48 protein-coding genes and 2 pseudogenes (1 of these 50 only partly in view) are annotated in these 57087 nt (G+C 67.2%); 20 read left to right on the forward strand and 30 right to left on the reverse strand.

What is annotated here, in order from left to right; translation table 11 throughout:
* Positions 1–330: 330 nt before the first annotated feature.
* Positions 331–1119 (reverse strand): hypothetical protein, encoded by a 789-nt coding sequence (locus tag Q0S71_RS03440; RefSeq protein ID WP_295991348.1) that lies wholly within the window; start codon positions 1117–1119, stop codon positions 331–333.
* A 94-nt stretch (positions 1120–1213) separates the two neighbouring features.
* Here Q0S71_RS03440 and Q0S71_RS03445 point away from each other — a divergent pair.
* Positions 1214–1543, forward strand: a pseudogene (locus Q0S71_RS03445) (helix-turn-helix domain-containing protein); the annotation flags it as partial.
* Positions 1544–1559: 16 nt separating this feature from the next.
* On the opposite strand, the gene Q0S71_RS03450 reads toward Q0S71_RS03445, so the two are convergent.
* Together Q0S71_RS03450 and Q0S71_RS03455 are read right to left on the reverse strand one after the other, a co-directional pair.
* The gene (locus tag Q0S71_RS03450) at positions 1560–1775 is read right to left on the reverse strand and encodes a hypothetical protein (protein WP_295991764.1); all 216 of its coding nucleotides are present in this window, start codon (positions 1773–1775) and stop codon (positions 1560–1562) included.
* A gap of 9 nt (positions 1776–1784) precedes the next feature.
* Positions 1785–2405: an XRE family transcriptional regulator gene (locus Q0S71_RS03455; RefSeq protein ID WP_295991352.1), complete on the reverse strand. Its 621-nt coding sequence runs from the start codon at positions 2403–2405 to the stop codon at positions 1785–1787.
* 204 nt (positions 2406–2609) lie between these two features.
* Between Q0S71_RS03455 and Q0S71_RS03460 the strand changes: the two genes are divergently transcribed.
* The 4 genes from Q0S71_RS03460 to Q0S71_RS03475 all read left to right on the forward strand — a co-directional run bounded on the left by Q0S71_RS03460 (position 2610) and on the right by Q0S71_RS03475 (position 7460).
* On the forward strand, positions 2610–3995 hold the full coding sequence (locus Q0S71_RS03460; protein WP_295991355.1) for a hybrid sensor histidine kinase/response regulator: 1386 nt from the start codon (positions 2610–2612) through the stop codon (positions 3993–3995).
* 176 nt (positions 3996–4171) lie between these two features.
* Positions 4172–4900 (forward strand): Crp/Fnr family transcriptional regulator, encoded by a 729-nt coding sequence (locus Q0S71_RS03465; RefSeq protein ID WP_295991358.1) that lies wholly within the window; start codon positions 4172–4174, stop codon positions 4898–4900.
* Positions 4897–6621 carry an ATP-binding protein gene (locus tag Q0S71_RS03470; protein WP_295991367.1) on the forward strand — a complete coding sequence of 575 codons (1725 nt, stop codon included), beginning with the start codon at positions 4897–4899 and terminating at the stop codon, positions 6619–6621. Before Q0S71_RS03465 ends, Q0S71_RS03470 begins: the two co-directional genes overlap by 4 nt.
* Complete coding sequence (locus Q0S71_RS03475; RefSeq protein WP_295991370.1) at positions 6618–7460, forward strand: response regulator; 843 nt, start codon at positions 6618–6620, stop codon at positions 7458–7460. The genes Q0S71_RS03470 and Q0S71_RS03475 overlap by 4 nt, the downstream gene beginning before the upstream one ends.
* Before the next feature lie 57 nt (positions 7461–7517).
* On the opposite strand, the gene Q0S71_RS03480 is transcribed toward Q0S71_RS03475, so the two are convergent.
* The 18 genes and pseudogenes from Q0S71_RS03480 to Q0S71_RS03565 form a co-directional block, all read right to left on the reverse strand.
* Positions 7518–8564 carry an acyltransferase gene (locus tag Q0S71_RS03480; RefSeq protein WP_295991373.1) on the reverse strand — a complete coding sequence of 349 codons (1047 nt, stop codon included), beginning with the start codon at positions 8562–8564 and terminating at the stop codon, positions 7518–7520.
* A complete protein-coding gene (locus tag Q0S71_RS03485) occupies positions 8561–10021 on the reverse strand; it encodes a lipopolysaccharide biosynthesis protein (protein ID WP_295991377.1) in 1461 nt (486 codons plus the stop codon). The genes Q0S71_RS03480 and Q0S71_RS03485 overlap by 4 nt, the downstream gene beginning before the upstream one ends.
* Positions 10018–11043 carry a glycosyltransferase family 2 protein gene (locus tag Q0S71_RS03490; RefSeq protein ID WP_295991380.1) on the reverse strand — a complete coding sequence of 342 codons (1026 nt, stop codon included), beginning with the start codon at positions 11041–11043 and terminating at the stop codon, positions 10018–10020. Before Q0S71_RS03490 ends, Q0S71_RS03485 begins: the two co-directional genes overlap by 4 nt.
* A 4-nt stretch (positions 11044–11047) precedes the next feature.
* Positions 11048–11836, reverse strand: a complete 789-nt coding sequence (locus tag Q0S71_RS03495) for a class I SAM-dependent methyltransferase (protein ID WP_295991383.1) — start codon at positions 11834–11836, stop codon at positions 11048–11050.
* 63 nt (positions 11837–11899) lie between these two features.
* Entirely contained in the window at positions 11900–12952 is a 1053-nt protein-coding gene (locus Q0S71_RS03500; RefSeq protein WP_295991387.1) for a polysaccharide deacetylase family protein, read from the reverse strand.
* Entirely contained in the window at positions 12939–14234 is a 1296-nt protein-coding gene (locus Q0S71_RS03505) for a putative O-glycosylation ligase, exosortase A system-associated (RefSeq protein ID WP_295991389.1), read from the reverse strand. The genes Q0S71_RS03500 and Q0S71_RS03505 overlap by 14 nt, the downstream gene beginning before the upstream one ends.
* Positions 14235–14242: 8 nt before the next feature.
* Positions 14243–15625, reverse strand: a complete 1383-nt coding sequence (locus Q0S71_RS03510; RefSeq protein ID WP_295991392.1) for a phenylacetate--CoA ligase family protein — start codon at positions 15623–15625, stop codon at positions 14243–14245.
* 29 nt (positions 15626–15654) lie between these two features.
* Positions 15655–16845, reverse strand: coding sequence for a glycosyltransferase family 4 protein (locus Q0S71_RS03515; protein WP_295991395.1), 1191 nt, complete (start codon positions 16843–16845; stop codon positions 15655–15657).
* A complete protein-coding gene (locus Q0S71_RS03520; protein ID WP_295991397.1) occupies positions 16842–18125 on the reverse strand; it encodes a TIGR04063 family PEP-CTERM/XrtA system glycosyltransferase in 1284 nt (427 codons plus the stop codon). The genes Q0S71_RS03515 and Q0S71_RS03520 overlap by 4 nt, the downstream gene beginning before the upstream one ends.
* 17 nt (positions 18126–18142) lie before the next feature.
* Positions 18143–20023, reverse strand: a pseudogene (locus Q0S71_RS03525) (XrtA/PEP-CTERM system amidotransferase); the annotation flags it as partial.
* A gap of 148 nt (positions 20024–20171) precedes the next feature.
* Positions 20172–21734 (reverse strand): exosortase A, encoded by a 1563-nt coding sequence (gene xrtA, locus Q0S71_RS03530; RefSeq protein WP_295991402.1) that lies wholly within the window; start codon positions 21732–21734, stop codon positions 20172–20174.
* Positions 21731–23161 (reverse strand): TIGR03087 family PEP-CTERM/XrtA system glycosyltransferase, encoded by a 1431-nt coding sequence (locus tag Q0S71_RS03535; RefSeq protein WP_295991404.1) that lies wholly within the window; start codon positions 23159–23161, stop codon positions 21731–21733. The genes xrtA and Q0S71_RS03535 overlap by 4 nt, the downstream gene beginning before the upstream one ends.
* 5 nt (positions 23162–23166) lie before the next feature.
* The gene (locus Q0S71_RS03540) at positions 23167–24288 is read right to left on the reverse strand and encodes a FemAB family XrtA/PEP-CTERM system-associated protein (protein ID WP_295991406.1); all 1122 of its coding nucleotides are present in this window, start codon (positions 24286–24288) and stop codon (positions 23167–23169) included.
* Positions 24285–25139 (reverse strand): XrtA system polysaccharide deacetylase, encoded by an 855-nt coding sequence (locus Q0S71_RS03545; RefSeq protein WP_295991410.1) that lies wholly within the window; start codon positions 25137–25139, stop codon positions 24285–24287. The genes Q0S71_RS03540 and Q0S71_RS03545 overlap by 4 nt, the downstream gene beginning before the upstream one ends.
* A complete protein-coding gene (locus Q0S71_RS03550; RefSeq protein ID WP_295991412.1) occupies positions 25136–26164 on the reverse strand; it encodes an XrtA/PEP-CTERM system-associated ATPase in 1029 nt (342 codons plus the stop codon). The genes Q0S71_RS03545 and Q0S71_RS03550 overlap by 4 nt, the downstream gene beginning before the upstream one ends.
* A gap of 16 nt (positions 26165–26180) precedes the next feature.
* Complete coding sequence (locus tag Q0S71_RS03555) at positions 26181–27746, reverse strand: TIGR03016 family PEP-CTERM system-associated outer membrane protein (protein WP_295991415.1); 1566 nt, start codon at positions 27744–27746, stop codon at positions 26181–26183.
* A complete protein-coding gene (locus tag Q0S71_RS03560; RefSeq protein ID WP_295991417.1) occupies positions 27727–28611 on the reverse strand; it encodes an XrtA-associated tyrosine autokinase in 885 nt (294 codons plus the stop codon). The genes Q0S71_RS03555 and Q0S71_RS03560 overlap by 20 nt, the downstream gene beginning before the upstream one ends.
* Positions 28612–28632: 21 nt before the next feature.
* On the reverse strand, positions 28633–30156 hold the full coding sequence (locus Q0S71_RS03565) for an XrtA system polysaccharide chain length determinant (RefSeq protein ID WP_295991419.1): 1524 nt from the start codon (positions 30154–30156) through the stop codon (positions 28633–28635).
* Positions 30157–30396: 240 nt separating this feature from the next.
* Here Q0S71_RS03565 and Q0S71_RS03570 point away from each other — a divergent pair, with 240 nt between their 5' ends.
* The 7 genes from Q0S71_RS03570 to Q0S71_RS03600 all read left to right on the forward strand — a co-directional run bounded on the left by Q0S71_RS03570 (position 30397) and on the right by Q0S71_RS03600 (position 35713).
* On the forward strand, positions 30397–31149 hold the full coding sequence (locus tag Q0S71_RS03570) for a serine protease (protein WP_295991421.1): 753 nt from the start codon (positions 30397–30399) through the stop codon (positions 31147–31149).
* Between the two features lie 200 nt (positions 31150–31349).
* Positions 31350–31913, forward strand: coding sequence for an XrtA/PEP-CTERM system exopolysaccharide export protein (locus Q0S71_RS03575; RefSeq protein WP_295991758.1), 564 nt, complete (start codon positions 31350–31352; stop codon positions 31911–31913).
* 152 nt (positions 31914–32065) lie between these two features.
* Positions 32066–32644 carry a hypothetical protein gene (locus Q0S71_RS03580; RefSeq protein ID WP_295991423.1) on the forward strand — a complete coding sequence of 193 codons (579 nt, stop codon included), beginning with the start codon at positions 32066–32068 and terminating at the stop codon, positions 32642–32644.
* Entirely contained in the window at positions 32644–32874 is a 231-nt protein-coding gene (locus tag Q0S71_RS03585) for an HPr-rel-A system PqqD family peptide chaperone (protein WP_295991425.1), read from the forward strand. Before Q0S71_RS03580 ends, Q0S71_RS03585 begins: the two co-directional genes overlap by 1 nt.
* The gene (locus tag Q0S71_RS03590; protein ID WP_295991427.1) at positions 32871–33791 is read left to right on the forward strand and encodes an HprK-related kinase A; all 921 of its coding nucleotides are present in this window, start codon (positions 32871–32873) and stop codon (positions 33789–33791) included. The genes Q0S71_RS03585 and Q0S71_RS03590 overlap by 4 nt, the downstream gene beginning before the upstream one ends.
* Positions 33788–34897: a nucleotidyltransferase family protein gene (locus Q0S71_RS03595; RefSeq protein ID WP_295991429.1), complete on the forward strand. Its 1110-nt coding sequence runs from the start codon at positions 33788–33790 to the stop codon at positions 34895–34897. Before Q0S71_RS03590 ends, Q0S71_RS03595 begins: the two co-directional genes overlap by 4 nt.
* Before the next feature lie 51 nt (positions 34898–34948).
* Positions 34949–35713, forward strand: a complete 765-nt coding sequence (locus Q0S71_RS03600; RefSeq protein ID WP_295991431.1) for a GAF domain-containing protein — start codon at positions 34949–34951, stop codon at positions 35711–35713.
* 108 nt (positions 35714–35821) lie between these two features.
* Here Q0S71_RS03600 and Q0S71_RS03605 read toward each other — a convergent pair whose 3' ends face one another.
* From Q0S71_RS03605 to Q0S71_RS03645, 9 genes are all read right to left on the reverse strand, one after another.
* A complete protein-coding gene (locus Q0S71_RS03605) occupies positions 35822–36610 on the reverse strand; it encodes a PEP-CTERM sorting domain-containing protein (RefSeq protein WP_295991433.1) in 789 nt (262 codons plus the stop codon).
* A gap of 256 nt (positions 36611–36866) precedes the next feature.
* Entirely contained in the window at positions 36867–37922 is a 1056-nt protein-coding gene (locus Q0S71_RS03610) for a molybdopterin biosynthesis protein MoeY (RefSeq protein WP_295991435.1), read from the reverse strand.
* Positions 37919–38824, reverse strand: a complete 906-nt coding sequence (locus Q0S71_RS03615) for a ThiF family adenylyltransferase (protein ID WP_295991438.1) — start codon at positions 38822–38824, stop codon at positions 37919–37921. Before Q0S71_RS03615 ends, Q0S71_RS03610 begins: the two co-directional genes overlap by 4 nt.
* Before the next feature lie 7 nt (positions 38825–38831).
* The gene (locus Q0S71_RS03620) at positions 38832–39563 is read right to left on the reverse strand and encodes an N-acetyltransferase (protein WP_295991441.1); all 732 of its coding nucleotides are present in this window, start codon (positions 39561–39563) and stop codon (positions 38832–38834) included.
* An 83-nt stretch (positions 39564–39646) separates the two neighbouring features.
* Entirely contained in the window at positions 39647–42409 is a 2763-nt protein-coding gene (gene prsT, locus Q0S71_RS03625) for an XrtA/PEP-CTERM system TPR-repeat protein PrsT (protein ID WP_295991443.1), read from the reverse strand.
* A 168-nt stretch (positions 42410–42577) separates the two neighbouring features.
* The gene (locus Q0S71_RS03630) at positions 42578–43210 is read right to left on the reverse strand and encodes a hypothetical protein (protein WP_295991447.1); all 633 of its coding nucleotides are present in this window, start codon (positions 43208–43210) and stop codon (positions 42578–42580) included.
* A 46-nt stretch (positions 43211–43256) separates the two neighbouring features.
* On the reverse strand, positions 43257–45104 hold the full coding sequence (locus tag Q0S71_RS03635) for an asparagine synthase-related protein (RefSeq protein ID WP_295991450.1): 1848 nt from the start codon (positions 45102–45104) through the stop codon (positions 43257–43259).
* A 55-nt stretch (positions 45105–45159) separates the two neighbouring features.
* Entirely contained in the window at positions 45160–46419 is a 1260-nt protein-coding gene (locus Q0S71_RS03640) for a pyridoxal-dependent decarboxylase, exosortase A system-associated (protein WP_295991453.1), read from the reverse strand.
* On the reverse strand, positions 46416–48035 hold the full coding sequence (locus tag Q0S71_RS03645; RefSeq protein ID WP_295991455.1) for an acyl-CoA ligase (AMP-forming), exosortase A system-associated: 1620 nt from the start codon (positions 48033–48035) through the stop codon (positions 46416–46418). Before Q0S71_RS03645 ends, Q0S71_RS03640 begins: the two co-directional genes overlap by 4 nt.
* Positions 48036–48371: 336 nt before the next feature.
* Between Q0S71_RS03645 and Q0S71_RS03650 the strand changes: the two genes are divergently transcribed.
* The 8 genes in view from Q0S71_RS03650 to Q0S71_RS03685 are tightly spaced (at most 8 nt apart) and all read left to right on the forward strand, a layout consistent with a single transcriptional unit that may run on beyond the window.
* The gene (locus Q0S71_RS03650) at positions 48372–49655 is read left to right on the forward strand and encodes a DegT/DnrJ/EryC1/StrS family aminotransferase (RefSeq protein WP_295991459.1); all 1284 of its coding nucleotides are present in this window, start codon (positions 48372–48374) and stop codon (positions 49653–49655) included.
* Between the two features lie 8 nt (positions 49656–49663).
* Positions 49664–50737, forward strand: a complete 1074-nt coding sequence (locus Q0S71_RS03655) for a GNAT family N-acetyltransferase (RefSeq protein ID WP_295991462.1) — start codon at positions 49664–49666, stop codon at positions 50735–50737.
* A gap of 3 nt (positions 50738–50740) precedes the next feature.
* Positions 50741–50989, forward strand: a complete 249-nt coding sequence (locus Q0S71_RS03660) for an acyl carrier protein (protein ID WP_295991467.1) — start codon at positions 50741–50743, stop codon at positions 50987–50989.
* Complete coding sequence (locus Q0S71_RS03665; protein ID WP_295991470.1) at positions 50986–51852, forward strand: hydrolase 2, exosortase A system-associated; 867 nt, start codon at positions 50986–50988, stop codon at positions 51850–51852. Before Q0S71_RS03660 ends, Q0S71_RS03665 begins: the two co-directional genes overlap by 4 nt.
* Positions 51842–52897 (forward strand): hydrolase 1, exosortase A system-associated, encoded by a 1056-nt coding sequence (locus Q0S71_RS03670; protein WP_295991474.1) that lies wholly within the window; start codon positions 51842–51844, stop codon positions 52895–52897. Before Q0S71_RS03665 ends, Q0S71_RS03670 begins: the two co-directional genes overlap by 11 nt.
* Positions 52879–54180 carry a glycosyltransferase gene (locus Q0S71_RS03675; RefSeq protein ID WP_295991477.1) on the forward strand — a complete coding sequence of 434 codons (1302 nt, stop codon included), beginning with the start codon at positions 52879–52881 and terminating at the stop codon, positions 54178–54180. Before Q0S71_RS03670 ends, Q0S71_RS03675 begins: the two co-directional genes overlap by 19 nt.
* A complete protein-coding gene (locus tag Q0S71_RS03680) occupies positions 54180–54944 on the forward strand; it encodes a tetratricopeptide repeat protein (protein ID WP_295991480.1) in 765 nt (254 codons plus the stop codon). The genes Q0S71_RS03675 and Q0S71_RS03680 overlap by 1 nt, the downstream gene beginning before the upstream one ends.
* Positions 54944–57087, forward strand: the 5' portion of a protein-coding gene (locus tag Q0S71_RS03685; RefSeq protein WP_295991485.1) for a hypothetical protein. Its footprint extends 283 nt past the window's final position; only the first 2144 of its 2427 coding nucleotides appear in the window; it begins with the start codon at positions 54944–54946; its stop codon lies off the right edge, out of view. The genes Q0S71_RS03680 and Q0S71_RS03685 overlap by 1 nt, the downstream gene beginning before the upstream one ends.

The following is a 57087-nucleotide window of genomic DNA, read 5'->3' on the forward strand; positions in this document are numbered from 1 at the left end:
ACCGAGACGCTTGAGAAGCTGCCTACCTGCCCTAACAGCCAGATCGATACCCTGCTGCCGTTCACGAACTCTACCCAGCCTTAAAGCCAATTGCCAGATGGGGCCGCTGGACGCTTACGTTATTAGAGCTCACCTTAAAGCATCAATCGAAATTTTCTACAACGAACATCATTGTTTACGCTGAAATTCATGATAGACCAATCAACCGAGCAACGAGATATACTACGCCGCAATGAAAATCGATATTCATGTTATTTTCATAGGAAATGAAATTTTTATCATGATGTGGCCGAACGCAGACATGCGTTACCGGCCCGCTGCAAATTTTCTTTATCGCTGAAAGCTAAAATTCATTGGCTTCCACGCACCTACGAACTCGTACGAGGAAAAATACCGTTCGACCGGTGCCCACGACGGCACCTTTGTGAATTGATAAAAAGTGTGTGCATCAGATCTCTTCCAGGATTCTGCCGACTCACCAAACTGTGCGACCAACAAAACAGCGCAGGCAGACACCGCATCAAGCGCATGACGCAAATTGGCTCGATCAAAGGCTTGTTCCCGATTGTGCTTTGCAGCGTTGTATGCGTCGTACCATGCGAGCGATTGAGTAGGTTTCTCTAGTAGCCAATCGCGAAAAGGATTTGATTGAGGTATCCAAGGATAGCTTGGAAATGCCACGGAATACTCATCGAGTTTCATTGTCCCTTTCAACGCAAAATAATCCTTGGTACTGAAATTTTTCCCTTCCATCCCATTCGCCGTGAGCACACCCCTCCACTGCGCCTCAACTTCTGTACAAGCAAGTATCAGGAGATTACGTATATCATGACCGTATACTCCGAAATTTTCTGGATTCGGATGTACAGTCTGAAAGATGCGCTCTAAATCCCGAGTCAGTACCGCTAGCTGCCCTGTCGCGACAGCGGTTGTGGCGGCATACATTTGATCCAACGGCGTAGGATCAATTTCTCTAAATCCATGTGGATCAATTGGTCGCGCCATCCGAGGATAGTAGTGACCAGGTGGAATGACCAATTGTTGAAAAGGCGATTCGCCATTAGGCTCAAACCATGCGGTCTCCCTACGAATTGTCTCCCAAATGGTGTTGATTTGCACGGAATATTGACCCACTTCCCCCCATAATTTGCATGCCAAACTGACCCACGGATAGAACACAATCCTGCTCATGATGATGAGTAGGGGTTTTGGAGTGATCGACGTGGCATTACTAGGAATTATTCGGCGCTGGCACATTCGTGACCAGGTCCCATTGAGAGAGATCGCCAGACGCTTGGGCATCTCTAGAAACACCGTCCGGCGCTATCTGCGCGCGGAAATCACAGAGCCGACTTACCCGGAACGGCAATCTCCGAGCGCCATCGACAAGTACGCCTTCCAACTTTCGGCGATGCTCAAGACCGAGGCGGCCAAGTCACGCAAGCAGCGCCGCACCTTGAAACAGGTTCACATGGACCTGAAGGAACTGGGTTTCGAAGGGTCTTACGACCGGGTTGCGGCGTTCGCCAGGGTATGGCGGGCGGGTCAAACTGACAGGGTCAATTCGGCAAGCAAACGAACACTACGGCACCACATCCGACGGCTTGGCCCATATGGTCCCGCGCCAGCACAAACAGCAGGCCCTGCTCGGCGACCGATGCCAGGTCCAGCGCATGGTGGCTTTCGGGTGGATAGAGCGCGCTTTGGTAGGCATCGAGCTCGGCGATCAGGGCGATGGCATCGGCTTGCTTGGCTGATTCAAAGGAAATACGCACGGTGTACCCTCAGGTAGTAAGAAAGCCGGTATTGACAACCACGACGTAGCGCGCCGGCAGCTCGCTGGTGTTCTGAAAAACAATGCGTTGGTTCTCTTGCATCGCTAAACAATCGCCCGCTTGCAATCGGTGGTGCTTGCCGTCAAAAATGAATTCCATGCAGCCTTCCAGAATCCACACTTGCTGATGGATGCCGACGTCGCGCGGTCCCGCTTCATAGGTCACCGTGGCGCCCGCCGGGAAATCGATCTGGACTATCTGCAGGGGTGAACGGAAATGTGGCGGCGAAATATTGCGCCGCGTGTATCCGGACTCCGGATCGGTCCATTGCAATTGATCGGCCTGCCGCGCCACCGGGCTGGCGTTAGGCCGCGGCGCCTCGAACAGGGACGCCAGCGTGACGCCCAGGCCGAATGCCAGTTTGTCCAGCACCACGGCGGTGGGACTGGTTTCGCCGCGTTCGATCAGTGAAATCATCGAACGGCTGACATCGCTCTTTTTTGCCAGCGCATCCAGCGACAGGCCGCGCTCGGTTCGCAAGGCGCTAATCCGTTCCGCGATCCGACGGTTGATGTCTGGCTGCCGATTGGTGGCTGGATTCTCTTTCATGTTGGAAGTATTATCCAGCATATTGGACTTGTCAAGCGATGTCGGCCAGCACTTGACGGCCGCGTCCCTGCCCGCCTCCATGCCGCCTGCTCCCGCACGCCGATGAATTAATCCCCGTTTTAGGCTGATAGGTAGTATGGTGACGCCACCAGCTGCCAGCGCTGCGGCACTTCGTCGCGAGCTTTGCCGCAGCAGGGCCGTCAGCGGCACACCTTGGGCTCAGCAATGCACAGCGACACCGACCTGCCCCAGGCCCCCTCCCCGGAACAGCCCGTCAACGATTTGCACCGGCACGACATCGATGAACTGCGGGCCGTCATCGTCGAACTGTTGCAGCAGGTGGAATTTTTGCAGCGCAATCAAACCCGCCAGGAATCGCAGCTGTCGCAGTCGCGCGAGGCCAAGCAGAACCTGGTCCTGGCCGCGTTCGGCGCCCAGGACTTGCAGTCGAGCACCGAGGCCGCCATCGTGCGCCAGACCGAGTTCCTGTCGATGCTGGCCCATGAGTTGCGCGACCCCTTGCAGCCGATCGCGCTGGCCAACGAGCTGTTGGGCAAGCTGGCCGTCGGCGGCCCCGAGGTGCTGCGCTACCAGCGCATCATCGGCCGCCAGGTCGCCCATCTGGCGCGGCTGGTGGACGATTTGTTCGATGCCTCGCGCGTGAGCGGCGGCGCGATCAGCATACAAAAGCCGCCGCTGACGCTGGCGGCCATCATCGAGGCCGGCATCAAGACCAGCCGCCCGTTCGTCGACGCGCGCTGCCAGCGCTTCGAGCTCGACTTGCCGGCGCAGCCGGTGCCGCTGTCGGGCGATCCGGTCCGGCTGGCCCAGGTGTTTTCCAATCTGTTCATCAACGCCTCCAAGTTCTCGCCCGAAAATGAAAGCATCGCCATCAGCGCCGTCGTGCTGACCGGCGCCGTGTGCGTGGCCGTGCGCGACCATGGCATCGGTGTCGAGGCCGACCAGCAGCCGCTGATTTTCGATTTGTTCACCCAGGGCCGGCGCTCGGCCGACCGCGCCCAGGGCGGCCTCGGCATCGGCCTGTCGCTGGCGCGCTCCATCGTCGAAATGCACGGCGGCACGATCTCGGTGGCCAGCGCGGGCATCGGTCTCGGCAGCGAATTCACGGTGCGCTTGCCGCTGGCCTCAACGGCGGCGGCGCCGCCGCCCACAGTGGCCACGGCGTCGCCGCCGACGGCCATCGCACGGCGCGGCCGCCGGCTGCGCATCTTGCTCGTGGAAGACAATATGGACGCCAATGAAACGCTGTGCCAGTTGTTGGAGCGGGCCCACCACGTCGTCACCCAGCGCTTCGACGGCGTGACCGCGCTCGCCAGCGCAGCGGTCCAGCCTTACGACGTGGTCATCTGCGACATCGGCTTGCCGGGCATGGACGGCTACACCCTGGTCGAGAAAATCCGCAGCGCAGCGCAGTGGGACATGCCCAGGTTTATCGCCACGTCCGGTTACAGCGAGGCTTATGACCAGCAGCGCGCCACGCGTATCGGCTTCGACCATTATTTCGTCAAGCCGCTGGCCATCGACGAGTTGCTGGCGCTGATAGATCGGCTGGAACCGGCCGCCGCTCGGCACACGCATCACAGGCCATAGCATGCGCGCCAGGTGACCGGAGCGCGCGGCCGCCGCATTCATGTCGCCCGACAATGTTGCCAGTTCGACCCCGTGCCCCGGTGACACGATGCGGCTGTGGTATGCTGCGCCACGGTCGTCGTTCACCGTCTCCGATCCCCGCCTAGTTGACGACTGGAACCAAGGACTGTTTTCCCATGCGTCTCAACGACCCCAACCAAAATCACTTGCTGGCCGCCCTGCTGGAGACCGAATTCAACCGCCTGTCGCCCCACCTCGAACCCATCATGATGCGCCTCGGCGACGTGCTGTACGAATCGGGCGGCCAGTTGCAGTATGTTTATTTCCCGACGTCAGCCATCGTTTCGCTGCACTATGTGCTGGAGAACGGTAGTTCGTCGGAGATGGCCGGCGTCGGCAATGAGGGCGTGTTGGGCGTTTCGCTGTTCATGGGCGGCAACACCACGCCCAGCCGCGCCGTGGTGCAGACCGGCGGCCACGGCTACCGGCTCAAGTCGCACATCCTGATGGAAGAGTTCAACCGGGCCGGTTCGGTGATGCGCTTGCTGCTGCGCTACACGCAGGCGCTGCTGACGCAGATGGCGCAAACGGCCGTATGCAACCGCCACCACACCGTCGAACAGCAGCTGTGCCGCTGGCTGCTGCTGACGCTGGACCGCCTGCCCACCAGCGAACTGACGATGACGCAGGAATTGATCGCCAACATGCTCGGCGTGCGCCGCGAAGGCGTCACCGTCGCCGCCGGCCGCTTGCAGGATTACGGCTACATCAGCTGCCGGCGCGGCCACATCACCGTGCTCGACCGCAAAGGCCTGGAGGCGGACGTTTGCGAATGCTATGGCGTGGTCAAGAAGGAATTTGCTCGGCTATTGTCGGACGTCAAACAAAGACCAGGAAAATCATGAGAACCGTGCCCCTTTCCGAGCGATCGCTGCTCAAAACCGATGCCTTGCAACAGGCCATCTTCAACAGCGCCAACTTTTCCAGCATCGCCACCGATGCCCAGGGTGTGATCCAGCTGTTCAACGTCGGCGCCGAGCGCATGCTCGGCTACAGCGCCGCCGAGGTGGTCAACAAGATCACGCCGGCCGGCATCTGGGACGCCGAGGAAGTGGTGGCGCGGGCGGCCGCGCTGAGCCTGGAACTGGGCACGACCATCCGTCCCGGTTTCGAGGCGCTGGTGTTCAAGGCCTCGCGCGGCATCGAAGACATCTACGAGCTCACTTATATCCGCAAGGACGGCAGCCGCTTCCCGGCCATCGTCTCGGTCAGTCCGCTGCGCGACGCCGACGACAAGGTCATCGGCTACTTGTTGATGGGCACCGACAACACCGCCCGCAAGCGGGTGGAAAACGAACAGGCCGCGCTCGACGCCCGCCTGCGCGAGCAGCAGCACGCCCTGCAGGAAAGCAATGTGGCGCTGGAGGCGGCGCGCGCGGCGGCCGAAAAGGCCAACCGGGCCAAGTCGGAATTCCTGTCGAGCATGAGCCACGAGTTGCGCACGCCGCTCAACGCCGTGCTCGGCTTCGCGCAGCTGCTGGCGTCGGAAAAGCCGGCGCCCAGCCCGGCGCAGCAGCGCTCGCTGGACCAGATCCTCAAGGGCGGCTGGTATCTGCTGCAACTGATTAATGAAATCCTCGACCTGGCGATGATCGAATCGGGCCGCATCACCATGTCGCAAGAGGCCATGGGCCTGGCCGACGTGCTGGCCGACTGCCGCGCCATGATAGGCCCGCAGGCGCAGAAGCGCGGCATCCAGATGCATTTTGCCGGCCTGGAACGGCCGCTCTTCGTCCACGCCGACCGCACCCGCGTCAAGCAGGTGCTCATCAACCTGCTGTCGAACGCCATCAAGTACAACCGCAGCGGCGGCAGCGTCACCGTCAGCTACGGCCCGGGCCCCGGCGCCGCCGGCATGGTGCGCATCAGCGTGACCGACACCGGCGCCGGACTGGACCCGGCCCAGCTCGAACAACTGTTCCAGCCCTTCAACCGCCTCGGCCAGGAAGACGGCGCCGAGGAAGGCACCGGCATCGGCCTGGTCGTCACCCGCCAGCTCGTCGAGTTGATGGGCGGCGCCATCGGCGTCGAAAGCGAAGTCGGCGTCGGCACCACGTTCTGGGTCGAACTTGAGGAGAGCACCGAACCGGTGCTGGCGCTGCCGGCCTTCGATCCGCCCCACCCTATCGACGGCGCCGCCGTCGTCGTGCACCGCACCCTGTTGTATGTGGAAGACAATCCGGCCAATCTGAGCCTGGTCGAACAGCTGATCGCGCGCCGTCCCGAGCTCAAGCTGCTGACCGCCATCGACGGCTACGCCGGCATCCAGCTGGCGCGCACCTACCAGCCCGACGTGATCTTGATGGACATCAACCTGCCCGGCTTGAGCGGCTTCGGCTGCCTGAAGATCTTGCAGGACGATCCGACGACGGCGGCCATACCGGTGCTGGCGCTGTCGGCCAACGCCATGCCGCGCGACGTACAAAAAGGCCAGGAAGCGGGCTTTTTCCGCTACCTCACCAAACCCATCAACGTGGTCGAGTTCATGACCGCGCTCGATCTCGCGCTCGACTTCGCCGCCGTGCGCGGCGGCACGCCCCTCAGCTCACAGGATAGCGCATCATGATACAACCCTCCGAATTGCTCAACGCCTCCATCCTCATCGTCGACGACCAGGAAGCCAATGTCATGCTGCTCGAGCAGATGCTGGCCAACGCCGGCTACCGCAACGTCAGCAGCACGATGGACCCGTTCGCCGTCTGCGGCCTGCACCGCGACCACCGCTACGATCTGATCCTGCTCGACCTGCAAATGCCGGGCATGGATGGCTTCGCCGTGCTGGAAGCGCTCAAGGAGATCGAACTCGACGGCTACGTGCCGGTGCTCGTCATCACGGCCCAGCCCAACCACAAGCTGCGCGCGCTCAAGGCCAGCGCCAAGGACTTCATCGGCAAGCCCTTCGAACTGATCGAAGTCGAGACGCGCATCCGCAACATGCTGGAAGTGCGGCTGTTGTACCGCCAGCTGGACCGCTACAACCAGCAGCTGGAACAGACCGTGCTGGAACGCACGGCGCAGCTGCGGGCCAGCGAGGCGCGCTTCCAGCGCTTCGCCGAGCTGTCGAGCGACTGGTATTGGGAACAGGACGCGGACGGCAAGCTGACGCACTGGTCCGGTCCGGTGACCGACATGGTGGGCATAGGCGGCGACGATCAGGGCGGCGACAACGGCGGCTGGGACGCGGCCGAGCGCGCCCAGCTGGCCGACAACATCGCCGAGCGCAAGCCCTTCCTCGATTACGTCTACAGCCGCACCGGCGCCAACGGCAAGGTGCAGCAATTGCAGGTCAGCGGCGAACCGATGTTCGACGAGGCCAGCCGCTTCGCCGGCTACCGCGGCATCGGCCGCGACGTCACCGCGATGGCGGCGCTGTTCGCCGGTCCGCGGCCGGCGACGGAAAAATAAGGCCAGGCTGGTCGCGCCGGGAACACCGCGGCGGAATCGCGGCGTGCGCCGGGTCGGCTAGCCTTGCTGTCCCAGCGCGGCCGCGTCGGCGGCGCGCCGTTCCTGGCGCCGCCGCCAGGCCAGCCGCAGGCCCCGCAGCGCCGGGCGTTCGACCAGCAGCGTCAGGCTCAACGCCAGCAGCATGGAGCACAGCAGCGCGGCCAGGATCGCGCCATCCGGGCCGACGCCGGCCGCCTCCAGCCGCCGTATCAGGGCCCAGCCGATGTTTTCATGAACCAGGTACAGCGTGTACGACATGGTCCCCAGGCCGACCAGCAGCGGCTGGCCCAGCCAGGCCAGGCGGCCGCTGGCGGCGCCGTACAGCAGCAGCGACAGGCCGGCCAGCAGCAGCGCCAGCGGCCAGCCCTCGGCCACCGCCAGCAGCGCCGCCGCCAGCGCGATCAGCGCCATGTCGGCGCGCGGCGTGGCGCTGCCGCGCGCCAGCCGGTACACCATGATGCCGGCCGCGAACCACGGTATGTATTGCAGGATCAGCAGATGGTAGGCCAGCCACGGCAAATCCACATGGCCCCACCGGGCCGCGCCGAAATAGACCAGCCGCAGCGCGAACAGCGCCAGCAACAGCAGCGGCACCCGGGCCAGCAGGCCGAGCCGGAACAGCAGCAGCGCCCCGGCGTAGAACAGCAACTCCACTTCCAGCGTCCAGTAGACGCCGTCGACCGCCGCCACATGCATCAAGCCCTGCAACATCGTCAGGTTCAGCAGCGCGGTCAGCGGCCCCACTTCCTTGCCCGGCAAGCCCAGCACGGCGACCACGGCCCAGGTCAGCGCCACCGCGCCCCAGTAGGCCGGGTACAGGCGGCTGAAACGCGAGACGATGAAGTCCATGGGCCGCACCGTCTTCTCCAGCGTCATGAAGATGACGAAGCCGCTGATCATGAAGAACAGGTTGACGCCCAGATAGCCCCACGGCAGCGTGGCCGACGGCGGCGCGCTGTGGCCGAACAGCTCGCCGTACCGCGTGGTGTAATGGAACAGCACCACCATCATGGCGGCTAGGCCGCGCAGGCTGTCGAGCGCCGTCAGGCGCCCCGCCGCGCTCATGGCGCCGCCCGCCGGTGGCGCGCCAGCCGCACGATTTCATCGTACACCGGATGGCCCAGCTGGCGCGTGGCGGCCAGCCAGGCGGCGGCGCCGGCCAGCGTCACCACGATCAGGGTCGGCAGCGCGGGCACGCCGGCGCGCCGGCAGGCGTACAGGGTCAGCGCCTGGCCGGCCACCGACAGCAGCGCGGCGGCCACGCTGGCCAGGCTGGGCCGGAACAGCTCGGCGACGCTGGCGTCGAGCACCTGCCTGAGCTGCGACATATACATCAACATCATCACGCCGTAGCTGAGGGTCCACACCGCCGCCACCGCTTCGAGCCCGAAGAAGGAGGCGCAGAACACGCCGACCAGGTGCACCGGGCTGTAGCGCAGCGAAATGTGCAGGCGCCGCTTGATGTGGCCGGTCGCCGCCAGCAGGTTGGGCGCCAGACCGACCAGGTAAAACGGGATCAGTCCGATCGCCAGGATGCGCGCCACCGGCGCCGCCGCCATCCAGCGCGGGCCGAACAGCACGGCGATGATGTCGCCCGCCATCAGCGCGATGAAGCCGCAAAACGGAAAGGCGACGCTGGTGAAGATGGCCGTGCTGCGCGCGAACGCGGCCTTCAAGGCGACGCCGGCCCGGTGCTCGCTGGCGAACACCGGGCTGGCGACGCGCTGCACCGCCGCCGTCACATTGCTGTTGAACAGTTCGATCAAGCCGTAGGCGCGGCTGAACAGGCCGACGGCGACGAAGCCGGTCTGCTTGGCGATCAGGAATTCGTGGGCGTTGCGGGTGAAGGTTTCGATCACGCGCGAGGCGACGAACATGCCGCCGTAGCGCAGCACCTGGCGGGCGTCGCGCCAGCCCGGCAGCAGCAGCGAGGCGCGCGGCCGTACCAGCGTCGTCAGCACGGTCTGCACGGCGATGCCGGCCACCGGCGCCCATGCCAGGCTCATGTAGCCGTAATCGTTCCAGGCCATGGCGACGGCGGTGCCTGCCTGGACGGCGTTGCTGACGATTTGCACGAAGAAGATTTTGCGGAAGGCCATTTCACGCGTGAGCAGCGCGAACGCCGGCGAGGCGAACGGCAACAAAAAGAAGTTCAGGCTCAGCACGCCCAACACCCGGGCCACGCCGGGCTCGGCGTAGAACTGCGCCACCGTGCCCCGTCCCAGCAAGATCAGCGCGGCGATGGTCCAGGCGATCAAAATCGCCACGCCGAAGGCGGCGCGCATCTTGTCGTCGGTCAGTTCACGCTCCTGGATCAGGTATTCGCTGACGCCGAAGTCGCGCAAGATGCCGGCCACCATCGTCAGCGAGGCGCACAGCGAAAACACGCCGACCTGCGCCGGCGTCAGCAGCCGCGCCAGTATCATGGTGCTGGCGAGATTGATCAGCAGGCCGGCGTAGCGTTCGGTGAACGACCACAGCAAGGCGGTGCGCACCGAGCCGGTCATCACGGCCGCGCTCAAGGGCGCCGTCCGCCGACGGCCGCCGCGAAGGTCGACACCATCTTGCCGACCATGGCGGCGGACGGCGGATTGGCGCGGAAAAAGGTGGCCAGCACCGACCAGTTGACGGGCTTGCGCCGGCGCAGCCGGTGCACCATGTCTTGCAGCATGCCGGCCTGCAGCTCGGCCAGGCGGCTGCGCAGGGCTTGCTTGGTGGCGGGCGCCGTCGCGTATTCGCGCAGCACGCGGCGGCGGAAGCGCGCCTCGTCGAGCAGGCGCAGCGCCAGGCCGTCCGTGCCCCAGCCGCTGCCGTACCACATATTGATGCCGCGTCCGCAGCGCACTTCCGGCACCGTCGAAAACGCGAAGCGGGCGCCGTGGACGATCAAGTCCATCCAGTACAGATAGTCGCCGCCGCCGTGGCGGTGGCCCTGCGGGAAGCGGGCCCGGCCCAGCCGCGCCACGGCTATCACCAGCGAGGGCATGAAGACGATGTTGGCGGTGGCGATCTGGTGCACCATGTCGCCGTCGTAGGCGCGCAGCGTGGCGTCGCCGTCCAGCATGGTGTGCTGTTGCGGGTCGACCCGCCTGGCCTTGCTGTATTCGTCGATGTCGTCGCCGAGGTGGTAGAGGTTGGCGAAATAGGCGGACGGGCCCGGCGCCGATGCCGATGGCCCTGTCAAGATCCGCACGGCGCGGCCCAGGTGGTCGCCCATCCACTCATCGTCGGAATCGAGGTAGGCCACCAGCGCCGTGCCCGGCTCCAGGCTGTCGAGGCCGCGATTGCGCGCCTCGTTGGGGCCGGCGTTCGGCTGGGTGATGACGCGCACCCGCAGGCCGGCCGGCGGCGGCAGCGCGCGCAGCTCGTCGGCGGCCGGCAGCGGCGAGCCGTCGTCGATGACCAGCACGTACAGCGATCCGGCCGGATACTGCTGGGCCGCGATGGAAGCGAGCGCGCGCGCCAGGATGCCATGCTCGCGCTGGAAAAACGGGATGATGACCGCGATCACGGGGACCGGGGCCGGGTCGGGCAACTTGCTCATGATCTCAAACGCTCCCACCATGGACACTTCCGCCCTGCCGCGGCACGCGCAAGACCGCGCAGCCTTTTTCGCAATAGCGGCTGCCCTGCTCCAGCTGCGGGAATTCCAGCTTCCAGCGCGCCAGGATGGCCGTTTCCTCGGCCCGCGCGGCGTCGTCGAGGAAGACGGCGCCGCTTGCGCTGAGCTGTCCGAACAGCGCCGGTCCGGCCGGATAGCGGGCCAGCGAGCCGGTGTTCATCGGCGGGCCGTCGATGACCAGCAAGTCGATGGGCAGGCCGGCCGGCAGCACCCCGTGCTGGTACCAGCTCCAGCGCGCGCCGTCCAGTTCGAGCGGGCGCAGCGGCGCGTCCAGCACCTCGGCGTAGTCGCTCAAGCCCATGCGGACCAGATTCTCGCGCGTCTGGCGGGCGTAGGCCGGATCGTGTTCCAGGCTGTAGACCTTGCCGCCGCCGTTGAGCTGCATGCAGCGCGCCAACACCAGCGTCGACGTGCCGCTGCTGCATTCGACGACGGTGCGCGGCTTTTCATCTAGCGCGTGGCGCACTATTTCGAGCAGGAAGTCGGGCGAGGCGGCCCAGCCGCGCAGCGCCGGCAGGCTTTTTTTCAAGTCCAGCTCCAGTTCCAGGCCGCGCAGCGCTTCGATCTGCCGGTACAGCCCGGCGTTTTCCTGCACGATGTTGTTGCCCAGGTCATACATCATCAGATGCACGCGCCGCACCTTGTGGGCCAGGTAGAGGGCCACGCCCAGTAACATCAGCAGCAAAAACAGTATCGCCGTCATCATCATTATCATTCAATTCTCCAGGGGGAAGCGGGCTGCAAAACGGGGCTGCTCAGTATCCGGGGCCGCGCCGGCTCAGGCCATCGCGGCCGCCACGGTCAGGTTGCGGGCCAGGCGCAGCAGGAAGCGCAGCCGGCCCCGGTCCCACGGCGTGAAGCGCGGCAGCTGGTGCCAGTCCTGGCGGCCGCGGCTGCCGCCCCAGGCGGTCGAGACGGCGCCCTCGAAGCCGATCTGGCGCGCCATCTCGACGTGCTCGGCCAGGTAGTCGGTGCCCGGCTTGCCGTTCGGGTAGGCGAACAGCGGCACCGGCATGCCCAACAGCTGTTCCAGCGCCCGGCGGCCGTCGGCCATTTCGGCGCGCGCCTGCGCCGGCGTCAAACTGGCCAGGATGGGATGGCTGACCGTGTGCGCGCCTATGCCCATGCCGGCGTCGCGCAGGCGCAGCAGCTGGGCGGTGGTCAGCATCAGGTCGTCCGGCAGCGCGGCGCCGGACAGTTCGGCCAGCGCCCGCACCAGCGCCGCGCGCTCGTCCGGCGGGCGGTACTTGAGCTGGCCGAGCAGCGCCGGTATCGCCAGGCGGCGCCGTTCCAGCGTGTCCAGCCGGTGGCGGCCCAGGCCCAGCGCCGTGGCGTCGAGCTCGTCGCCGGCGGCGCCACGCACCGCTTCGATCACGCTGTCGTTCCACATCCGCCCGCCGTTCAGGAAACCGCTGGCGATGAAGAAGGTGGCGTTGACGCCGTGCCGCTGCAACACCGGCAGCGCCACCTCGGCGTTGTCGGCGTAGCCGTCGTCGAAGGTGATGCAGGCCGCGCGCGGCGGCAGCCGGCCGGCGCGCGCCAGGCGCACGGCGTCGATCAGCGGCAAGACGTCGAAGCCGGACTTGAGCATCGCGATGTGGGCGTCGAACTCCTCGCGCACCAGCTCGTCCGGAAACAGCGGGTCGGGCTGGGCCCGCACGCGGTGGTAGATCAGGATGGACAGGCCGCCGCCGCCGCCGCCGCCCGGCGCGACCAGCTTGAGCAAGCCGCGCGCCAGCGGGCCGCCGGGCTGCCGCATGGCTTGCCGGGCGCCGGTTTGCCGCTGGGCGGGCTGCTGCATATCGGTGCGGCGCATGTCAGGCTGGCTCATGGGAACCCGCCGTGTGATCCTCGGGCACGGTCACCAGCCCGGCGCCGGCTTTGCGCCGCTCGCGTTCGGTGCGCCGCACCAGGTGCTGCAAGGCCATCATCGCCACCATCAGATAATAAGGCACGTCGAAATAGGCCAAGCTGAGGAAGGCGCCGCCGACGGCGAAGCCGAGCAGGCTGACCTGTATCATGCGCGCCATGTTGACGGCCCAGGCCAGCTCCGGGTCGCGCTGCGCGTGGCGCACCGTCCACGCGCCGGAGCGCCACGTCATCATCCCCATCAGCAGGTACAGCCCCAGGCCGACCCAGCCGTGCTCGCCCAGCACCTGGAAGTAGATGCTGTGGGCCGCGTGCACGTCGTCCGGTATCGGCGCGTAGCGGGCGAACACTTCGCTGTCGTAAATGGCGAAGCCGCCGCCCATGGGCCGGTCGTTGGCCAGGTTGTAGGCCATGGCCCAGGCGTTGAGCCGGCCCTGCGCCGACTCGTCGGTCTGGTAGGTGTTGATGGTGTCGACCCGCGCATACCATTGCTCCGGCATCAGCAACATGGCCACCGGCACCAGGCACACGATCAGCATGCCCATCACGCCCTTGTTATGGCTCTTGAGCCACAGGAACAGCAGCATCGCCACCATGGCCACCACGGCGCCGCGCGAATACGAGGCCATCGACGCCAGCGCGCACAGCGCCAGGCACGCCAGCATGGCGCGCTTGCCCCAGCGCTGCTGGATGCGGCTGCTCAGGTAATACATCAGCGGGATGATGACGATCAGGGCCAGCGCCATTTCGTTGTTGCCGTCGATGAAGGTGCCGGACGGCCCCCACACACGGTACTGGCCGCCGCTGCGCAGCGTGAAGATGCCGCCCTTGACGCCGTAATAACCGATGGAGATGACGATGGTCCAGATCATCCATTCGATGTGGCGCCGGCTGCGCACCAGCATGGCCACCACCACCGTCATGCCCATGATCTTGAGCACCTTGAACAGCTGCGGGCCGACCTGGTCGGGGTGGATGGCGAACAGCGAGGCGAAGCACATCCACGCCACGAAGGCGAAGAACACCGCCATCAGCGGCGACCGCGGCACCGGATAGCGGCGCTTGCTGAACACGATGGCCAGCACGATGGTGATGGCGATCAGGTAGCCGAAGGGGAAGTCGCGGGCGAAGCCCCAGCCCTGGGTGTGCGGACTCATGACGCTGATCCAGATCCACATCATGGCGCCCAGCCACGGCTGCTTGAAGACGAAGGGCAGCGAGCCGAACACGACCAGCGTAATCAACACATCCCTCATGCCGGCACGCTCCCCGCGTCGACCTTGCTGACCACGTAGCGGTATTTGCCGGAGCGCTCGGCGGCGATTTCATCGACGCGTTCGATGTCGACCGTCACGCCGGCGCCCAGCCGGGCCCGGAAGCTCTGCTCGATGCGGGCCCGCAGCGCGTCCTCCAGCGGCGCGGCCAGCACCAGTTGCACCCGCGTCAACGCCAGGCTTTCCTGGACGATCTTGAAGGCTTGCACCTGCGGCAGGTCGCGCAAAATATAAACCAGGGCCAGGCCGTGCATCACCGTGCCGTCCTGGGCCACGAGGAAGTCGGTGCTGCGGCCCTGGATTTCCTTGAGCAGCGGCAGGCCGCGGCCGCAGGCGCAGGGCGCCGGGTCGAGCACGCCGATGTCGCCGGTGCGGTAGCGGATGAAGGGGAAGTCGCCGCTGGCCAGGTGGGTGATGACGATTTCACCGGACGCGCCCGCCGGCAGCGGCTGGCCGGCGGCGTCGATGATTTCGACGATGATGTCCTCGGCCGTCAGGTGCATGCCGCCGGCCGGGCACTGGTGGGCGATGAAGCCGGCGTCGCGCCCGCCGTAGCCGTTGGCCACCGGGCAGCCGAAGGTGTTGCCGATCTGGCTGCGCTGCTCGTCGTACAGCCGTTCGGAGGTGACGAAGGCGACCCGGATGCCGAGGTCGTTCATGCGCTGGCCGGCGGCGGCGGCGTGGCGCGCGATGTGCGACAGCGCCGACGGATAGCCGAACAACATGCGCGGGCGGCGCGCGCGGATGGCGGCGACGAAGCCGTCCAGCCTGGCGGCCGACATCTCGAAGGCCGGCAGCAGCGTGGTGCGCAGCACGCGGTCGCGCAGCGCGCGCACCCGGTCCTGCGCGCCGAGTTCGATGGGCGAACCCCAGACCACGATCTCGGGGTCGCCGATGTCGACCCCCCACCAGCGCGTGGCGCGCCACTTGGCCGCCACGTCGTGGCTGACGCGCTCGCGGCCGATGTGGAAGATCAGCGGTTCGCCGCTGGAGCCGCCCGTGTTGAAGCGGGCCAGGCCGACCGCGTCGGCCGCCTTCAGGGCCTCGCCGTTGGCGCGGATGGTGGCCTTGTCGGTCAGCGGCAGGCGCGCCAGGTCGGCCAGGCTGTGCAGGTCGCGCGCGGGGTCGAAACCGAGCTCGGCGAACAGGGCGCGGTAGTAGGGCACCTGGCTGTGGGCGCGCAGCAGCAAGCGCCGCAGGCGTTGCAGTTGCAGTTCGCGCAGGCGGGCCGGCGACCAGTGCTGGCTCGCCTCCATGGCGCGCCGCACGGCCACGCTGCGGTGGCGCTTGAGCCGCTCGTGCAAGGGAAACAGCAGGCCGGCGACGACCGCCGTGTAGGGGGAGGGATAGGAAGGTGCCATCGGCGCGGTCTCGTTATGTCGTTATGCCGTCATGGAGCGGCGGCCGGCGCCAGCGCCGCCGCGTACACGCGCAGCAAACGGGGCCGCACTTGCGCCCACGTGTACTGCTGCATCTGTTTCAGTCCGGCCGCGCGCAGGCTGGCCTTCAGCTCCGGCTGCTCGGTCAGGCGCAGCACGGCGGCCGCCATCTGCGGCGGCGATTGCGGCGGCACCAGCAGCGCCGTGCGGCCGTCCTCGACCAGATAGGGCACGCCGCCGACGTCGGTGCTGACCACGGCCACCCCGCTGGCCAGCGCTTCGAGCACGGAATTGGGCATGTTGTCGACCAGGCTGCAATTGAGCATGCAGTCGGCCTGGCGGTACAACTGCGCCATGCCGGCGTTGTCGACCTGGCCGGTGAAGGTGACGCCGTCGCTCACGCCCAACTGCGCGGCCAGCGCCACCAGCTCGTCGCGCAACTGGCCGCTGCCGGCGATGGTCAGCGTCGCCGCCGGGTAGCGCGCGCGCACGATGGCGTAGGCGCGCAGCGCGGTGGCGTTGTCGTAGATCGCTTCCAGATAGCGCGCCACCAGCAGGTGCGGGCCGCCGTCGCGCGGCGTCCCGGCGGCGGCCGCGCTGAAGCGCTCGAGGTCGATGATATTGGGCACGGTCTGCACCGCGAAGCCGTGCTTGCCGAACACGGCCAGCAAAAAGCCCGACGGCACGATGACGGCGTCGGCGCGGCGCAGGCTGACGCCGACGGCCGCGCGCGAGCGTTGCAAAAAGGCGTCGGCCTCCCCTCCCCGGTAATTGACGACGACGGCGATGCCGCGCAGGCGCGCGATCCAGATCGCCGGCGCCGCGTACAAATGCCAGGACCAGCCGGAATTGGCCATCACGTGGAACAGTTGGACGCGGCCGGCGGTCCGCCACAGCGCGGCCAAATAGGGCAGCAATCGGGCGATGGCGCGCACGCCGCGCACGCGGCCGGCCCAGCGCGGCCGGTACGGTCCGTTGACGGCCACGGTTTCCACGTCCAGCCCTTCGGCGCGCAGCAGCGCGGCCAGTTGCAGGGTCTGGTTCGCCATGCCGCCGGCCGGCGGCGGCAAGGGGCCGACCAGGCCGATGCGCATGGCGACCACGGCGCCGGCGCCGCCGATATCACCGGCCGTGTCGACGGTAGCACCCGTGTCGATGGTGTCGATGGTGTCGGCCGTGCCGCTGGTGCCCATGCCGCTCATGGCCGCATCACTCCCGCGTAAACGGGCCGGTAGCGCGCCACGCTGGCGGCCCAGCTGCGTTCGGCCTCGACGAAGGCGCGGCCGCGCGCGCGCAAGCCCGGCCACAGTTCGGGCGCGTCCAGCAGGGCCAACACCTTGCGCGCCAGCGCGGCCGGATCGCCGGCGGCGAACAGCATGCCGGTGCTGCCGTCGACGATCAGCTCGCGGTGACCGCCGACGTCGGACGCCACCAGCAGCCGGCCCTGCGCCATCGCTTCGAGCGGCTTGAGTGGCGTGACCAGGTCGGTCAGCCGCATCTTCAGGCGCGGATAGCACAGCACGTCGATCAATTGATAATAGGCGGGCACGTCGCCATGCGGCACCCGGCCGCTGAAGACCACCATGTCGGCCACGCCCAGCGCGCCGGCCTGCTGCTTGAGCGCCGCTTCCTGCGGGCCGCCGCCGACCAGCAGCACGCACAGGTCGGGACGGGCGGCACGCAAGGCCGGCAGCGCGGCCAGCAGCACGTTCAAGCCTTCGTAGGCGTAGAAGGAACCGATGAAGCCGATCACCGTCTTGCCGGCCACGCCCAGCCGTTCGGCCAGCGCCGCGTCGGCCTCGCCGCCGACGGCGAAGTCGCCGATGTCGACGGCGTTCGGAATCACGCTGATCTTGGCCGAGGCGATGCCGCGCCCGACCAGCTCGGCCCGCAAGCCTTCGCAGATGGTGGTGGCGGCGTCGACCCGTTTCAGGGCCCACGTTTCCATCGCCCGCGTCAGGCGGTAGCGCAAGCCCCAGGCCTTGCTGGTGCCGTGGTCGACGGCGGCGTCTTCCCAGAAGGCGCGGATTTCATAGACCACCGGAATGCCCAGCTTGCGTCCGACCCGCAGCGCCGCCACCGCGTTCAGCGCCGGCGAATGGGCGTGCAAAATGTCGGGCCGTACTTCGTGCGCCACTTGTTGCAAGCGCCGCGCCAGACGGTCGATGACTAGCCACTGGCCCAGCACCGGCAAGCGCGCCATCCACCCGTGGGCCGGCGCCGTGCGGTGGAACGAGAGGCCGTCGACCAGTTCCTTGGGCAGGGCCGAGGCGCCCTGCTTGGGACTGGTCAGGTGGTGGGTCTCCCAGCCCAGCAGGCGCTGCGCCAGCAGGATAGAGCGGGTGCGGAAGGTGTAGCCGCTGTGCAGCGGCACCGAATGGTCGAGCACGTGCAAGATGCGCGGCGCGCGGGCGAATCCGGCGATGGATGGCGCCGCACCGGTGGTCGCGGCAACGTCGGCGGGAATGACGGTGGCGTCCATGCTCAAGCCTTCCATTCGCGGCGCAAAAACGCTTCGAACATCAGCAGCGCCCACAACGGCGCGCTGTAATCGCGCCGGCCGGACTGGTGCTGCTCGACCATCTCGGCCACGTAAGCCTGGTTGAACAGGCCGGTCTCGGCGAGCGACGGTCCCAGCAGCGAGGTGCGAAGGCGCTCGCGCAGCGGCCCGCGGAACCAGGCCGCCAGCGGCACGGCGAAGCCCTGCTTGCGGCGGTACAGGATGTCGTGCGGCAGATAGGCTTCCATGCTTTTCTTGAAGATATATTTGCCTTCGCTGCCCTTCAGTTTCATGTCCGGCGGCAGGCTCGATATCCATTCGACCAGTTGATGGTCGAGCAGCGGCACCCGCACTTCGAGCGCGTGGGCCATGCTGGCGCGGTCGACCTTGGTCAGGATGTCGCCCGGCAGATAAGTCTTCATGTCCAGGTACTGGATCAGCGACAGCGGGTCGTCGGTGGGCGCGACGGCCGCGTGGCCGCGCATGACCTCGATGGCGCGATAGCCTTGCAGGCCGGCGCGGAACTTGGGCGAAAACAATTTGCCGCGCATGTCGTCGCTCATCAGCGACACGCCGTGGAAATAGCCTTCGACCAGGTCGCGCGACAGCGCCTCGAAGGTGGTCTTGGCGCGGAACACGCGCGGCGCCCAGTCGGCCTTGGGATAATATTTGCCCAGGGCGCCGAACAGCGGCTTGCGCAAGCCTTGCGGAATGCGGCCGCGCACGCGCTGCTCGGCCAGCGCGTAGCGGTAACGCCGGTAGCCGGCCAGGTTTTCGTCGCCGCCGTCGCCCGACAGCGCCACCGTGACCCGCTTGCGCGCCAGCTGGCACACGCGGTAGGTGGGGATGGCCGAACTGTCGGCGTAGGGTTCGTCGTACAGGTCGCTGAGCGTGTCGAGCAGGCCGAAGTCGTCGGTGTCGACGGTTTCGACGTGGTGGTCGGTGCCGTACTGGGCCGCCACCTGGGCCGCGTAGGCCGATTCGTCGAATTCCTTGTCGCGGAAGGCGATCGAGCAGGTGTTGACGGGCTGGTCGCTCAAGCCCGCCATCATCGCCACCACGGCGCTCGAATCGACGCCGCCGGACAGGAAGGCGCCCAGCGGCACTTCGGCCACCAGGCGGATCTTGACGGCTTCGCGCAGGCGCTCGACCAGTTCCTGTTCGGCGTCTTCCTGGCGCAGGCCGGCCTGCACCTGGAACGGCACGTCCCAGTAGCGTTCAGGCTGCGCCAGCGGCGCGCCGACGGCCTGGCTCAGGCGGTAGCCGGGCGCCAGCTTGTAGACGCCCTCGTAGATCGTGCGCGGCTCGGGCACGTAGCCGTAGGCGAAATAATCCTCGACGGCGCGCAGGTCCAGTCCGCGCGGCATCGTCGGCAGCGAGCGCAGCGCCTTGAGCTCGGAGCTGAAGGCGAAATAGCCGTCCGGCAGCGCCGCGTAGTACAGCGGCTTGACGCCGAGGCGGTCGCGCGCCACGAACATCAGCTGGCGCTTGCGGTCCCACAGGCCGAAGGCGAACATGCCGCGGAAATGGTGGACGCAGTCGCCGCCCCACTGTTCCCAGGCGTGGACGATGACTTCGGTGTCGCTGCGGGTCTTGAAGTGGTGGCCGAGCGCCGTCAGCTGCGCCGTCAGTTCGCGGTAGTTGTAGATCTCGCCGTTGAAGCAGACCATGACGCTGCCGTCTTCATTGGCCAGCGGCTGCTGGCCGAGGGCGATGTCGATCACCGACAGGCGACGGTGGCCGAAGCCGACGCCCGGCTCCAGGTAGATGTCGCCCTCGTCGGGGCCGCGATGGTGCTGGGTGTCGTTCATGCGCCGCAACATGTCGCCGTCGATCGCGCGCCCGCCCTGCAAATCCAGTATGCCGACTATTCCACACATTTTGCTTTGACCGCTCCATTGGTAATCTTGCTCATCTTACGTAAACATGGTGCTTGGCACCGCGGGCGCCCGCCGCGTGCCGGAGAACGGGCGAGCCGGTGGCTTAGCCGCGCGGGCAAAGGCGGTGCTTGCTTCAAGTGGAGCGCTTTCATGGGCGGTGGCCGCCGGTGAGGGTGGCGCGCAAGGAGGCGGCATTTCCTTGCAGGAATTGCGTCATCCGTGCGCGAGCCACTTCCGGGTCGTCATCATATGGCGAGAATAGCATAACGACAACGCCATTGGAGCCTCCAGTCATCATTTTTTGCTTAGACTGCAACATTTTCCCCACATAATCGCTGGCCGTCGGCTGACCGTCGATGGCGTACCAGCGCCAGACGAGCAGGCTTTGCTGGCCCTTGCGCAGCGTGGTTTCGCGCACGGCCGGCGGGCCGTCCGCGCCCTGCCCCAGCGCGCGGTCGACGCTGGCGCCCTCGCGCCACGGGCTGTCGGCCATGGTCAGGTGGTGGCCCGAACTAATCAGCTTGGGCCCGTCGCGCTGGTCGCGGTAATACATCAGCGTGAGGCCGACCGGACCGGCCGGCAAGGCGTAGAACTGGCGCAGGCTGCCGCTCGGCGCCTGATAGTCGGGCGTCCAGTCGGTGAAGCCCAGCGCCATCGGCGCCCGCGCGTGGAAGCGCTCCAGTTCCAGCGGCGGCAAAGCGGCGCCGGCCTGTTCCAGCCGGTACAGATAGGCCGGCCATACCAGCAGAGAGGCCGCGATGGTGAGCGCGGCGCCGGCCACCGTCGCGGTCGAGGCCGGGGCCGGGGGCGGGGCGCTCCGGGTCACGCCGGCGGCTGGCGCCTCCTCATCCTCGCGCCAGATATTGCCGATGCGGAACAGCAGCAACATCACGAGGCCGAAAAACACCCAACCGTAAATTAGATGGTCGACGCCGACGGCCAGCGCCATGCCGCTCAGGTGGCCGATCATGATGATCATATAGGCGCGCAAGCCGTTGGCCAGCACCGGCACCAGCACGGCGGCCAGCACCAGCAGCGCGCGCCGGCGCCACGAGCGGTAGGACAGGTAGGCGTACAGGCAGCCGAGGGTGACCGATGAGATCAGATAACGCAGGCCGCTGCACGCTTCGACCACCGACCAGTCGCCGGACGGCAGGCTGATGTGGTTGCCTTCGCGCAGCACCGGCACGCCGGTCCAGCGCAGCGCTTCGACGGTGAAGCCGGCCGTGATCTGGACCAGCGGCGCGATCAGGTTTTCGCCGACCGGCACGCCGAACAGCAGGAATAGCAGCGGGAAGGCGATGACGCGCGCCATGCGCAGGCCCAGCAGCGCGAGCGGCGTCAGCGCCAGCATCGCCGCCAGCGCGTACTGCGACACCACTTGCACGCCGCCCAGTTCGCCGGCCAGCCAGGCGGCGCCGCACAGCGCCAGCGCGGCCAGCGCCGGCCAGCACGGTTGCAGCGGCATCTGGCGCAGCGCGTCGCGGCGGCGCCAAACCAACCACAGGGTGATCGGCAAGATCACATAACCGTGGGCATAGGTGTCGGACCGTTCCCAGATGGCGACGATGGAGGCCGCCGTGTGCCAGTAGGCGGCCAAGGGCAGCAGCAGGATCAGCAGCACGATCAGCGCGGTGCCGGGGGCGGCGGCGCGCGGCTGCCGCGGGGCCGGGGCCGGCGCGCCGTGCGAGAGGAAGTCGATGGCGCTCATGCGGTGGCGCCCCGCTGCGGCGTCGATGCCGATGCCGATACCGGTGCCGGGCCGGCTTGCGCGGCCGGGCCGGACGCGTGGCGCGCGGCCGGCGCGGATTCCGGCATGGCTTCCCGCGCGGGTTCCGTCGTCAATCCCGGCATCGGTTCAAGCGCCGATTCCGGCACGGATTCCGGCTCGAATCCCAGCGCCAATTCGGCCCGGGCCGGCAGCTCCAGCAACCGCGCCAGCGGCGCCAGCCGGGCGTCCCAGCCGTAGGTCGACGTCACCAGCGCGCGCGCGGCGCGGCCCATGGCGTCGCGCACCGAGGTCTGCGGCGGCGCCAGCAAGTGCAGCAGCGCCGCGATGAAGGTGGCGGCGTCGTCGGCCCGCACCAGCTCGCGGCCCGGTTCGGCGTCTATGCCTTCGAGCGCGGCCGGCGTGACGATCACGGCCTTGCTCATGGCCATCGCTTCGAGCACCTTGTTCTGGATCCCGCGCGCCACCCGCAGCGGCGCCACCGACAGCGCGGCATGAACGACATAGGGCCGCACGTCGTCGACGGTGCCGGTGACGCGGATGCCGTCGCGCGCGGCCAGCTGCTGCACCTCGGCCGACGGCCGCGCGCCGACGATGTAAAAGCGCAGCGCCGGCAGGCGGGCGCGCGCGGCCGGCAAGATGGCGTCGGCGAACCAGGTCACGGCATCGACGTTGGGCCAGTAATCCATGGCGCCGCAAAACACCACGGGGATTTCCGTGGCCTCATACGGGTTGGCGCCGGCGTGGGCCGGCGAAAAGAAGTCGGTGTCGACGCCGTTGCTGAAATAGCCGGTCTTGGCGGCCGATTCGGGCGCCAGGCGGCGGAACAGCTCGGCCTCCGGCTGCGACACGAACAGCGCGGCGCCGGACCGCGCGGCCGCCGTGCGCTCGTAGCGCAGCAGACGGTCCGCTTCGTAGCGGTACAGCAGGCTGGCCGGGAAGCGCTTGCGCGCCGCGTACTGGCGCCATTTATCGGAATCGACGTCGCAGAAATCGATCACGCGGCGCATCGGGTCGCCCTGGCCCTTTCCTTCGCCGTCCAGCCAGTATTGCGCCATCGGCGACGAGAACGCCAGCACGCGGGCCGGCGCCACGCGGGCCACCGTCTCGCGGACCCAACGGTCGACGCCGGCGTCGCGGTAATAGTCGAGCGACAGCGCGCGGTTGAACAGCAAGGCGCCCAGGCTGCGCAGCCGCGCCTTGAGCGGCGACAGCGGCGCGAAATGGCTGCTGGCGCACAGCGCCCGCACGGCCGGCACGTGCTGCCAGTCGTCGGCGTCGTCGACGAAGGTGGCCAGGTGCACGCGGTAGCGCGTCGACAGGTAGCGCAGCAGATGGTAGGAGCGGATCTTGTCGCCCTTGTTCGGGGGATAGGGAATGCGGTGTATCAGCAGCAGCAGATCGTCCATGGCGCTTACCCGAGGTTCTTGACGATGTGCGGACCGAGCCGGTTCGCCAGCGGCAGCGGCAAACGCCGCCACAGCCGGATGAAGAGCTGGTATTTCGGGTTGAGCGGGTTGACGTCGGGCACGGCGTCGGCGGCGCACAGCAGGTAGCCGTAGCGCAGCGGCTCGGCGACGAAGCCCCAGTTCTTCTTGAAGTCGAAGGCGCCGGTGCCGCGCTTGCTGCGGCCGAAGTCGAACAGCCGGCAGCCGCGCGCGGCCGAGGCCCGCATCAAGTCCCAGTACATGAAGTCGTTGCCGGCGACATCGCGCGCCACGTCCATGCCGCCGCCGTAGTAAGGCAGCACCTCGTCGCGGAAGAAGAAGCTGAGCACGCCGGCCACCAGTTCCTCGCCGCGCACGATCACGCGCACTTCGCAGTCGTCGCCGAATTCTTCCTTCAGCAGCGCGAAATAGCGCTTGGAAAAGACCGGCGTGCCGAGCCGGTGCACGCTGGTCGCGTAGGCGCGGAAGAAGCGCTCGACATCCTGGTCGACCTCGCCTTGCAGGCCGCATTTCATGCCCTTGCGCACCATCGCGCGCTGCTTGCGCGGGATGGCGTTCAGATTGGCTTCATCGTCGGCGCTGATTTCCTTGCGGAAGGTGACGTAGAGGTCCTTGCTGTGCCAGCGTGCGCCCTGCCCTGGCTCCCGCCCTTGTTCTTGCGCCGACTCCGCCGGCACGCGCAGGTAGCGCATTTCCAGGTGGCCGGGGCGCAGCTCGGCGCTCAGCCGTTCGGCGGCCTGTTCCAGCAGCGCGCGCGCCTGCGGGTCGGTGGCGGCGACGCCGCCGTAGACGCAGAACGGCAGCGACACCAGCGCGTGACCGAACAGCCGGCTCTTGACCTGGGCCAGCGGCAGCACGCCGACGATGTCGCCATCTTGCTCGGCGTAATAAAACCAGGTGCGGTGGCCGAAGGCGCGCTCGATCACCGTCTGCCAGCCGGCGCGGTGGAAAAAGGTCGCTTCGGGACAGGCCAGCACGAAGGCGTCCCAGCGCGCGCGTTGCAGCGGGTCGGCGCCGAGCAGGCCCAGCGTGATGGGCGCGGCCGCCGCCACGGCCGCCCTTTCGGCCGCTGTCGTCAGCTGGCTCACGGCTGGCCCAGGAAGATGCGGTCCATGCGGTCCCAGCCGAAGTCGCGCGTCAGCGCCCGGATGCGGCCATCCATGCGCTCCAGGTTGACGTAGTGGCGGAAGCGCGTCTTCATGCCTATGCCTTGCGGACGCGGCTGGCCGGGATCGATTTCCCACGGGTGGAAATAAAAGATGGCGGGCTGGCCGTCGTCGCGGTTGACGCGCCGTATCATCGAGCGCGACAGCGCGTACGGCAGCAGCCGGAAATAGCCGCCGCCGCCGGCCGGCAAGTTGCGCCGCATCAGGCGCACGGTGGTGATGGGCACTTCCAGCAAGCCGCCGTCGCCGTGCGGATAAAAGGCGAAGCGCGGCGCGTCCGGCATGCCGTAGTGGTCGTGCTTGATCGGGTAGATGCTGGAACTGTAGCGGTAGCCGGCCTCGCGCAGCGCCTCGAGCGCCCACAGATTGGACTGGCCGATCGAAAAACTGGGTGCGCGAAAGCCCAGCACGGCCTGGCCGCCCAGGTCTTCGAGGATGGCCTTGCTGCGCGTGATGTCGTCCGTGAATTCCGGGCGCGACTGCTCGGTCACGCGCAAATGGCCGTAGCCGTGGCTGGCCAGCTCGTGGCCGCCGGCGACGATGCGCCGCACCATGGCCGGATAGCGTTCGGCGATCCAGCCCAGGGTGAAGAAGGTGGCGTGGATGCGGCCCTGTTCGAGGATGCCGAGGATGCGCTCGATGTTGGCTTCGACCCGGCACTCGCGCTGCGGCCAGCTGTCGCGCGCGATGTGGGGCGCGAAGGCCGACACCTGGAAATAATCCTCGACGTCTATCGTCATGGCGTTGCGTATCATCGCTATCGGCGCGCTCATGGCTGGTTGTCCAGTTGCAAACCGGTGCCGCCGGGCGTGCGCACGATTTTTTTCAGGATCGCCAGCACCGAGCCGAGCGAGCGCTCCAGGCGCAACATGCGCACGTCGAGCAGGTCGGCATAGCCTTCGTTCATCAGGCCGCTGACCCTGGCCGCGCCGGCCAAACTCGCCACACCCTCGTCCAGCGTCTCGGGGGCGCCCGGCGGGGCCTGGAATTCCTCGGCGATGTCGTTGACGACGGTGGCGACGATCTCGCCGGTGAATTCATGCATTTCTTCCAGGAAGCCGAGCAGCATCAGGCGGTCGCACAGGTGGTTGGTCTTGCGCGGGATGCCGCCGGCGCTGGCGTAGATGGCGGCGAAGGCGCCCGACGTGAACGCGGGGTCGCCGCGCCAGCCGACGGTGCGCAGCCGGTGCTCGATATACGCCTGGCTTTCCTGCTCGTCCATCGGCCCCAGGTGGTAGGTGGCGATGACGCGCTGGCGCAGCTGCTGCATCTCCGGGCTCAACAAGGTGTGGCGGAATTCCGGCTGGCCCAGCAAAAACGTTTGCAGCAGCGATTTGTCGTCGGTCTGGAAGTTCGACAACATGCGCAATTCCTCGATCACGCGCGGCGCCAGGTTTTGCGCCTCGTCCACCAGCAGCAACGCGCGCTTGCCGTCGCGCTCGCAGCCGCGCAGGAAATCCTCCAGCCGCGACAGCAGCACCGTCTTGCTGACCGTGTCCGCGTGCGGCAGGCCGAAGCCGGCCACGACCATGCGCAGCGTGTCCTCGCTGTCGAGGTGGGTGTTGACAATGTGGGCGGCGACGATGCGTTCGCTTTCGAGCTGGCGGAACAGATTGCGCACCAGCGTGGTCTTGCCGGCCCCGACTTCGCCCGTGATGACGATGAAACCCTCGCCCTGCGCCAGGCCGTATTCCAGATAGGCCATGGCGCGCTTGTGGCCCTTGCTGCCGAAGAAGAAGTTGGGGTCGGGGCGCAGGCGGAAGGGTTTGTCGCTCAGGCCGTAGTAGTGCTCATACATGACGGCGTACTCCGGGTTAGAATTTCATCGAAAGAGACGCCGCGACGGCGTGCTCGGTATAGGTGCCGGACGTGCCCGCGCCGCTGGCCAGCGTCGAGCGGTTGCGCGACTGGCGCAGCTCGAGCACGCCGCTCAGCCTGGACAGGAACTGGTGCGTGACCATCCAGCGCAAGGCGTGGTTGATCTGGGTGTCCTTGGTCAGCGTCAGCGACTCGGTCTTGCTGTAGCTGGCCGACAGCGACATGCTGGTGCGCGGGTTGAGCGTGGCCGACAGTATCGCGCTGACCCCGCTCTGGTTGGTGTTGTCGTTGAGGTCGGTGCTGATGCCGCTGCCCAGCAGCTGGCTGTCTTCCTGCACCGACGAGAGCGCCTGGCGCCGCGTGCGATACAGGCTCAGCAGCCCCGTCGTGCGCGCGCCCGTCAGCGCCACCGATGCCAGCGCCTGCTTTTGCAGGATGTAGCGGTTGCTGAAATAGTTGATGCTGTCGGGCAGCGAGCTGGGCAAGCCGTTGGCGCGGATATACGCGGCCACCGCCGCCGCCCGCTGGACCGGATCGGGTATTTGCGACAGCAACATGGAGTCGAGCAGGTTGGCCGTGTCGAGCGCCGACGGCAGCAGGAATTGCGCGCGCGAGGTCGTCACGTCGTCGTGGTAACTCAGATTCCACACCGTGTGGCGGGTACGCTGCTGCGCCACCAGGTCGTAGCTGGGGCCGTAATAACGCCGGCCCACCGTCGCCTCGAGGCTGGTGCGCGCCGACGGCTGCCATTTGAAGCCGGTCGACCAGGACTTGCCGCCGGTCGGCTGGCCCGGCCCGGTTTCATAGTCGAACTTGTCGTAACCCACGTTTTCGAGCAGGCTGAAGGTATTGGTCAGCGCATAGTGCGCGGCCAGGTTGGCGGCGTCGGTGTTGGACGTCGGCGCCACGTGGTCGTTCAGGGTCTGGTGGTTGAGCGTGACATCCCAGCCCCAGGCGCGCAGCATGGGGCCGTTGCTCAGGGTCAGCAGCAGCGCGTCGCTATTGCTGTTGCCGAAGCCGGCGTTGTCGCTCGACACCAGGTCGTGGGTGTAGCGCAACTGCCCCACGGCCAGGCTGCCCAGCTTTTGCACCAGGTAGGGACTGAAGGTGTAGCTGCGCACCTCGTTGCGGTTGGTGGCGACGTAGCCGGCGTCCGGGCTGACGGGGCCGAAGGCCGACACCGGCTGCTGGCTGACGCCGGCGCGGAAGTCGAGGAACAGTTCCTCGCCGATCAGCCTGGCCTTGCCGTTCAGGGCCAGCTCGTGGTTGACGCTGTCGACGCCGTTCAAGTCCGCGCTGGCATAGTGGTAGGCGTGCAACTGGTAGCTGCCCTGCAATTGCAGGTGGGAATTGTGCTCGTTGACGTCGAAGCCGGGTATGACTTCACTGACCAGCTGGCTGCGGGCCTGGGCGTCGTTGCTCAGCAACACGTTGTCGGTCCAGGTTTCGCGCACGTCGACCTTGGGCGTGAATTGCAGGTCGGCGCGGGCCGCCGGCGCCAGGGCCAGGCCGGCCAGCACCGCCGCCAGCCCGCCGCGGCGCTTAGTTATAGTGATAATCATACGACTCGACACCATGCATGCGGCGCGATTTGTTATAGATCAGATTGATGTTGCTGCACCCCTCGAGCTGGCGCAGCGACTCTTTCAGCGCGTGCTGGGTGGTCTTTTCGGCTTCGACGACGACGACGATCTGGCCCATGTGGCTGGCCAGCACGTGCGCCTCGCTGGTCAGCAGCAGCGGCGGCGAGTCGAAGATGATGATGCGGTCCGGGTAGCGGCTGGCGATTTCCAGCACCATGGCGTTCATCGCATGGCTGGCCAGCAATTCGGTGGCGCGCGCGTTGGCGGTGCCGGCCGGCAAAATGGTCAGCTGCGGCACGTTGGTGCGCAACAGGACGTCGGCCATGTCGACGGTGTCGTCGAGCAGCAGATCCATCAGGCCGGCGCGCTGCGGCAGGCCCAGCGTGCGCAGCACGGACGGGCGGGCGACGTCGGCGTCGATCAGCAACACCGTGTGGTCGAGCTCCATGGCGATGCTCATGGCCAGATTGATCGAGCAATAAGTCTTGCCCTCGCCCGGCAGCGAACTGGTGATCATGATCAGGTTGCCCGGATTTTGCAGATTGCTGCGCTTGGTGAACGCGGTCTTGATGAGCGGGCGCTTGATGATGCGCAGATCTTCCACCAGCGAAGTACGGCCGCCGCCGGCCGTCACCAGGCCGATGCGGTGCATGCGGTTCAGGTCCAGCTCGATTTCGTGGTGGGTGGCGCGGGTGTCGTCGCCGGCGGCGCGGGCGGCCGGCGCGGCGGCCGCAACGGGATGGTCGAGCGCCTCGGGCGCGATCGCCGGCTCTAACGGTGCTGGAGGCGCGGCCGCGGCGCGCGCCTGGCCCATGCGGCTGGCCGCTTTTTCAATAATGCTCACATTTACTCCTGTACTTGAAAATCAGGCCGGCCGCAGGACGGTCCACACTACCACGCCGCCGTAGGCGGTAAACAAGGTGGCCAGCGCCACGCCAAAGGCGTACAGCCGGCGCCGGCGGTTGATAACTTGCGGATCGGTCCAGTACATATCGATGCTGCCGAGCACGGGCAAGCCCGACACGTCGCGCAAGATGGTCTGACTGAGGAAGGTCGGACGGATCTGGCTCATCAACAAGGTTACCCCCAAACCCGTCAGCAAGGCGCCCGCGAAGACCATGGAATACAGGCGGATACGGTTGGGACCGGCCGGCTGGCTGGGCACCGTCGGCGGATCCACGACGCGGAAACTGAGCATGTCGGTGGCCGAGCTGAGGTCGCCCGACAGCTTGGCGGCGCCGCGCCGCGACACAAGCTTTTCATAGTTGTCCTTGTTGACGGAATAATCGCGGTTCAGCTGGGCCAGCTGGGCTTCGACTTCCGGCGCCAGATTGCTCTGGGCCCGCATGCGTGCCAGCCGCGAGCCATATTCGCCGACGCGCGCCTTCAGCGACGCCATGCGTGCCTCCTCGACCGACAGCGCCACATTCATCTGCTGCAACATGGGGCTGTAGTTCAGGCCGGGATCGCTGGCGCGGGCCTTCTTGCCGAGCTCCTTCTTGCGCGCCTCCAGCTGGCCGATCAGGTGCTTGGCGGCCACGATGTCGGGATATTCGTCCGTGTATTGCAGGCGCAGGCTGTCGAGCTGCTTTTGCAGCGCCGAGATGCGGCTGTCGAGTTCGGGATCGGACGAGGTTTGCGGCGCATCGGTGGCGTCGGTCACGGGCGCCATATCCTCGCCGGAAATCTGGCGCTTGATGGCGTTGCGCGCCTGCTCCGATTCCAGCAACTCCAGCTTGGCCTGGTTGAGCTTGTCGCTCAGTTCGGAGTAGCCGGCGCTGTAATCGGTGCCGCCGTGGGGCAGCATGCTCATGTTGCGGATCTTGAATTCCTTGAGCGCGTTTTCACCGGTGGCCAGTTTTTCCTCGTACATCTTGATCTGGTCGTCGATGAACTGCACGGCCTTTTCGGAATCCTGCTTCTTGTTGCCGTAACTGCCTTCGACGAAGATGGTCAGCAGCGCCTGCACGATGTTCTTGCCGAGCACGGGATTCGGATTGCTGTAGGAAATGGTGTAGATGTCATCGTGGTCGGTGCCGGTCATCTTGATCTGCGCCATCAGGTCGTCGATCAGCTTTTCGCTGTCCTTGGGCGACTTGACCTTGATGTCGAGGTCGACCATGCGCAGCACGCGCTCGACGTTGGGCCGGCTGATCAGGGTGCGGCGCATGAAGCTGACCTGCTGCTCGACGTCGAGCGTGGTCGTCATGCCGGCCATCAACGGTTTCAAGATGCTTTGCGTTTCGACATAGACGCGCGCCGACGCCTGATAATCGTTGGGCATGCGGTACACGACCACCCATCCGGCGATGGCGACCACCCAGGCGATGGCAACGGCATACCATCGATACTTACCTATGGCCTTGAGAAAGGTCAAAAACACTGTCATTAATTCTGCCATATTGCCTCATACACCTAAAAAATCGCCACCCAGTTCCGAGCACATCGGTTTATTTTCGATATGACCAGAAAACCAACTGCATTATGATTTTGCTATGTTACCTTACTATGGATTGTTTGCGTTCTCAAATAAATTATCTTTTTAGTCAACGAGGCAACAGACATAGCCACAAGTCAATGGTATGGTACAGAAATGTTGATTATAAAAAAACAAATTTTTCGCACCGCCATGGCGGCCGCAATATTGCTCGCCGCACCGATCTGCTGCGTAGGCGCAACGCTGGCGCAGACCATCACGAGCGTCAAGCCGGCCATCGTCGGCATCGGCACCATGCTGCCCTCGCGCAGCCCGGCCGTCAGCTTTTTCGCCACCGGCTTCGTCGTCGGCGATGGCCTGAGCGTCATCAGCAACGCCCACGCGGTTCCGGCCGTGCTCGACGCGGCCCACCGTGAAGTGCTGGGCGTGGTCACCGGCAATGGCGACAAGCTCGAATTCCGCTCGGCCACGGTGGTGTCGATAGACAAGGAGCACGACCTGGTGCATTTGCGGCTGAGTGGCGCGCCGCTGCCGGCCTTGCGTCTGGGCGACTCGGCCACCATGCAGGAAGGCGACTCGCTGGCCTTCACCGGATTTCCGCTCGGCATGAGCCTGGGCATGCAGCCGGTCACGCACCGCGCCACGCTGTCGGCCATCACGCCCATCCTGCTGCCGGCGCTGAGCGCGCAACAGCTCGACGCGCGCGCCATCAGCCAGCAGCGCAAGCCGCCGTTCCTGATCTTCCAGCTCGACGGCACGGCCTATCCGGGCAACAGCGGCAGCCCGCTGTACGATCCCGACGACGGCGCGGTGTACGGCGTCATCAACATGACGCTGCTGAAAAACCTGAAGGAAAACGCCATCAGCGCGCCCAGCGGCATCAGCTACGCCATCCCCGCGCATTTCGTCCAATTGTTGCTGCAGCAGGACGCCGGCAAAAAATAAAGTGCTGACATTGTATAGGCTAAAAGGTATTTCTGATGTAGAATAAACATATCAAAATGATAAGCTCTCGTTACGCAAGAAAATACGCAAGCAACCATGGCGGCCGCCACGCCACCGCCCCAGACAGGAGATACTCCGTGATTCGATTCCGTTTCAACACCCTGCGCACCGGCTGCGCAACGCTGCTTTGTGTGCTGGCGATGGCTGGCTGCGCCGGCAACCGCCCGCTGGCCGAAAGCACCAGCGCGCCGGTGGTCGCGCCCGATTACCTTATCGGCCCTGGCGACAACGTCAACATCAATGTGTGGAAGAATCCGGAAGTGTCGCAGACGGTGCCGGTGCGGCCGGACGGCAAGATCACCACGCCGCTGGTCGAGGACTTGCCGGCCAGCGGCAAAACGCCGACCCAGCTGGCGCGCGACATCGAAAAAGCGCTCGGCAAATACATCCAGCAGCCGCAGGTGACCGTCATCGTGACCGGCTTCGTCGGCACCTACTCGGAACAGATACGCGTCATCGGCCAGGCCGCCAAGCCGCAGTCCCTGCCCTTCCGCAGCGATATGCACCTGATGGACGTGCTGATCGCCGTCGGCGGCGTCACCGAGTTTGCCGCCGGCAACCGCGCCACCATCATCCGCAATATCGACGGCAAGAACCAGCAGTTGCGCGTGCGCCTCAACGACCTGATCCAGGACGGCGACATGAACGCCAATGTGGCCATGTTGCCCGGCGACATACTCGTCATACCGGAAAGTTTCTTCTGATCGCGTGTCGGTTTTCTTTACACTTTGTCCCGGCGGCGCCCGCTACGGCGCGCCGGACCAGGGCGCTTACGGGGCAAATCGGGGATTTCCCTCAAGCTGGTCTGAAACTTGCTTAAACTAAGCCAAATCTAATAGCCTTGGGAAGAGACAACGTGACTCCTGAACCTCATGAAATAGGCGGCGCCATCGAGCCCGTCCCCGGCATTCCCGGCCTGTCGCTGCGCGGCGCGTCGCGGCGCCGCTTCACCCGCGCCGGCGTGGCCGCCTCGGGCGTATTGCTGACGCTGCACAGTCAACCCGGCATGGCTTGCGACATCTGCAACACGCCGTCGGGCTACCTGTCGGGCGGTCTGCAAAGTTTTCGCGGCGCCAAGCCGGTCTGCACCGGCCGCAGTCCCAGTTACTGGCAGGGCGCGGCCTGGCCGGGCGGCTGCAACAAGACCAGTATGTTCAGCACCGTGTTCACCTGCACCGGCAGCAACAAGACCACCTACGGCAAGTGCTCGCTGCAATCCATGTTGACGCTGCAATCGTTCGACAAGTACGGCGTCGGCAATGCGCTGGTGGCGTGCTGGCTCAATGTGCACAGCAGCAAATCGACCTTCCAGACCGAGACCATGCTGAAAAATATCTGGAACGAATACCAGAGCAAGGGCTATTATTCACCGACGGCCGGCGTCTCCTGGACCGGCACCCAGATTGTCGCCTATCTGAAAGGCACGTATTATTGATGATGTGGAACATCGTTTCCGGCCAGTCCCTGCATCACCACCGATGGGGCGATGATTACGTGCTTTATAACGATTTGTCGGGCGCCACCCACATGCTCGACGACGACGCCATGCAATTGCTGCTGGCCTTGCGCGACGGCGACGTCGAGCAGGCCGAGCTCGACGATCCGGCGCTGGCCGACGCCCTCGCCAGCCTGGCCCAATTGCACCTGATCGTGCCGACGCCATGAACACCGTTTCCTCGCTGAGCAGCACGGAACTGGCGGCGCGCCTGGCGGCCGGCCTGCACCTGCGCACCGGCAATTTCACCACGCGGCTGCAAACGGCCATCCCCAGCGTGGCGCGCGGCATCGGCCTGCTGTATGCCGATTACGCCATCGAAGGCCCGGCCTCCTTCGCCGACTTCCACCTCGAACTGGCGCGGCCGCGCAATCCGCGCCGCTGGATACGGCCGCAAGTACAACTGCTGTACGACGGCCGCGCCCTGTTCAAGCCGCTGCCGCTGGACCAGGCCTTCCCCATGTTCGAATGGGGCTTGAACTGGTGCATTTCCAGCCGCGCCCACCGCTACCTGATCGTCCACGCCGCCGTCGTCGAAAAGCACGGCCGCGCCGCCATCCTGCCGGCCCCGCCCGGCTCCGGCAAGAGCACGCTGTGCGCGGCCCTGGTCGGACGGGGCGGCTGGCGTTTGCTGTCGGACGAGCTGACGCTGTTGCGCCTGGACGACGGCCAGCTGGCGCCCGTGCCGCGCCCGATCAGCCTGAAGAACCAGTCGATAGAGCTGATACGCGGCTATCTGGGCGACGCCGTGCTCAGCGACCCCGTCAGCGACACAACCAAGGGCACCGTGGCCCACATGAAGGCGCCGCGCGAGAGCATCGAACAGTCGCACTGCGGCGCCACGCCGGCCTGGGTGGTGTTTCCCCAATACGCGGCCGGCGCCGAGCCGGTCGCCACGCCGATGGCGCCGGCCCACACCTTCATGCAACTGGCCGACAACACTTTCAACTACAGCCTGCTGGGCGTGCAGGGTTTCGACGCGCTGGCGCGACTGATCGACGCCAGCGCCGGCTACCAGTTCCGCTACAGCCGCCTCGACGACGGCCTCGCCTTCTTCGACCGCCTCGCCGCCGGGCAACAGCCATGACGGCGGCCACCCGCCCGCCCCTGCTGCTGCAAGCGCTGCGCGACCCCGACATGCTGCGCGCCTGCACGCCGGCGGACTGGGACGTGCTGCTGCGCCAGGCCGCCAGCGCCAACCTGATGGCCGCGCTGTGGCATCTGGTCGAGCGCCACGGCCTGCTGGCCGAGCTGCCCGGCTACGCGCGCGAGCAGCTGGCCTGGGCCGACATGTTGGGCCGGCGCCACCGCCAGGCCGTGCTGTGGGAAGTGCGGCTGATCGCCCAGGCGCTGGCCGGCCTGGGCCTGCCGCTGATCTTGCTCAAGGGCGCGGCCTACCGCGTGGCCGGCCTGCGCTGCGCCGACGGCCGCCTGTTTTCCGACATCGACATCCTGGTGCCGGAAGCGCGCCTGGCCGAGGTCGAGGCGGCGCTCATGCTCAACGGCTGGGCCAGCGCCCACCAGGACGACTACGACCAGCGCTACTACCGGCTGTGGATGCACGAACTGCCGCCGATGCAGCACATGTGGCGCTCGACCGTCATCGACGTCCACCACGCCATCCTGCCGAAGACGGCGGCGCTGCGGCCCGACCCGGCGCTGCTGCGCGCGGCCGCCGTGCCGCTGGCCGGCCAGCCCGGCATGCAGGTGCTGGCGCCGGCCGACATGTTGTTGCACAGCGCGGTACACCTGTTCCACGACGGCGAATTTAAGCACGGCCTGCGCGACCTGCTCGACATCGACGCGCTGCTGAGCGAATTCGGCCCGCAGCCGCAGTTCTGGGCCCGGCTGCCGCAGCGGGCGCTGGAGCTGCAGCTGCAAAGGCCGCTGTTCTACGCGCTGCGCTATTGCCAGCGCCTGCTGGGCACGGCCGTGCCGGAGGCCGTCACGGCCGCGCTGCGCCCGGCCGGTCCGGGCCCGCTGCTGCTGATGCTGATGGACGCCCTGTTCGACCGCGCCCTGCTGCCCGAACACCCCAGCTGCGACGACGGCTTCAGCGCCGGCGCCCGCTTCCTGCTTTATCTGCGCGGCAACTGGCTGCGCATGCCGGCGCTGCTGCTGGTGCGCCACCTGCTGCACAAGGCCTTGCTCTCGCCGCGCAAGGAAGAAACGCCGGCCGTGCATTTGCGCTAGGCGTACACTGACGATACCGCGGCGCGCGCCGCTTGCCGGAAGGGAATCATCATGCAACCATCGGCCACCCTGCTCATCAAGTTGCAAGACTTGTCGCAGTTCCTCGCCGCCGGCAACCTGGACGACGACCTCAACCATCAGGCCGCGCTGACGGCCCGGCTGCTGGGCGCCGACACCTGCTCCATCATGCTCATCAACGACGGCGGCGGCGAGGACCTGCGCATGAGCGTGTGCGCCACCCACGGCCCGCTGCCGGCCGCCGCCTGGAAGGCCACGGTCGGGCGCGGCGAAGGCATCGCCGGCCAGGTGCTGGCCAGCGGCGTGTCGCTGCTGGTGCCCGACATCACGCAGTCCAGTTACGCCCACCTGGCGCGCCGCGGCGGCGACGCGCGCCGCAGCCTGATGCTGGCGCCGATACGGATGGACCACAAGATCATCGGCCTGGTCAATGTCAGCTGCGGCCAGGCCAAGGCTTGCTTCGACGCCGAAGACCTGCACCTGCTCGACGTGCTGACCCTGTTCATCGGCAAGTCCATCCAGGTGCTGCAACTGCAAACCATCCTCAATTCGCGCTTCACGCAGATGGCGCTGATGGCCGCCATGCGCGCCGACGGCGCCGACCCGGTCCGCTTCCAGCAGCCGGAACAGCTGGCCCGCCTCCTGGCCAAGTCCTTCTACAAGGAAATGAACCGCGCCGGCTTCGATTCCAGCCAGATCGTCCAGGCCGCGTCGGAAATCATCACCCAATTGCATGCCGAGCTGCACGAGCAGCAAACCGTCTCCGGCGCTGCGCCCGGCGACGAAGTGCTGCACTGATACCTAACGCGGGCCCGCCGCCGGCGGCAAAAAAAAACCGCCCGCATCGATACGATGCGGGCGGTTTTCGGCGATCAGCCGACGCCGGCGCGGGGCCGGCGCAGACTATCAGGCGCGGCGGCGGCGCACGAAAGCCAGCGTGGCCAGGCCCAGGCCCAGCAGGCCGATGGAAGCTGGCTCAGGCACGGCTTCCAGCTTCAGCTGGCCGCCATTGTTGACGAAGAAGTGATTTGGCTCGACGTTCGGCACGGTGCCGCCCAGCGCCGTCACCAGATTCGGGTCGATCGAGACCGGGCATGCCGCGTTGCAACCACCGGTCAAGTCTTCGCTGGCGTTGGAGGTGACGAAACCGAGCGTGAAGGCCAGCGGCAGCGGCGTGCCGGTGCTGTCGCGCCACACGCCGGCCGCCAGGAAGCTGGCGGAGAAGTTCAGGGTCAGGCTGCCGTTGGACGATGGTGTGCCGTCGGGGTTGACGCTGGAACCGGAAGAGCCGGCGATCTGCGTGAACGTGGCGATCTTGGTGCCGCTGGTGGCGCCGTACACGTTGGCGGACGAGGTACCATAGGTGATGGTCGGGCTGTAATAGATGTCGAGCAGGCCGCCGGCGTTGAAGCTCAGGCCGCCATTCAAGACGGCGGTGCCGGTGGCGCCGTGGTAGTAGGCCGTCAACTGGCCTCCACCCAACGGCAACACTACGCCATTGCCTTTTTGGGTGAAGTTGAAGACGCCGGTGTCGGTGAAGGTGAACACGCTCGGATCGCCGGTCGGCGAGTTGTTGACATAGCTTTCGCCGTTGAAGCCGAGCTGGCTCAGACCGATATCGAGCGGGCCGCCTGGCAGATTCAGCTGGAAATTATCGATTTCGTTCGCCGAAGCGACCTGGCCCGACGCTGCCATGACGATAGCCGCGATCGCGGCGCAGCAAGTTTTAGCGCGAATTTTCATTTTTTGTCCCTCGGTTGAATACATTGATAGAAAGCTGTCCTACCCTGGCTATAAAGCATCTTCCATGCCAGTGGGTACAAGTTATTGAAAACAAAGGTAAAAGCTCTTTTTCAGCATATCCGAAAGAAAATATGTGTAAGGTTTTCCGACATTCTCCCGCCGCCGCGCGTCAAAAAAAGTAAAGTTTTCCGACAAGGCCGGACAGCGCTCAGCGCAGCAGCTGGCCCAGGGGCTTGCGCAGCGAGCGCGCGTGCGGCTGCGGCCCGGCGCCGAGCCGGCCCATGTAGACCGGATAACCTGCGCCCTGCTCGATCAGCGCGGCCATCTCGCCTTCGAGCGCGCGCGCGCCGCGCTCGAGCGCAGGATCGACGGAAAATTTGATACCTTGCCGCAAATACGACGTGAAAATCAGCGGCGTCATTTCCGGCTGCATCAGCAAGCCCAGCCCGGTCAGCGTCAGCCAGAAACGCTGCACCGCCCGGCCCGCCGCCACATAATCGTCTATCGTCTGCGGCGCGCGGTCGGCCTTGATGACGTAGTGGGCGGCGCAAGCGAGTCCCGGGATCAGGTCCATCTGCAGCCGCGGCGCCCAGGTGCCGAGCACCGTGTTCATGGTCTTCATGCGCGGCCAGCTGTGCATGGCCCAGCGCATCAGCTTGGTCGTCATGGCGTCGACGCCCAGGGCCTGGTCGGGCACCTTGTCGAGGCTGTGGCGGGCATCCCATTCGATGATGCTGCGGTGCACTTCGAACGCTTCCGGCATCGTCAGCCGCAGCCTGGCGTTCTTGTACATCAGCCAGGCGGCGCGACGGCGTTCAGGGCCTTCCAGCCACTGGATATGGAAGCCGCCGCCCACGGCCGCTTCCAGCGCGCGCTTTTCGGCCGTGGTCAGGGGCCGCCGCAGCAGCGGCCGGCGCTGCACGGTGCGGCGCTCGATGCTGGCGATCAGCGAACTGGGGCGCAGCGCCGGATCGGCGCTCAGGCGCACCTGGAACACCGGCCGCAACTCGTCGCCCTCGCGCACGACGTCGGCCCGCAAGCCGTGGCCGCTGGCCGCGATGCTCAGCGTTTCGAGCAGGGCGCCGTAGGAAATCTGGCTGGGATGGCCGTGCAGGTCGTAGACGCAATGGTCGCGCGTGTCGTGGCAATAAATCGTCACGTGATCGACGGCGACGATGTCGAATTCCCACACTTGCGTGTTATCGCCGCTGGGGGCCCAGCGCGCCAGGTCGAGGATTTTGACGAGGGTGGCGATGCTGTTCATGGCTGCGCCTTCGCCTGTGCGGCGGCCTGGGCGGCCGCCAGCGCCTTGCCGTAGACGCGGGTGCCGATGGCGATCGCCAGCCGCTGCATGGGATGGCGGTTGCCGCCGGGACGCCAGGTGCGCGCCAGCTTGCTGCGGTAGGCGTCGAAATGCAGGCCGTGCGGCGCGGCCCGGACGTCGCCGCGCCCCAGCAGGATTTTCAGCGCCTCGGTGGCGGCCACGCCGGCGCACAGCTGGCAGGCCATGATGGTCGACGGTCCGCGCCGCTCGGCCAGGTTGACGGCCGACGGCACCACCAGATACGGCCGATGCAGTCCGGCCGGGGCCAGGCCGACCAGGAAGCGGATCGCTTTTTCCAGCTCGGGCCGGTCGCCCCACTGGAAGTACTCCTCGAACGTCATCTGGCCCGGCAGGAAACTCAGCACGGCCGTGCCCATGCCCAGCGGTGCGGCCGTCGTCGACGGGATGCCCAGCTCGGCGCACTTGGCGAAGGTCATCTGGCGCGCGTCGAAGGCGAAGAAATCCAGGCTGTCCATGTAAAAATCGACGCCGGCGAGGAATTCGTCGACGTTGTCGCGCGTGACGCCTTCGCTGAAGACCTTGACCTTGGCCTCGGGATTGACGTCGCGCACCATGCGCGCCATCACGTCGACCTTGGGCTGGTCCAGCGTCGACATGGTGGCGCCGACCTGGCGGTTGAAATTGGGAATATCGTAAGTGTCGAAGTCAGCCACATGGAAATTGGCCACGCCCAGCCGCGCCAGCGTCATCAACTGCACGCCGCCGACCCCGCCGCCGCCGGCGATGGCCACAGTCTTGCCGCGCAATCGTTGTTGTTCCTCCGGCGTCACCCAGCCGATATTGCGCGAAAACGCCGCGTCGTACGAAAAAATTTTGCTCATAGCATCCTTATCGATTGTCTATCATCCTCTGCAGTATCCCAGCTTCTTCTGTTGGCGAAAAGAACTGTGGGTAGAACGAGCGTTCGCCCTCGGGCGCCACGCCCATGCCGCCGACGCGCTGGACCTCGTCCTTGATGTATTGCAGGCTGACCCACAGGAGATAGGCCGGCGCGTTGACGCGCGGATTGGTCTTCGCCTCGCCGAGGCGCTTGAAACCCAGCATGTTTTCATAAAAACGGCGGTGGCGCGGGTTCACTTCGATAAACAGGTCTGTGCAGCCATGCAAGTCGAAGGCATGCATCACGCTCAGATGGAACAGCGCGCCCAGCGCCTCCTTCGACTGCACCGACGAATCGAAGGCCAGCTTGGTGAATTCGCAGACGCGGGCGCCGCGCGCGCGGAAGGCGTCGATTTCCTCCTTGAAGATTTCATCGGCCATGATGCCCACCTCCGAGTCGAGGCCCACCGTGATGGTGCCGCACACCTCGCCCTGGTGGGTGGCCGTCAGCGTGATGCGGTTGGGGTCTTCCTTCAACTGGTGCTTGCCGTCATAGCCGCGCCAGGAATACATTTTGCTGACGAGCACGCTGGCCGAATTGCGCCCCTCCGGCGTGTCTATCATGCGCAAGCCGAACGAGCGCTCATCGACGGACACCTCGTGCACATTTTCCTTGGTCTCATCGCCCACGGTGAACTCGTGCGAATGGTGCACCTCTTTCGGTGCGGAAGCTTGGTTCATACTATCCTCCTAGACGGCTGTGCCGGTCCCCTGCTGTTGACCCTGCATATCGCTGCGGGCTTGCGTATCACCAGATACCGCGACTACAGCTGGCGCAACAGAGCGCGCGCGTCGTCGAGCTGGCTGAACTGCTTGGTGTCGCCCAGCAGCGACTGCAATTCCTTGCGCGCCTGGGCCTTGTCGCCGGCCTTGTTCAAGCCGTAGGCGAAGTGATAGCGGATCGCCGGTTCCTGCGGCGCCTGCTTGAGCGCCCGTTGCAACAAGGCCACGCCGCGCGTGGTGTCGCCCTTGTCGATCAAGATCCAGCCCAGCGTGTCGAGCACGGCGGGATTGTCGCCGGCCAGCGCCAGGGCTTGCTCGGCGCTGGCCTGGGCGCGGGCGTCATGGGCGCCCTGATAGGCCAGCGCCAGGTTGTTCACCGCAGCCACGTCGCGCGGCTGCTGCGCCACCAGCGCCTGCAACAGCGTGATCGCGGCCGGATATTGTTTCTGGTCCATCAACAAGGTGGCCTGGTACAAGCGCAGGCGCGGATCGTCGGGATGACCGGCTTGCCACTGGGCCAGCAACTTGTCGGCCTCGGCCTGCTTGCCGGCCGCCTGCAACAAGGCGCGCTGCTGCAACATCAGCGCCGTGCTCGGCTTGAGCGCGTAAGCCTGCTGGTAGGCGCGCAAGGCCAGCGCCGGTTTGCGCGGCGCCTGGATGTCGCCCTCCATCGAATAGCCGGCGGCGGCGGTGTCCCCCTGCTTTTCCAGCTGGGTGGCGATGTCCAGCGCCGCTTCGGTCTTGCCCTGGCGCGCCAGCACGGCCGCCAGCGCGACCGAGGCTTGCACATATCTAGGTTGCAGCCTGAGCGCTTTTCTCAGGCTGGCCTCGGCCGCCTCCGGGTTCCTGGCCATCATGTAGACGGCCGCCAGCCGCGTATGGGCCACGGCCGCGTCCGGCGCCACGTTCACCAGTTTACTATAAGTTTCGATGGCGCCATCGACGTCACGGGAGGCGATCTGGGCCTGGGCCAGCACGTCGAGCACCTCGGCGTCGACCGGATGGCTGGTCTGGCCCTTGCGCGCCAGCAGCGAAGCCTGGGCCAGCTGGCCGGTGCTCAGATACTGGGCGCTGAGCTGCACGATGGGGTCGGCCGCCTCGGGGTGGGCCGCCATCGCCTTTTGCAGCCAGACCGTGCCCTGCGCCGTCTGGCCGCGCACATTGGCCAGCGTGGCCAGCATATTCATCGCCGGCAAGCTGGCCGGCACCTGGCGGACATAGGCTTCCAGGCGCTGGACGGCGGCGTCGGGCTTGTTGTCCTGCATATCGAGCCGCGCCAGGTCGGCCACGGCGGGGAAGTAATCGGCTTGCAGGGTCAACGTGCGCTCGAATTCGGCGCGGGCCTGGGGCAATTGCTTTTGTTCGAGGTAAATACTGCCCTTGAGCAAGGCCAGCTGCGCCTCGCGCGGATACTTCGCTTCCAGCGGCGCCAGCGCGGCCAGCGCCGGGGCCAGCTGGCCCAGCTGGATCTGCACCCGCACCAGGGTGGCGCCGGCGTCGAGCGCGTGCTCGCTCATGGCGTCGCCGCGCTGCAGGGCGGCGACGGCGGCGTCGGCGGCGCCCTCGCCCAGCTTGCTCATGCCCAGCGCCGTGTACAGTTCGGCCTGTTTGGGACTGTCTTGTATCGCCTGCGTGAAGTAGGCGCTGGCCTTGGCGAACTGGTGCTCATGCGCCTCGATCTGGCCGGCCAGGGCCTGCACGTCGGCGCGGCCGGTCTTGAGCAAGGGCGCCAGCACGGTGCGCGCCTCGGCGGCGTTGTCGCGGCGCAGCAGCGTCTGCGCCAGCAGGCGGCGCGCGTAGGGGTCGTTCGGCTGCCACTCGACGGCCTTGCGCAGATGTTGCTCGGCCTGTTCCAACTGGCCCAGATTGAGTTCGATGGCGCCGGCCAGCAGCACGCTGGGCAGATGTTCCGGCGCCACTTTCAACACTTGCAGAATGCCGTCCTTGGCGACGGCGGCGTTGCCTTTGCTGAAGTCGAGCAGCGCTTGCGCGTAGACGACGACGTAGTTGTTCGGCATGATCTTGCGCGCGCCGTCGATATCGGTCTGGGCCTTGGCGAACTCGTGACTGGTGATGTGCAGCAAGGCTTCGGCCAGGTAGGCGCCGCGGTGGTCCGGCTTGAGCTTGATCACTTGCTGATAGGCCGCCAGCGCCGCTTCCGGCTTTTGCGCGGTCTGCATCAGGTCGCCCTTGAAGGCCCAGGCGTCGACGTTGTTGCCGTCTTTTTGCAGCGCCTTGGCCAGCAGATGCTCGGCGCCGCTGAGGTCGTTGCGCCGGGCCGCCACGCGCGCCATGCCGGTCAGCGCGTCGACCGAGTCCGGAGTCAGCGCCAACACCTGCTCGAGCGCCTGCTGGGCCTGGTCCAACTGGTTCAGGCTCAGGTAGGCGTTGGCGCGCTGTATCAACAGCGCGGGCGATGGCGCCGCGTGCGCCGTTTCATCGAGCATCAACTGATACTTGCCCTGCGCTTGCAATGCCGCCAACAGCAGCGGCAGCGCGGCGGCCGTATCGTAGTGCAGAGCGAGCGCGCGCCGCACCTCTTTTTCGGCCGACACCGGATCGCCGCCGTCGGCCTCCAGCCCGGCCAGCAAGAAACGCGCCTCGCCGTCGTCGGGCCGTTGTTCCAGCGCGTTCTTGAGCTGGATCTGCGCCGCCTTCTTCTCGCCCTTCTTCTGCGACTCCTTGGCCTGGGCCACCAGCGTCGCCGCCGACTCGCTATGATGGCAACCTGGCAAGGCGCCAACCAGCAAACAGGCTACCGCGACGGCTGCCGCAGGCCTTCCCAAGTTGTGTATAGAAAGCATAGGTTTCTCAATGCAAAGCAACAATTAATAAAAATATGATAAGCCCGGCCTCATCATTAAGGCAAGTGGGATTATGATGGCCTTTACATTCTATCCGGCACCACAGGCCGATCACAGGCCGATGCGGGTGTCGTTTTCATGGCCGCCCCGGCACCGGCCCAGACCGGCTCATAGTATCGCCCCGTTCGCCTCTCCGGTGTCGCCACCATCGTCGCGCGCGTGCGCCCGCGGCAGCATCGGCAGCAAGCGCCGCACCGCCTGCCGCACGTGCTGGAAACAACGGTCGAAATACTCGTCGCCGAGACCGAAGGGATCGTGCAGATACGGCAGCGGCGGGTCGCACCACATGCCCAGCAGCGCCAGTTGCACGTCGCTGCGCTTGCCGAGCCGGCGCCGCAGTTGGCGCGCCTGGCGCAATTCCATCACCAGCAGCAAGTCGCCGGCGCGCAGCTCGAAATCGCGCCAGTCGCAGGCGCGGTGGCCTTCCAGCGCCACGCCCTGGCGCCGCGCCGCCCGCAGCGCCGCGTCCGGCGAGACCGCGCCGGTGCTGGTCAGCAGGCCGAACGACGCCACTTCCAGGCCGGCGGCGCGGGCCGCGTGTTCGGCGTAGGCGCTGCGGCAGAGGTTGCCGAGGCAGACGAAGACCACGCGCCGCACCCGCTCCGGGTGGCGCAGGCGGAAGCGCTCGGCCCGCCCCAGCGCCACTTCGGCGCGGGCCAGCAGCAAGCGCGCCAGACCGCGCCAGCCGCCATGGCGGTGGCGGACGTAACGTCCGACGTAGCCACCGATGCCGCGTTTCATGCGTCGCGCCCCATGCCGCCGCCCGCCGCCGGCCACGGCGCCCCGATCAACACGCGGCCGCGCCCTCGCGCTGGCGGAACCATTGCTCCAGCATCATCAGCACCCAGACCATGGTGCCGTGGTAGCCGGCGTGCTCGCGCAGGCGCGTGTTGAGCAGGTCGTCGATGAAGTCGGCGCGCACGATCTGGCGGCCGCGCAAATCGCTCAGGCTGTCGCGCGCCAGGGCCAGCAACGCCGGATGCTGGCCCAGCCAGACGCCGAAGGGCAGGCCGAAGCCGTGCTTTTGCTTGGTGATGATTTCTTCCGGCAGGAAACCCTTGAGCGCCTGCTTGAAGAACCAGCGCAGCTGGCTGCCGTTGAGCTTCTGCCGCGGCGACAGCGTGGCCGAGAACGCCACCATGCGGTCGTCGAGGAAGGGGAACGCCGCCGTCACGCCGGCCAGTTCGCAGGCCCGCATCACTTTCGGCAAGTCGTTGTCGGCCAGCGTCACCTGGAAGTCCAGGGCCAGCATGCGGTTGATCAGGGTGGCTGCGTCGCTGCGGCCGTAGGTGCGTTGCAGTTCGGCCAGCGGACGGGTGCTGTCGACCTCGGCCAGGAAGGCGTCGGTGAACACTTGCGCCGCGCCATAGCGGCCCAACAGGTTGTAGCTTTCCAGCCGCGCCGGCATGCCCAGCTTGGCCTGCTCGATATAGCTGCGCGCCTTGCTGGCGAGGCGGCCGCGGCCCGGCCAGCCGTAGATGGCCGGTTCCAGGAGCGCCGTGCGCAGCAGTTGCGGCACGCGCTCGTAATGGGCGAACACCCGCTGCTTGGCGTAGCGCTCGTTGCCGCCGAACAGTTCGTCGCCGCCGTCGCCGCCCAGCATGTGGCTCACACCGTCGGCCGCCGCCAATTTGGCGCAGTAATATGCGGGGATGACGGAGGCGTTGCCGCAGGGCTGGTCGCAGATCTGGGCCGCCAGCGGGATCGCCGCCACCACGTCGTCCGGCGTCACATAGTATTCATGGTGGCTGGTGCCGAAGTGGCGCGAGGCCAGCCGCGCGTATTCCATCTCGTCGTAGCCCTGGGCCTCGAAGCCGATCGAATAAGTGTCGGCCGGCCGGCCGCCCACTTCGCACAGCACGCCGGCCAGGGTCGAGCTGTCGGTGCCGCCGCTGAGGAAGGCGCCGACTTTGACATCGCCGGCCGTGGCGTCGCGCACGCCGCTGCGCAGCAGGCCGAGGAATTGTTCGCGCAGCTGGTCGAACGGCAGCTCGCGCGTTTCCTCGAATTGCATGCGCCAGTAGCTGCCGGTGCTGACCCGGCCCTGGCGGTAGTGCAGGAATTCGCCCGGCAACAGCCGCTGCTGGCCCTGGTAAATGCTGCCCGGACTGGGCACCATGTGGAAATAGACGTAGTTGTACAGGCTTTGCGGGTCGAGCGCGGCCGGCGCGGCCGGATGGCGGCGCATGGCGTCGGCCGACGAACCGAACACCAGCGTCTCGCCGTTCAACTGCCAGATCAAGGGCTTGCCCGCCATGCGGTCGACGGCCAGCACGGCCTCGCCGCGCACCTCGTCGAGGATGGCCAGCGCGAACGAACCGCCCAAGCCGGCGCACAGGCGCTGCGGATCGCAGGGCCAGGCCCGCGCCAGCGCCGCCGCCAGTCCGGCGGCGTCCATGGCGCGCGCCAGTTCCGCGTCGGCGCTGACGGGGCGGCCCCAGACGGCGACGATGACGCCGTCATGGCTGGCCACGTGCGCCGCTTCGGCCGACGCCACGACGGCGGCCGCGCCGCGCCGGCCGTGCGCCAGCTGCGGCGTGAACTTGTCAAAACGCGCCAGCGGCGCCGCCATCGTCGCTATCAGGGCGCGCTCGTCCAGCGCCGCGCCGCCCATCCATCCACACAAACCGCTCATCTTGCTTCCTTATTCGGTTTCAAACGCGGTTTCAAACGCGGATTCAAACGCGGTTTCAAACCAGCACTTCCAGCGCCGCCGGGTGGCCCAGGAAGCCGGCCGGGCTGGCGCTCAGGCCGTAGGCGCCCGACTGCAACACCACCACCAGGTCGCCAGCCTCGGCCTGCGCCAGCGGCAGGTTGTCGGCCAGCAAGTCGAGCGGCGTGCACAGCGGACCGACCACGGACGCCGTCTCGCGCGGGCCGCCATGCACTTTGTTGCCGATGACGACGGGATAATTCTTGCGTATCACTTGGCCGAAATTGCCCGAGGCCGCCAGATGGTGGTGCAGGCCGCCGTCCGTCACCAGATACACCTGGCCGCGCGAAATCTTGCGCTCGACGACCCGGCACACATAAGCGCCCGCCTCGCCGACCAGATAGCGGCCCAGTTCGATGACGAATTCCGTGCCCGGCAGCTCGGTCCGCGCCTGGTCCAGCAGCCGGCGCAGATTGGCGCCCACCACCTCCAGGTTCAGCCGCGCTTCGCCGGGGAAATACGGAATGCCGAAACCGCCGCCCATGTTCAACACCTGCAAGGCCGACGGCGCGTCGGCCGCCAGCCGCTGCGCCAGCGCCAGCGTCTTGGACTGAGCCTCGTGCAGCGCCTCCGGTTTCAAGTTCTGCGAGCCGCTGTAGATGTGCAGGCCGCGCCAGTCCAGGCCCAGCGCGGCGCAGCGCTGCAACATGGCCGGCACCCGCTCGGCGTCGACGCCGAAGGGCTTGGGTCCGCCGCCCATCTTCATGCCCGACGACTTGAGCTCGAAGTCGGGATTGACGCGCACCGCCACCACCGGCCGCAAGCCCAGGCGCTGGCCGGTCTCGGCCGCCCGTTCCATTTCGTGTTCCGATTCCAGGTTCAGCATGACGCCAGCGGCGATGGCCCGCGACAGGTCGGCGGCGCTCTTGCCGGGGCCGGCGAAGCTGATGCGTTCGGGCGACATGCCGGCGTCGAGCGCGATCTTCAGCTCGCCGTGCGAGGCGACGTCGATGCCGTCGACCATGCCGGCCATCAGTTGCACCACGGCCGGCATGGGATTGGCCTTCATCGCGTAATGCAGTTGCAGCTGCGGCGGCAGGTGCAGGCGCAGCGCCGCCACCCGTGCGCTCAGGCTGCTTCTGTCATAGGCGTAAAACGGCGTCTGGCCGACGCGCTGGGCCAGCCGCTCCAGCGCCATGCCGCCGATGTGCAGGCTGTCGTCGAGCACCGGGAACTGGGTCAGCGCTGCGTGCTGCGGCGGCTGCGTCGATGGCTTGGGCGGCAGCGGCGCGCTCATGCCGCCGCTCCCGTGAAAGCTTGCGCGTGCAGGCCGGCCAGCAGCTTGCGGTCGATCTTGCCGTTCTGGTTGCGCGGCAGGCCGGCGCCGACGGTGACTATTTTCTGCGGCAACATATAGGCCGGCAGGTGCGGCTTGCACAGCGCCAGCAGCTGGGCCGGGCTGGCGTCGGCGCCGTCGCGCAGCAGCGCCACCAGCACGATGGCCTGGCCCAGCGTCGGATGGGTCACGCCCAGCGCCGCCACTTCCGTCACCGGCAGCCGCGCGTAGGCCACCTCCTCCACCTCGGTCGGGCTGACCCGGTAACCGGAAGTCTTGATCATTTCATCGTTGCGCGAGACGAAGTAGAGATAGCCTTCCTCGTCGCGGGTGACGGTGTCGCCCGACCACACGGCCAGCTCGGCCAGCGGCAGGCCGTCGCGCGTGGGCACCGGGCGGAAGCGCTCGGCCGTCTTGGCCGGATCGCGCCAGTAGCCGAGCGACACCAGCGCGCCGCGATGGACCAGCTCACCCGGCTCGCCCGCTTCGCAGACGCTGCCGTCCGGCCGCAGCACCATCACTTCGGCGTTGGGGATGGCTTTGCCCATCGACGTGGGCCGCAGGTCGAGCTGCTCCGGCGCCAAAAAGGTGGAGCGGAAGGCCTCGGTCAGGCCGTACATCAAAAAGGGACGCGCGGCCGGCAGCGCGGCGCGCAGCGCGTCGAGCACGGCGCGCGGCATGGCGCCGCCGGAATTGGTCAGGTAGCGCAGGCTGCAATCGCGCGGCCAGGGCAGCGGCGCCAGCTGCATCCACAGCGGCGGCACGGCGGCCAGGCCGGTGATGCGCTCGGCCGCCACGGCGTTGAGCACGTCGCGCGCCAGCAGGTGGTTCAGCAGCACCACGGTGGCGCCGGCGTGGAAGGCCGTGGTCAGCTGGCTCAGGCCGTAATCGAAACTGAGCGGCAGCACGGCCAGGATGCGGTCTTGCGGCGTGTTTTCCAGGTAGCTGGTGACGCTGTGGGCGCCGGCCACCATATTGCGGTGCGACAGCACCACGCCCTTGGGCTTGCCGGTGCTGCCCGAGGTGTAGAGGATGGCGGCGATGTCGGCGTCGATGCGGCGGTGCGCGGCCGGGGCGTTTTCGAGATTGTCGCCATTGTCGACACCGGCCAGCAGCGTCTCCCAGCCGATGGAAGCGACGCCGGGCACGCCGTCCAGCGGCGCCGCCGGCTGGGCCGCGCCGGCGCCGCTCAGCACCACCAGCCGCAGGCCGGGACACCGGGCCAGCGCCGGCTTGAGCAGCGGCAGCCGCTCGGCCGACGTCACCAGCACGGCCGCCTCGCAGTCGCCGACGATGTAGGCGACCTGCTCGGGCTTGAGCAGCGGGTTGACGGGCACGAAGACGCCGCCGGCCGCCGCCGCGCCGAACATGGCGGCGACGTTTTCGACATTCTTTTCCAAATAGACGGCGACGGCCTCGCCGCGCCCCAGTCCGGCGCCCAGCAAGCCGGCGGCGCCGCGCCGCACCAGCGCGGCCAGGGCGGCGTAGTCCAGCCGCAGCGGTCCATAAACGAGCGCTTCGGAGCCCGGGCTGCGCTGCGCGGAAGCGAACAGCAAATCGTGTATCAATACGGTCATGAAGCGTGACATCCTGCTAGTCGGGCAGCCTGGGCCGCAAATGGTGTTCGGGGTGTCGGGGTAGAGCACATTCCGGCGCGAATTCCGGCAAGCATTCCAGGGCACGCGTGACGGAATGCTATTCTTGTCAAGAGAATTACATTTTTATATTTTAAGCTACTTTCGGCGGCGGCCGCCACAACTATCAAAAATACTCGGCTTCATACAAAATACAACAGCCCGCCGCCCCTTGCCCGTCCAATACGATTGTAAATTCAATAATAATTGTTGCTAAAAAAAATATATTTGCGTTATACTCTCTTAATATGTTTTAGGAAACTTTGAGGTTCCACAATCATGGGCAATATGCATGTTTCCGAATTGAATGCCGGGGTCGGCCCGTTGGCGGCCGGCGCCGGCGCCGCGTCCGCCGAACCGATCGACGCTTTTCCCCGCTCGCGCCTGCCGGTCGCGCCGGTGCTGTCGGCGGCCAGCTTCTGGCGTCACCCGGTCGGCGGCGCGCGCGTGTCCTCGGTGCTGGACGCCGGCCCGGCCCGCTTCGTCACCAGCGGCCGGGTCGCCATTTCGCTGGCCCTGCGGCAGATGGGCGTGGGCGGCGGCGCCACCGTGCTGGTGCCGGCCTACCACTGCGCGTCGATGGTCGAGCCGGTCATCTGGAGCGGCGCCAGGCCGGTGTTTTACCGCGTCAACGCCGACACCTCGGTCAACCTGGACGACGTGGCCTCCAAACTCGACGGCACGGTCCGGGTCTTGATGGCCACCAATTACTTCGGCTTCCCGCAGGCGCTCGACACGCTGCGCCGCTTTTGCGACGCGCACGGCCTGATGCTGCTGGAAGACTGCGCCCACTCCTTCCTCGGCAGCTACGCCGGCCGGCCGCTGGGCAGCTATGGCGATTACGCCATCGCCAGCAGCATGAAATTTTTCCCCATCTACGAGGGCGGCTGCCTGGTGTCGGCGCACCACGCGCTGGACCGGGTGACGCTGCGCTCGGCCGGCCTGGCGTTCGAGACCAAGGTCGCCTTCAATTCGCTGGAAGACAGTTTCGAATACGGCCGGCTGCCGCTGCTGGGCGCGCTGGTCAAGCTGCCGCTGTGGCTCAAGGATACGCTGTGGCGCGGCATCAAGGCGCGACGCCAGCCGGGCGCGCCCTCGCTGGCGCCGGGTTCGTCGGACGGCGGCTTCGGCTTCGACCCGGCCTGGATGCACAAGCGCTCGTCGCTGTTCGCGCGCGCGGTGCTGCGGCTGGTGTCGCTGCCGCGCATGGGCCAGTTGCGCCGCCGCCATTACGGGCAATTGCAGGCCGGCCTGGCCGGCCTGCCCGGCTGCCGGCCGCTGTTCGCCCACTTGCCGGACCAGGTCTACCCCTGGGTGTTTCCGCTCTGGTGCGACGAGCCCGAGCGGGTGTTCCGCCAGCTCAAGCGCGCCGGCGTGCCGGTGATACGCTTCGGCGAATACCTGTGGCCCGGCGTCGACCGCACGGTCTGCGCCAACAGCGTCGAACTGTCGCGGCGCGTGCTGCAATTTCCCTGCCATCAAGAGTTGTCCGCGCCGGAACTGGCGTGGATGATAGAACAGATCCAAGGCGCCTTGAAGGCGCAGAAAGCCGGCTCGTCATGAGATGGAGTATGCTGCCCGCCAGCGAATTTGCCCGCCACGCCGACATGTGGCGCGCCTTTAACGCCCAGACCACCGCCTCGGCGCTGCTGGAGCCGGAATTTGTCCAGGCGCTGCTGGACGCCTTCGGCAGCGGCCGCGAATGGCTGGCCGTCTGCGCCCGCGACGGCCGCACGCTGGCGATGGCGCTGGTGTTGCCGCGCCGTGGCGGCGCCTGGGGCACCTTCCAGCCGTCGCAGGCGCCGGTCAGCATGTGGATGCACCGCGCCGAGGAGCCGCTCGACGCTTTGCTGGCCGGGCTCACGCGCAAGCTGCCCGGCATGCAGCTGATGCTGAGCCTGAGCCAGCGCGACCCGCGCCTGGAGCCGCGTCCGCCGGACAGCGCGCTCACCCGCACCCTCGACTACATCAACACCGCCCACATCGACATCGCCGGCAGCTTCGACGATTACTGGGCCGCGCGCGGCAAGAACCTGCGCAGCAACCTGAAAAAGCAGCGCAACAAGCTGGCCCGCGACGGCGTCGCCGCCCGCATGCAGATCGACCGCGCGCCGGAGCTGATGGCGCAGGCCGTGGCCGACTTCGGCCGGCTCGAAAGCGCCGGCTGGAAGCAGCAGCTGGGCACGGCCGTCCATCCCGACAACGAGCAGGGCCGCTTTTACCGCACCATGCTAGAAGCCTACGCGCGGCGCGGCGCGGCGGCCGTCTACCGCTATTGGTTCGACGACCGTCTGATGGCCATGGACTTGTGCATCGAAGGCCACGGCTGCCTGATCGTGCTCAAGACCACCTACGACGAAGCGGGCGCCAACGGCCTGTCGCCGACGCTGCTGATGCGCGAGGAATGCTGCCGCGAACTGTTCGAACTAGGCCGGCACCAGCGCCTGGAATTCTATGGCAAAGTGATGGAGTGGCACACGCGCTGGACCGACGACGTGCGCACCATGTACCACGTCAACCATTACCGCTGGCCCGGCCTGCTGGCGCTGCACACGCTGGCCAACCGCCGCGCCGCATCGCGCGCGGCCGCAACGCCGCCGGCCGCGACGCCGGCGCCGCACACCGACTCACTATCTACGGAGTAATTCATGCATTTGGAGCAAGTACGCAACCTCGTCAGCGACGTCCTCGGCCTCGGCCCCGCCGGCCAGCAACTGGGCCGGGAATCGGCGCTGCTGGGCCGCATCCCGGAACTCGATTCGATGGCCGTGGTGCAGCTGATCGGCGCGCTGGAAGAACATTTCGGCATCCAGGTCGACGACGACGAAATCAGCGCCGACACCTTCGCCACCCTCGGCAGCCTGGCCGATTTTGTCGAGCAAAAAGTGGCCGCATGAACGCAACGGACACGGCCGCCGCACCGGTGCTGAGTTTCTTTCTCGGCAGCGGCGCGGCGGCGCGCTATTGCCTGTACTATCCGCCGGCCGGACGCTGCCGCGGCGCCTACCAGTACGTGGCGCCGTTCGCCGAAGAAATGAACAAGGCGCGCCGCATGGCGGCCTTGCAGGCGCGCCGCATGGCCGGCCGTGGCTACGCCGTGCTGTGCATGGACCTGCACGGCTGCGGCGACAGCGCCGGCGACTTCGCGCAGGCGCGCTGGGACGGCTGGCTCGACGACCTGGCGCGCGGCGCGCAATGGCTGCATCAGCGCCTGGGCGAGGCGCTGCCACAAGCGCCCGGCCTGTGGGGCTTGCGCCTGGGCGCGCTGCTGGCGCTCGACTATGCGCAGCGCGGCGGCACGACGCCGGCCGATCTGCTGCTGTGGCAGCCGTCGCTCAACGGCAGCGCCGCGCTGACCCAGTTCCTGCGCTTGAAGGTGGCCGGCGACATGCTGTCCGGCGAAGGCGCCCAGGGCGGCGGCACCAACGCGCTGCGCGCCGCGTTCGCTCGCGGCGAGGCGCTGGAAATCGCCGGCTACACGGTGGCGCCGGCGCTGGCGCTGGCCATCGACGCGCTCGACGCCGCGCGGCTGCCGGCGCCGGCCTGTCCGGTGCGCTGGTTCGAGCTGGCCAGCAAGGAAGACCAGCCGCTGACGCCGGCCGCCAGCCGCATGCTGGCCGCGTGGCAGGCGGCCGGCGCGACGGCCACGGCGCAATCGGTGGCCGGGCCGCAATTCTGGGCCACGCAGGAAATCAGCACCAGCCCGGCCCTGCTGGACGCCACCGATGCCGTGCCGTTGGATGCTTGCCATGCTGCGTGATGTCATGCCGGCCGATGGCGCGCCGTCCGATGCCGTGCAAGCTGATGCTGTGCAAGCGGACGGCATGCAAGCCGATGCCGTACAAGCCGCCGTGCAAGCCGATGCCACGCCGCCAACCCCAACCTTAGCGCCAACCTTAGCGCCAACGCCAGCCGACGACATCGCGCTCAGTTTCAACTGCCACGGCGAGCAGCTGTTTGGCGTGCTCAGTCCCACGGCCGCTCCGGCGCGGCGCGGCGTGCTCATCGTCGTCGGCGGACCGCAGTACCGCGCCGGCAGCCATCGCCAGTTCGCCCTGCTGGCGCGTCATCTGGCCGCACAAGGCATCCCGGTCATGCGCTTCGATTATCGCGGCATGGGCGACAGCGACGGCGCGGCGCGCGACTTCGAGGAGGTCGGCGACGACGTGCGCTGCGCCATCGACCATTTCTTCAGCGTCGCCCCAGGACTGGAACAAGTGGTGCTGTGGGGCTTGTGCGACGCCGCATCGGCGGCCCTGTTCTATGCCAAGGGCGACCCCCGCGTCGGCGGCATGGTGCTGCTGAACCCGTGGGCCCGCACCCAACTGGGCCAGGCCCGCACGACGCTCAAACACTATTATCTGCAACGCCTGATGGCGCCGGAACTGTGGCAAAAAATCCGCGCCGGCCGCTTCGACTACGGCGCCGCGCTGCGCTCGTTGCTCGGGCTGCTGCGCAAGGCCTACGGCCGCACCGCGCCGACGTCCGCGTCAGCAACGTCGGCAGCGACGATAGCAACGACGACGGCGACCGCGCCGGCAGCCGGGGCGCAAGGCGATCTGCACCAGCGCATGCTGGCCGGCTGGCAAGGCTTTTCCGGGCCGGTGCTGCTGATTATCAGCGGCGCCGACCTGACGGCGCGCGAATTCCTCGACATGGCGCAGGCCGCGCCGGCCTGGCGCCGCCTGCTCGGCGGGCCGCGCGTCACGCGCCACACGCTGGCCGCCGCCGACCATACTTTTTCCACCGACGCGTGGCGCCGGCAGGTCGCGGACTGGACCGCACAGTGGGTCGCGTCATGGTGAAACGGGTGCTGATGGTGGCGTTCCACTTTCCGCCGCTGCGCGGCAGCAGCGGCATCCAGCGCAGCCTGTCCTTCGTGCGCCAGCTGCCGCAGCTGGGCTGGCAGCCGCTGGTGTTGACGGCCCATCCACGCGCCTATGCGCAACGCGGCGATGACTTGACGCTGCCGCCGGACCTGCCGGTGCGGCGCGCCTTCGCGCTCGACACCAGCCGCCACCTGGCCTGGCGCGGACGCTACACGCGCTGGCTGGCGCTGCCCGACCCGTGGGTCAGCTGGTGTTTGGGCGCGCTGCCGGCCGGCTGGCTGATGGTGAGGCGCTATCGGCCCCAAGTGCTGTGGTCGACCTATCCGATCGCCAGCGCCCATTTGATCGGCTTGCTGCTGCACCGCTGCACCGGCCTGCCGTGGATCGCCGACCTGCGCGACCCCATGGTCGACGCCACCGTGCCGGTCGATCCGCTCAAACGCCGCGTCTACACCTGGCTGGAGCGGCAGATGGTGCGCCACTGCGCGGCGCTGGTGTTCACCTCGCCCGGCACGCTGCGCCTGTATGCCGAACGCTATCCCGCATTGCCGCGCGAGCGCCTGCTGCTGATCGAAAACGGCTACGACGAAGACGACTTCCGCGCCGCCGCGCTGATCCAGGCGCAGGCCGAGGCGCCATCGCCGCGCGCGCCCGGTCCGCTGCGGCTCCTGCACAGCGGCGCCATCTACCCGTCCGAGCGCGACCCGCTGCCGCTGTTCGCCGCGCTGGCCGCGCTCAAGCGGCTGGGCGTCATCTCGGCGCAGCGCATGCAACTGGTGCTGCGCGCCACCGGCCACGATGATTACCTGGCGCCGCTGCTGCGCCAGCACGGCCTGGACGACCTCGTCACCCTGGCGCCCCATCTGCCCTACCACGCGGCGCTGGCCGAGATGATGGAGGCCGACGGCTTGCTGCTGCTGCAAGCGGCCAACTGCAACCATCAGCTGCCGGCCAAGCTGTACGAATGCCTGCGCGCCGGCCGTCCCGTGCTGGGCCTGACCGACGCCGCCGGCGACAGCGCCGCCGCCCTGCGCCACGCCGGCATCGACACCATCGCCGCGCTGGCCGATGCCGACGCCATCATCGCCGCCCTGCCCCATTTCCTCACGCTGCTCGAACAAGGCGGCGCGCCGCTGCCGCAGGCCGCCGCCGTCGCCGCGTGCAGCCGCCGCGCCCGCAGCGTGCAACTGGCCGCGCTGCTCGACCGCGTGGCTGACCACGCCGCCGTGCCAGCGACGGCGATACACCGGAGAACTTGATGAAATATGCCCACGCCCTGCTGGCGGCCGTGTTGACGGCCGCCCTGATGCCCCATGCCGCCCACGGCGCCGCCAACAATTTGATGTGCGGAGAGCTCAACAATACCTTCGGCCCCTTCGACTTCCGCGACAAGGCCAACGCCGGCAGTCTGGAGCTGGTGGAAACGGCCCACTTCACGTCGAACATCGAGCAAGGCTTGCACGGCAACAGCGGCACGCTGGGCCAGGAATTGTTTTACACGCTGCGCGCCTTCCCCAACCATGCGCGCGCGCTGGCGACGGTCAGCCGAATCGCCCTGCGCGACAACCTGGTCCAGATCCCCGACATGCGCTATCCGGTCGAATGCTATTTCGACCGCGCGCTGCGCTTCGTGCCGGACGACGCCCAAGTGCGGGCCCAGTTCGGCATGTACCTGTACGCGCGCGGCCAGTACGAGCGCGCCCTCGGCTTCCTGGAACAAGCGGCCAAGCTGGAGCCGAGCAACGGCCCGATCGAGTACAACCTCGGCCTCGCCTATTTCAAGATGAAGAAATACCCCCAGGCCAACCTGGCGGCGCAACGCGCCTACGCGCTCCAGTTTCCGCTGTCCGGCCTGAAAAAGATGCTGACCGACTCGGGCCAGTGGAATGCCGATGTCGCCATCGCGCCGGTCGTCGCGGTCGAGGCCAAGGATAATAAAGAGAAGGACGGCAAGGAAGTCAAAGACGGCAATGCCGCCAAAGACGAGGCCAAGGGCGACGCCGACACGGGCCGGAAACCGTGATGGCGGCGTGGACCTTGCGCGCGGCCGCGCTGCTGATGCTGGCCGCGCTGGCCTGCGGCGTGGCCGTGTTCCCGGCGCCGCCCGCGCTGCTGGCGGCGGCGCTGGCCGTGTATGGCGCCGTGCTGTGGTATCGCCCCGCGCTGTGGCTGCTGCTGGTGCCGGCCGCCCTGCCGGCGCTGGACTTCACGCCGTGGACCGGCTGGTTCTTCCTGGAAGACCTCGATTTGCTGCTGCTGGCCACCTGCGCCGTCGGCTACTGGCGCGTCGCCGCCACGCCTGCCACTTCCCGCCTGCCGCCCGTGGTGGGGACCGCGCTGACCCTGCTGACGCTGAGCTATGCCGTCGCCGCCTGGCGCGGCGTGACGCCGCTGCCGCCGCTGGACGCCAACGCCTTCAGCAATTACACCAGCCACTACAACAGCCTGCGCATCTTCAAGGGCTTGCTGTGGCCCTTGCTGCTGCTGCCGCTGCTGCGCCGCACGGCCGGCGCCGACGGCGAACAGCTGCGGCGCTGGTTCGGACCGGGCATGATGCTGGGCCTGGCGCTCGCCAGCGCCGCGCTGATCTGGGAGCGCAAGCTCTTCCCCGGCCTGTCGAATTTTTCCAGCGACTACCGGCCGACCGGCGCCTTTTCCGCCATGCACACCGGCGGCGCCGCGCTCGACGCCTATCTGGCCATGGCCTTCCCCTTCGTGGCCGTGTGGCTGGTCGGCCAGCGCTCGCGCGTGCGCGTGGCGCTGGGCCTGGCCTGCTTCCTGCTCGGCGTCTACAGCGGCATGACCACGTTTTCGCGCGACATCTACCTCGCCTACGCCAGCGCCGGCGCGGTACTGGCCCTGCTGTCGGCCGGCGCCCGCCTGCGCCAAGGCAGCCTGCGCTGGAACAAGGCGCTGGGCGCGCTGGCGCTGCTGGCCGTGCTGGCCTGGGTGCTCGACGCCGTCTTCGCCGCCGGCGGTTACCGTGGCCTGGCGGCGGCGCTGGGGCTGATGGCCAGCGCCGTCGTGCTCGGCGGCGCCGCCACGCGCCTGCGCCACGCGGCCCTGATCGTCGTGCTCGGCCTGGCGCTGCTGGCGGCGGCCGCCGCGCTCGACCTGCTGCTGCCCGGCGTCACCGGCAAGGGCGCTTACGCCGGCTATGCGCTGGCCGCCGCCTGCTGCGGCGCCGGCGTGCTGCTGCTGGCCGGACCGGTGCCGCGCCGCACGCTGGGCCTGGCGCTGGTGGCCGCGCCCTTCCCCGCCATCGCGCTCGGCACCACGCTGGTGGCGCGCCACTGGGGCGGCAACGCCGCGCTGGCGCCGGCCCTGCTGGCCGTGGCGCTGGCCTGCGCGCTGGCCGCCAGCCGCTGGCTGCCGCGTCCGATATGGCGCTTGAACCGCGGCTTCGTCACGCTGAGCGCCTTCAGCGCCATCGCGCTGCTGGTGGTCATTCCCGTCACCAGCAGTTATTACACGGGCGTGCGCTTCGCCAACGTCGGCGGCGACTTGATGGTGCGGGTCGGCCACTGGAGCGAGGCGCTGGCCATGATGGCGCCGGAGCCGGCCACGCAGGCGCTGGGCATGGGCCTGGGCCGCTATCCCGACACCTACATCTGGGCCAACACCCACGGCGAAACGCCGGGCACCTTCGCCTACGGCGCCGAGCCGGGCCGCCACTTCCTGCGCCTGGGCGCGCCCCGCTACGCCCAGGGCTACGGCGAAGTGCTGCGCATGTTGCAGCGGGTCCACCCGCTCAGCGGCCACAGCTACACGCTGGCGCTGACGCTGCGCCGCGCCGACGACAGCGCCGCGCTGCGGGTCGGCGTGTGCGAGCGCTGGCTGATCTATCCGCAAAATTGCGTCTATCCGCCCTTGCAGGTGCAGGCCGGCGCGCGCGGCTGGGTGCGCTACGCTTCGCTGATCGCGCCCAAGTTCGGCCAGGATGGCTTGCTCGACCGGCCGGTGCAACTGGAATTGTCGAACGAGGGCAACGCGGCGCTGGATATAAGCGACCTCAGCCTGCGCGACAACGACAGCGGCGCCGAGCTGATCGCCAACGGCGATTTCGCCGCCGCCAACAATCACTGGTTCTTCAGCAGCGACCACAACCACTTCCCCTGGCACATCAAGAATTTCTTCGTCAATATGGTGTTCGAGACCGGCTGGCT

This window comes from Rugamonas sp. (assembly GCF_025354735.1).
GTDB lineage: Bacteria > Pseudomonadota > Gammaproteobacteria > Burkholderiales > Burkholderiaceae_D > Rugamonas.

Excerpts from the sequence above, each read along its gene's own strand:
- Q0S71_RS03455 (WP_295991352.1), bottom strand. The coding sequence starts at position 2,405 with ATGCTGGATAATACTTCCAACATGAAAGAGAATCCAGCCACCAATCGG.
- Q0S71_RS03460 (WP_295991355.1), top strand. The coding sequence starts at position 2,610 with ATGCACAGCGACACCGACCTGCCCCAGGCCCCCTCCCCGGAACAGCCC.
- Q0S71_RS03465 (WP_295991358.1), top strand. The coding sequence starts at position 4,172 with ATGCGTCTCAACGACCCCAACCAAAATCACTTGCTGGCCGCCCTGCTG.
- Q0S71_RS03470 (WP_295991367.1), top strand. The coding sequence starts at position 4,897 with ATGAGAACCGTGCCCCTTTCCGAGCGATCGCTGCTCAAAACCGATGCC.
- Q0S71_RS03475 (WP_295991370.1), top strand. The coding sequence starts at position 6,618 with ATGATACAACCCTCCGAATTGCTCAACGCCTCCATCCTCATCGTCGAC.
- Q0S71_RS03480 (WP_295991373.1), bottom strand. The coding sequence starts at position 8,564 with ATGAGCGCGGCGGGGCGCCTGACGGCGCTCGACAGCCTGCGCGGCCTA.
- Q0S71_RS03490 (WP_295991380.1), bottom strand. The coding sequence starts at position 11,043 with ATGAGCAAGTTGCCCGACCCGGCCCCGGTCCCCGTGATCGCGGTCATC.
- Q0S71_RS03495 (WP_295991383.1), bottom strand. The coding sequence starts at position 11,836 with ATGATAATGATGATGACGGCGATACTGTTTTTGCTGCTGATGTTACTG.
- Q0S71_RS03500 (WP_295991387.1), bottom strand. The coding sequence starts at position 12,952 with ATGAGCCAGCCTGACATGCGCCGCACCGATATGCAGCAGCCCGCCCAG.
- Q0S71_RS03510 (WP_295991392.1), bottom strand. The coding sequence starts at position 15,625 with ATGGCACCTTCCTATCCCTCCCCCTACACGGCGGTCGTCGCCGGCCTG.
- Q0S71_RS03515 (WP_295991395.1), bottom strand. The coding sequence starts at position 16,845 with ATGAGCGGCATGGGCACCAGCGGCACGGCCGACACCATCGACACCATC.
- Q0S71_RS03520 (WP_295991397.1), bottom strand. The coding sequence starts at position 18,125 with ATGGACGCCACCGTCATTCCCGCCGACGTTGCCGCGACCACCGGTGCG.
- xrtA (WP_295991402.1), bottom strand. The coding sequence starts at position 21,734 with ATGAGCGCCATCGACTTCCTCTCGCACGGCGCGCCGGCCCCGGCCCCG.
- Q0S71_RS03535 (WP_295991404.1), bottom strand. The coding sequence starts at position 23,161 with ATGGACGATCTGCTGCTGCTGATACACCGCATTCCCTATCCCCCGAAC.
- Q0S71_RS03545 (WP_295991410.1), bottom strand. The coding sequence starts at position 25,139 with ATGAGCGCGCCGATAGCGATGATACGCAACGCCATGACGATAGACGTC.
- Q0S71_RS03550 (WP_295991412.1), bottom strand. The coding sequence starts at position 26,164 with ATGTATGAGCACTACTACGGCCTGAGCGACAAACCCTTCCGCCTGCGC.
- Q0S71_RS03555 (WP_295991415.1), bottom strand. The coding sequence starts at position 27,746 with ATGATTATCACTATAACTAAGCGCCGCGGCGGGCTGGCGGCGGTGCTG.
- Q0S71_RS03565 (WP_295991419.1), bottom strand. The coding sequence starts at position 30,156 with ATGACAGTGTTTTTGACCTTTCTCAAGGCCATAGGTAAGTATCGATGG.
- Q0S71_RS03570 (WP_295991421.1), top strand. The coding sequence starts at position 30,397 with ATGGCGGCCGCAATATTGCTCGCCGCACCGATCTGCTGCGTAGGCGCA.
- Q0S71_RS03575 (WP_295991758.1), top strand. The coding sequence starts at position 31,350 with ATGGCTGGCTGCGCCGGCAACCGCCCGCTGGCCGAAAGCACCAGCGCG.
- Q0S71_RS03585 (WP_295991425.1), top strand. The coding sequence starts at position 32,644 with ATGATGTGGAACATCGTTTCCGGCCAGTCCCTGCATCACCACCGATGG.
- Q0S71_RS03590 (WP_295991427.1), top strand. The coding sequence starts at position 32,871 with ATGAACACCGTTTCCTCGCTGAGCAGCACGGAACTGGCGGCGCGCCTG.
- Q0S71_RS03595 (WP_295991429.1), top strand. The coding sequence starts at position 33,788 with ATGACGGCGGCCACCCGCCCGCCCCTGCTGCTGCAAGCGCTGCGCGAC.
- Q0S71_RS03600 (WP_295991431.1), top strand. The coding sequence starts at position 34,949 with ATGCAACCATCGGCCACCCTGCTCATCAAGTTGCAAGACTTGTCGCAG.
- Q0S71_RS03605 (WP_295991433.1), bottom strand. The coding sequence starts at position 36,610 with ATGGCAGCGTCGGGCCAGGTCGCTTCGGCGAACGAAATCGATAATTTC.
- Q0S71_RS03610 (WP_295991435.1), bottom strand. The coding sequence starts at position 37,922 with ATGAACAGCATCGCCACCCTCGTCAAAATCCTCGACCTGGCGCGCTGG.
- Q0S71_RS03615 (WP_295991438.1), bottom strand. The coding sequence starts at position 38,824 with ATGAGCAAAATTTTTTCGTACGACGCGGCGTTTTCGCGCAATATCGGC.
- Q0S71_RS03620 (WP_295991441.1), bottom strand. The coding sequence starts at position 39,563 with ATGAACCAAGCTTCCGCACCGAAAGAGGTGCACCATTCGCACGAGTTC.
- prsT (WP_295991443.1), bottom strand. The coding sequence starts at position 42,409 with ATGCTTTCTATACACAACTTGGGAAGGCCTGCGGCAGCCGTCGCGGTA.
- Q0S71_RS03630 (WP_295991447.1), bottom strand. The coding sequence starts at position 43,210 with ATGAAACGCGGCATCGGTGGCTACGTCGGACGTTACGTCCGCCACCGC.
- Q0S71_RS03635 (WP_295991450.1), bottom strand. The coding sequence starts at position 45,104 with ATGAGCGGTTTGTGTGGATGGATGGGCGGCGCGGCGCTGGACGAGCGC.
- Q0S71_RS03640 (WP_295991453.1), bottom strand. The coding sequence starts at position 46,419 with ATGAGCGCGCCGCTGCCGCCCAAGCCATCGACGCAGCCGCCGCAGCAC.
- Q0S71_RS03645 (WP_295991455.1), bottom strand. The coding sequence starts at position 48,035 with ATGACCGTATTGATACACGATTTGCTGTTCGCTTCCGCGCAGCGCAGC.
- Q0S71_RS03650 (WP_295991459.1), top strand. The coding sequence starts at position 48,372 with ATGGGCAATATGCATGTTTCCGAATTGAATGCCGGGGTCGGCCCGTTG.
- Q0S71_RS03655 (WP_295991462.1), top strand. The coding sequence starts at position 49,664 with ATGCTGCCCGCCAGCGAATTTGCCCGCCACGCCGACATGTGGCGCGCC.
- Q0S71_RS03660 (WP_295991467.1), top strand. The coding sequence starts at position 50,741 with ATGCATTTGGAGCAAGTACGCAACCTCGTCAGCGACGTCCTCGGCCTC.
- Q0S71_RS03665 (WP_295991470.1), top strand. The coding sequence starts at position 50,986 with ATGAACGCAACGGACACGGCCGCCGCACCGGTGCTGAGTTTCTTTCTC.
- Q0S71_RS03670 (WP_295991474.1), top strand. The coding sequence starts at position 51,842 with ATGCTGCGTGATGTCATGCCGGCCGATGGCGCGCCGTCCGATGCCGTG.
- Q0S71_RS03680 (WP_295991480.1), top strand. The coding sequence starts at position 54,180 with ATGAAATATGCCCACGCCCTGCTGGCGGCCGTGTTGACGGCCGCCCTG.